Annotated in this window: 58 protein-coding genes, 1 tRNA gene and 2 pseudogenes (1 of these 61 running past the window's edge); 26 read left to right on the top strand and 35 right to left on the bottom strand. The window is 40.1% G+C overall.

Going from position 1 to position 57,671, the window contains the following annotated elements; all coding sequences use genetic code 11:
• The 4 genes from NW213_RS14740 to NW213_RS14725 all read left to right on the top strand — a co-directional run.
• Positions 1 to 914, top strand: the 3' portion of a protein-coding gene (locus tag NW213_RS14740; RefSeq protein WP_258323249.1) for an ABC transporter permease. Its footprint begins 388 nt before the window's first position; 914 of the gene's 1,302 nt are visible here — the last part of the coding sequence; the start codon falls outside the window, past its left edge; its stop codon occupies positions 912 to 914.
• Positions 915 to 990: 76 nt separating this feature from the next.
• Positions 991 to 2,439, top strand: coding sequence for a TolC family protein (locus tag NW213_RS14735; RefSeq protein WP_375338160.1), 1,449 nt, complete (start codon positions 991 to 993; stop codon positions 2,437 to 2,439).
• A gap of 40 nt (positions 2,440 to 2,479) precedes the next feature.
• The gene (locus NW213_RS14730; RefSeq protein ID WP_258323247.1) at positions 2,480 to 3,835 is read left to right on the top strand and encodes a sigma-54 dependent transcriptional regulator; all 1,356 of its coding nucleotides are present in this window, start codon (positions 2,480 to 2,482) and stop codon (positions 3,833 to 3,835) included.
• 11 nt (positions 3,836 to 3,846) lie between these two features.
• On the top strand, positions 3,847 to 5,154 hold the full coding sequence (locus tag NW213_RS14725) for a PAS domain-containing sensor histidine kinase (protein WP_258323246.1): 1,308 nt from the start codon (positions 3,847 to 3,849) through the stop codon (positions 5,152 to 5,154).
• Positions 5,155 to 5,210: 56 nt separating this feature from the next.
• On the opposite strand, the gene NW213_RS14720 is transcribed toward NW213_RS14725, so the two are convergent.
• The gene (locus tag NW213_RS14720) at positions 5,211 to 6,215 is read right to left on the bottom strand and encodes an aldo/keto reductase (protein WP_258323245.1); all 1,005 of its coding nucleotides are present in this window, start codon (positions 6,213 to 6,215) and stop codon (positions 5,211 to 5,213) included.
• Between the two features lie 131 nt (positions 6,216 to 6,346).
• Between NW213_RS14720 and NW213_RS14715 the strand changes: the two genes are divergently transcribed.
• The 5 genes from NW213_RS14715 to NW213_RS14695 all read left to right on the top strand — a co-directional run bounded on the left by NW213_RS14715 (position 6,347) and on the right by NW213_RS14695 (position 9,550).
• Positions 6,347 to 7,576: a 3-phosphoshikimate 1-carboxyvinyltransferase gene (locus NW213_RS14715; RefSeq protein WP_258323244.1), complete on the top strand. Its 1,230-nt coding sequence runs from the start codon at positions 6,347 to 6,349 to the stop codon at positions 7,574 to 7,576.
• 4 nt (positions 7,577 to 7,580) lie between these two features.
• Positions 7,581 to 8,000 (top strand): phospholipase, encoded by a 420-nt coding sequence (locus tag NW213_RS14710; protein ID WP_258323243.1) that lies wholly within the window; start codon positions 7,581 to 7,583, stop codon positions 7,998 to 8,000.
• An 83-nt stretch (positions 8,001 to 8,083) separates the two neighbouring features.
• Positions 8,084 to 8,917 (top strand): metal ABC transporter permease, encoded by an 834-nt coding sequence (locus NW213_RS14705; RefSeq protein ID WP_258323242.1) that lies wholly within the window; start codon positions 8,084 to 8,086, stop codon positions 8,915 to 8,917.
• Positions 8,901 to 9,323 (top strand): tRNA (adenosine(37)-N6)-threonylcarbamoyltransferase complex ATPase subunit type 1 TsaE, encoded by a 423-nt coding sequence (tsaE, locus tag NW213_RS14700; RefSeq protein WP_235325696.1) that lies wholly within the window; start codon positions 8,901 to 8,903, stop codon positions 9,321 to 9,323. The genes NW213_RS14705 and tsaE overlap by 17 nt, the downstream gene beginning before the upstream one ends.
• Positions 9,324 to 9,325: 2 nt before the next feature.
• Positions 9,326 to 9,550: an immunity 17 family protein gene (locus tag NW213_RS14695; RefSeq protein ID WP_204401853.1), complete on the top strand. Its 225-nt coding sequence runs from the start codon at positions 9,326 to 9,328 to the stop codon at positions 9,548 to 9,550.
• Between the two features lie 127 nt (positions 9,551 to 9,677).
• On the opposite strand, the gene NW213_RS14690 is transcribed toward NW213_RS14695, so the two are convergent.
• From NW213_RS14690 to proB, 3 genes are read right to left on the bottom strand one after another with little or no spacing between them, the layout of a single operon-like run.
• Positions 9,678 to 11,333, bottom strand: coding sequence for an AMP-binding protein (locus NW213_RS14690; protein WP_204507794.1), 1,656 nt, complete (start codon positions 11,331 to 11,333; stop codon positions 9,678 to 9,680).
• Between the two features lie 13 nt (positions 11,334 to 11,346).
• A complete protein-coding gene (locus tag NW213_RS14685) occupies positions 11,347 to 11,904 on the bottom strand; it encodes a helix-turn-helix domain-containing protein (RefSeq protein WP_204507793.1) in 558 nt (185 codons plus the stop codon).
• A 52-nt stretch (positions 11,905 to 11,956) separates the two neighbouring features.
• On the bottom strand, positions 11,957 to 13,039 hold the full coding sequence (gene proB, locus NW213_RS14680; RefSeq protein ID WP_204507792.1) for a glutamate 5-kinase: 1,083 nt from the start codon (positions 13,037 to 13,039) through the stop codon (positions 11,957 to 11,959).
• 166 nt (positions 13,040 to 13,205) lie between these two features.
• Here proB and NW213_RS14675 point away from each other — a divergent pair, with 166 nt between their 5' ends.
• Positions 13,206 to 13,982 carry a Cof-type HAD-IIB family hydrolase gene (locus tag NW213_RS14675; RefSeq protein ID WP_258323241.1) on the top strand — a complete coding sequence of 259 codons (777 nt, stop codon included), beginning with the start codon at positions 13,206 to 13,208 and terminating at the stop codon, positions 13,980 to 13,982.
• 3 nt (positions 13,983 to 13,985) lie between these two features.
• Here NW213_RS14675 and NW213_RS14670 read toward each other — a convergent pair whose 3' ends face one another.
• From NW213_RS14670 to NW213_RS14655, 4 genes are all read right to left on the bottom strand, one after another.
• Entirely contained in the window at positions 13,986 to 14,924 is a 939-nt protein-coding gene (locus NW213_RS14670; protein WP_204391356.1) for a HipA domain-containing protein, read from the bottom strand.
• Positions 14,921 to 15,259 (bottom strand): HipA N-terminal domain-containing protein, encoded by a 339-nt coding sequence (locus NW213_RS14665; protein WP_258323240.1) that lies wholly within the window; start codon positions 15,257 to 15,259, stop codon positions 14,921 to 14,923. Before NW213_RS14665 ends, NW213_RS14670 begins: the two co-directional genes overlap by 4 nt.
• Complete coding sequence (locus NW213_RS14660; protein ID WP_154044923.1) at positions 15,259 to 15,483, bottom strand: helix-turn-helix transcriptional regulator; 225 nt, start codon at positions 15,481 to 15,483, stop codon at positions 15,259 to 15,261. Before NW213_RS14660 ends, NW213_RS14665 begins: the two co-directional genes overlap by 1 nt.
• Before the next feature lie 129 nt (positions 15,484 to 15,612).
• Positions 15,613 to 16,344 carry a bifunctional 2-polyprenyl-6-hydroxyphenol methylase/3-demethylubiquinol 3-O-methyltransferase UbiG gene (locus NW213_RS14655; RefSeq protein ID WP_154044924.1) on the bottom strand — a complete coding sequence of 244 codons (732 nt, stop codon included), beginning with the start codon at positions 16,342 to 16,344 and terminating at the stop codon, positions 15,613 to 15,615.
• A gap of 178 nt (positions 16,345 to 16,522) precedes the next feature.
• Between NW213_RS14655 and NW213_RS14650 the strand changes: the two genes are divergently transcribed.
• The 7 genes from NW213_RS14650 to NW213_RS14620 all read left to right on the top strand — a co-directional run bounded on the left by NW213_RS14650 (position 16,523) and on the right by NW213_RS14620 (position 23,321).
• The gene (locus NW213_RS14650) at positions 16,523 to 16,999 is read left to right on the top strand and encodes an arginine repressor (RefSeq protein ID WP_154044925.1); all 477 of its coding nucleotides are present in this window, start codon (positions 16,523 to 16,525) and stop codon (positions 16,997 to 16,999) included.
• A gap of 46 nt (positions 17,000 to 17,045) precedes the next feature.
• Positions 17,046 to 17,615, top strand: a complete 570-nt coding sequence (locus NW213_RS14645) for a GNAT family N-acetyltransferase (RefSeq protein WP_154044926.1) — start codon at positions 17,046 to 17,048, stop codon at positions 17,613 to 17,615.
• 29 nt (positions 17,616 to 17,644) lie between these two features.
• Entirely contained in the window at positions 17,645 to 18,850 is a 1,206-nt protein-coding gene (locus NW213_RS14640) for an argininosuccinate synthase (RefSeq protein ID WP_154044927.1), read from the top strand.
• Positions 18,847 to 19,815: an N-acetyl-gamma-glutamyl-phosphate reductase gene (argC, locus tag NW213_RS14635; protein ID WP_154044928.1), complete on the top strand. Its 969-nt coding sequence runs from the start codon at positions 18,847 to 18,849 to the stop codon at positions 19,813 to 19,815. The genes NW213_RS14640 and argC overlap by 4 nt, the downstream gene beginning before the upstream one ends.
• 158 nt (positions 19,816 to 19,973) lie before the next feature.
• Entirely contained in the window at positions 19,974 to 21,098 is a 1,125-nt protein-coding gene (locus NW213_RS14630; protein ID WP_258323239.1) for an aspartate aminotransferase family protein, read from the top strand.
• Between the two features lie 12 nt (positions 21,099 to 21,110).
• Entirely contained in the window at positions 21,111 to 21,887 is a 777-nt protein-coding gene (gene proC / locus NW213_RS14625; protein WP_258323238.1) for a pyrroline-5-carboxylate reductase, read from the top strand.
• A gap of 75 nt (positions 21,888 to 21,962) precedes the next feature.
• Complete coding sequence (locus NW213_RS14620; RefSeq protein ID WP_258323237.1) at positions 21,963 to 23,321, top strand: MATE family efflux transporter; 1,359 nt, start codon at positions 21,963 to 21,965, stop codon at positions 23,319 to 23,321.
• On the opposite strand, the gene NW213_RS14615 is transcribed toward NW213_RS14620, so the two are convergent.
• The 5 genes from NW213_RS14615 to topA all read right to left on the bottom strand — a co-directional run bounded on the left by NW213_RS14615 (position 23,302) and on the right by topA (position 29,940).
• Positions 23,302 to 24,012 (bottom strand): M48 family metallopeptidase, encoded by a 711-nt coding sequence (locus tag NW213_RS14615; protein ID WP_258323236.1) that lies wholly within the window; start codon positions 24,010 to 24,012, stop codon positions 23,302 to 23,304. The genes NW213_RS14620 and NW213_RS14615 overlap by 20 nt on opposite strands.
• Positions 24,013 to 24,154: 142 nt before the next feature.
• Positions 24,155 to 24,931, bottom strand: coding sequence for an acetylglutamate kinase (argB, locus tag NW213_RS14610; protein ID WP_258323235.1), 777 nt, complete (start codon positions 24,929 to 24,931; stop codon positions 24,155 to 24,157).
• Between the two features lie 109 nt (positions 24,932 to 25,040).
• Positions 25,041 to 26,933 (bottom strand): biosynthetic arginine decarboxylase, encoded by a 1,893-nt coding sequence (speA, locus tag NW213_RS14605; RefSeq protein ID WP_154044934.1) that lies wholly within the window; start codon positions 26,931 to 26,933, stop codon positions 25,041 to 25,043.
• A gap of 60 nt (positions 26,934 to 26,993) precedes the next feature.
• On the bottom strand, positions 26,994 to 27,527 hold the full coding sequence (locus tag NW213_RS14600) for a shikimate kinase (RefSeq protein WP_204391387.1): 534 nt from the start codon (positions 27,525 to 27,527) through the stop codon (positions 26,994 to 26,996).
• A gap of 94 nt (positions 27,528 to 27,621) precedes the next feature.
• Positions 27,622 to 29,940 (bottom strand): type I DNA topoisomerase, encoded by a 2,319-nt coding sequence (gene topA, locus NW213_RS14595; protein WP_258323234.1) that lies wholly within the window; start codon positions 29,938 to 29,940, stop codon positions 27,622 to 27,624.
• A gap of 302 nt (positions 29,941 to 30,242) precedes the next feature.
• Between topA and NW213_RS14590 the strand changes: the two genes are divergently transcribed.
• The 8 genes and pseudogenes from NW213_RS14590 to NW213_RS14555 all read left to right on the top strand — a co-directional run bounded on the left by NW213_RS14590 (position 30,243) and on the right by NW213_RS14555 (position 38,217).
• The gene (locus tag NW213_RS14590; protein WP_258323233.1) at positions 30,243 to 30,656 is read left to right on the top strand and encodes a hypothetical protein; all 414 of its coding nucleotides are present in this window, start codon (positions 30,243 to 30,245) and stop codon (positions 30,654 to 30,656) included.
• Between the two features lie 9 nt (positions 30,657 to 30,665).
• Positions 30,666 to 32,429 (top strand): signal peptide peptidase SppA, encoded by a 1,764-nt coding sequence (gene sppA / locus NW213_RS14585; RefSeq protein WP_258323232.1) that lies wholly within the window; start codon positions 30,666 to 30,668, stop codon positions 32,427 to 32,429.
• Between the two features lie 28 nt (positions 32,430 to 32,457).
• Complete coding sequence (gene lpxK / locus NW213_RS14580; RefSeq protein WP_258323231.1) at positions 32,458 to 33,594, top strand: tetraacyldisaccharide 4'-kinase; 1,137 nt, start codon at positions 32,458 to 32,460, stop codon at positions 33,592 to 33,594.
• Entirely contained in the window at positions 33,533 to 34,342 is an 810-nt protein-coding gene (locus NW213_RS14575; protein ID WP_154044940.1) for a purine-nucleoside phosphorylase, read from the top strand. The genes lpxK and NW213_RS14575 overlap by 62 nt, the downstream gene beginning before the upstream one ends.
• A 14-nt stretch (positions 34,343 to 34,356) precedes the next feature.
• On the top strand, positions 34,357 to 35,391 hold the full coding sequence (thiL, locus tag NW213_RS14570; RefSeq protein WP_204391405.1) for a thiamine-phosphate kinase: 1,035 nt from the start codon (positions 34,357 to 34,359) through the stop codon (positions 35,389 to 35,391).
• Positions 35,392 to 35,574: 183 nt separating this feature from the next.
• Positions 35,575 to 36,198, top strand: a complete 624-nt coding sequence (locus NW213_RS14565) for a hypothetical protein (RefSeq protein ID WP_154044942.1) — start codon at positions 35,575 to 35,577, stop codon at positions 36,196 to 36,198.
• Positions 36,199 to 36,463: 265 nt separating this feature from the next.
• Positions 36,464 to 36,536 (top strand) — tRNA-Phe (locus tag NW213_RS14560).
• Positions 36,537 to 36,981: 445 nt separating this feature from the next.
• Positions 36,982 to 38,217: pseudogene (locus tag NW213_RS14555) on the top strand (site-specific integrase).
• A 1,343-nt stretch (positions 38,218 to 39,560) separates the two neighbouring features.
• Here NW213_RS14555 and NW213_RS14550 read toward each other — a convergent pair.
• The 21 genes from NW213_RS14550 to NW213_RS14450 all read right to left on the bottom strand — a co-directional run bounded on the left by NW213_RS14550 (position 39,561) and on the right by NW213_RS14450 (position 56,130).
• Positions 39,561 to 40,733: a WG repeat-containing protein gene (locus NW213_RS14550; protein WP_258323230.1), complete on the bottom strand. Its 1,173-nt coding sequence runs from the start codon at positions 40,731 to 40,733 to the stop codon at positions 39,561 to 39,563.
• Between the two features lie 28 nt (positions 40,734 to 40,761).
• Positions 40,762 to 41,571 (bottom strand): hypothetical protein, encoded by an 810-nt coding sequence (locus tag NW213_RS14545; protein ID WP_258323229.1) that lies wholly within the window; start codon positions 41,569 to 41,571, stop codon positions 40,762 to 40,764.
• A 22-nt stretch (positions 41,572 to 41,593) separates the two neighbouring features.
• Complete coding sequence (locus tag NW213_RS14540) at positions 41,594 to 42,232, bottom strand: VWA domain-containing protein (protein WP_258323228.1); 639 nt, start codon at positions 42,230 to 42,232, stop codon at positions 41,594 to 41,596.
• 39 nt (positions 42,233 to 42,271) lie between these two features.
• A complete protein-coding gene (locus NW213_RS14535; RefSeq protein WP_258323227.1) occupies positions 42,272 to 42,676 on the bottom strand; it encodes a zinc ribbon domain-containing protein in 405 nt (134 codons plus the stop codon).
• A 250-nt stretch (positions 42,677 to 42,926) separates the two neighbouring features.
• Complete coding sequence (locus tag NW213_RS14530; RefSeq protein ID WP_258323226.1) at positions 42,927 to 43,844, bottom strand: hypothetical protein; 918 nt, start codon at positions 43,842 to 43,844, stop codon at positions 42,927 to 42,929.
• Positions 43,845 to 43,855: 11 nt separating this feature from the next.
• Entirely contained in the window at positions 43,856 to 44,404 is a 549-nt protein-coding gene (locus NW213_RS14525) for a hypothetical protein (protein WP_258323225.1), read from the bottom strand.
• Positions 44,405 to 44,501: 97 nt separating this feature from the next.
• Positions 44,502 to 44,870, bottom strand: coding sequence for a hypothetical protein (locus NW213_RS14520; protein ID WP_258323224.1), 369 nt, complete (start codon positions 44,868 to 44,870; stop codon positions 44,502 to 44,504).
• 31 nt (positions 44,871 to 44,901) lie between these two features.
• On the bottom strand, positions 44,902 to 45,585 hold the full coding sequence (locus tag NW213_RS14515; protein ID WP_258323223.1) for a PP2C family serine/threonine-protein phosphatase: 684 nt from the start codon (positions 45,583 to 45,585) through the stop codon (positions 44,902 to 44,904).
• Positions 45,586 to 45,618: 33 nt separating this feature from the next.
• Positions 45,619 to 46,614 (bottom strand): hypothetical protein, encoded by a 996-nt coding sequence (locus NW213_RS14510; protein WP_258323222.1) that lies wholly within the window; start codon positions 46,612 to 46,614, stop codon positions 45,619 to 45,621.
• A gap of 18 nt (positions 46,615 to 46,632) precedes the next feature.
• Positions 46,633 to 47,292, bottom strand: a complete 660-nt coding sequence (locus NW213_RS14505) for a leucine-rich repeat domain-containing protein (RefSeq protein ID WP_258323221.1) — start codon at positions 47,290 to 47,292, stop codon at positions 46,633 to 46,635.
• Between the two features lie 102 nt (positions 47,293 to 47,394).
• Positions 47,395 to 49,266, bottom strand: a complete 1,872-nt coding sequence (locus tag NW213_RS14500; RefSeq protein ID WP_258323220.1) for a bifunctional (p)ppGpp synthetase/guanosine-3',5'-bis(diphosphate) 3'-pyrophosphohydrolase — start codon at positions 49,264 to 49,266, stop codon at positions 47,395 to 47,397.
• A 98-nt stretch (positions 49,267 to 49,364) separates the two neighbouring features.
• Complete coding sequence (locus tag NW213_RS14495; protein WP_258323219.1) at positions 49,365 to 49,742, bottom strand: hypothetical protein; 378 nt, start codon at positions 49,740 to 49,742, stop codon at positions 49,365 to 49,367.
• Between the two features lie 4 nt (positions 49,743 to 49,746).
• Positions 49,747 to 50,199, bottom strand: coding sequence for a hypothetical protein (locus tag NW213_RS14490; RefSeq protein WP_258323218.1), 453 nt, complete (start codon positions 50,197 to 50,199; stop codon positions 49,747 to 49,749).
• A 32-nt stretch (positions 50,200 to 50,231) separates the two neighbouring features.
• Complete coding sequence (locus NW213_RS14485) at positions 50,232 to 50,666, bottom strand: DUF1232 domain-containing protein (protein WP_258323217.1); 435 nt, start codon at positions 50,664 to 50,666, stop codon at positions 50,232 to 50,234.
• On the bottom strand, positions 50,663 to 50,926 hold the full coding sequence (locus NW213_RS14480) for a hypothetical protein (protein ID WP_258323216.1): 264 nt from the start codon (positions 50,924 to 50,926) through the stop codon (positions 50,663 to 50,665). Before NW213_RS14480 ends, NW213_RS14485 begins: the two co-directional genes overlap by 4 nt.
• Positions 50,927 to 51,105: 179 nt before the next feature.
• Positions 51,106 to 52,611: a TIGR02452 family protein gene (locus tag NW213_RS14475; protein WP_258323215.1), complete on the bottom strand. Its 1,506-nt coding sequence runs from the start codon at positions 52,609 to 52,611 to the stop codon at positions 51,106 to 51,108.
• Between the two features lie 49 nt (positions 52,612 to 52,660).
• Positions 52,661 to 52,876 (bottom strand): transposase, encoded by a 216-nt coding sequence (locus NW213_RS14470; protein WP_258323214.1) that lies wholly within the window; start codon positions 52,874 to 52,876, stop codon positions 52,661 to 52,663.
• 59 nt (positions 52,877 to 52,935) lie between these two features.
• A complete protein-coding gene (locus NW213_RS14465) occupies positions 52,936 to 53,703 on the bottom strand; it encodes a hypothetical protein (protein ID WP_258323213.1) in 768 nt (255 codons plus the stop codon).
• 123 nt (positions 53,704 to 53,826) lie between these two features.
• Positions 53,827 to 54,894, bottom strand: coding sequence for an ADP-ribosylglycohydrolase family protein (locus NW213_RS14460; RefSeq protein WP_258323212.1), 1,068 nt, complete (start codon positions 54,892 to 54,894; stop codon positions 53,827 to 53,829).
• Between the two features lie 234 nt (positions 54,895 to 55,128).
• On the bottom strand, positions 55,129 to 55,662 hold the full coding sequence (locus tag NW213_RS14455; protein ID WP_258323211.1) for a hypothetical protein: 534 nt from the start codon (positions 55,660 to 55,662) through the stop codon (positions 55,129 to 55,131).
• Between the two features lie 60 nt (positions 55,663 to 55,722).
• Positions 55,723 to 56,130: a hypothetical protein gene (locus tag NW213_RS14450; protein WP_258323210.1), complete on the bottom strand. Its 408-nt coding sequence runs from the start codon at positions 56,128 to 56,130 to the stop codon at positions 55,723 to 55,725.
• Positions 56,131 to 56,233: 103 nt separating this feature from the next.
• On the opposite strand from NW213_RS14450, the pseudogene NW213_RS14445 reads away from it, so the two are divergent.
• Positions 56,234 to 56,563: pseudogene (locus tag NW213_RS14445) on the top strand (transposase); the annotation flags it as partial.
• 37 nt (positions 56,564 to 56,600) lie between these two features.
• On the opposite strand, the gene NW213_RS14440 reads toward NW213_RS14445, so the two are convergent.
• Positions 56,601 to 57,671 (bottom strand): hypothetical protein (locus NW213_RS14440; RefSeq protein WP_258323209.1); only part of this gene is annotated, 1,071 nt, incomplete at its 5' end.

Raw genomic sequence — 57,671 nt, 5'->3', positions numbered from 1 at the left:
TCATGAATATTTACTTCTGGCCACATACCGATTTCTTTGAGACATACGGTTTCAAGCGTGGAGAAGGCAGCATGACAGTGAACCAACTTTCCGACTATACTTATAATGAGTCCGATATAATACTGACAGAGGATGCTTTGGAAGGCATGTTTCACACCAATACCTATAACAGGCAGCGCTGTTGGGAGGCAGAGGGAAAAGATACCATCTATATGTCTGTTGTGGGTACTGTAAAACCTTTCAAATATGCCAATGACCTTCGTCCTTTACCGACAGTCTTCATTCCTGAAAGTCATCCCGATATTCTTGATAATCTGGAAGACATGCATATTGTGGCCCGTATAAAAGACGGAGTCAGCATGGAACGCTTCCTTCATGATTTCAAGCCATGGATGCTTCGTGAGATGCGGGCGGGCAATCTTTATGCACGTGACCTTCAATCGTATGATGATCTTATTGCGGATAGCGAATTTTACAGCAGCACTTCACTATATCGCCGAAATCTGAGTGTAGCGATGTTCTTCCTTATCAATCTTTGCCTCGGTGTAATAGGTACTTTCTGGCTACAGACACGTACACGACGTGAAGAAATCGGGGTGATGCTGTCATATGGAGCTACACCACACAACATCCGACGGCTACTGCTTGGCGAAGGTGTGGTACTGACAACTATAGCTACATTTATAGGATGCATAATATATATGCAATATGGTCTCAGTGAAGGGCTACATGAGGTAAGCAGCTATATTAAGGTCATTACACAACCTTGTTGGATTGACAATTTCGGGCAACACTTCCTTATAGTGTCATTCATCATCTATCTCATCCTGCTTCTGGTAGTACTGACAGGTATCTATATTCCGGCACATAGGATAAGTAATATTGCCCCGACTGAAGCATTGCACGATGAATAAACATTATTAAGAATTCTATTATACAGGATTTATGAAACGAACTGTTATACTTATTTGCTCTCTAATCTCTCTTAATATGGCGCTTGCAGCCGGAGAAACAGATTCTCCGGTGCAGCGACGCGCCATCTCACTGGACGAGGCTATCACATTGGCACGTGTACAGAGTGTGGATGCTGCAGTGGCTTTGAACGAACTGAAGACAGCCTATTGGGAATATCGTACGTTCCGTGCCGACCTGCTGCCTGAGATAAACTTTTCTGCAAATCTGCCTTCGTACAACAAGAACTACAACTCCTACCAGCAGGAAGACGGTTCATATACATTTGTCAGAAACAACTATATGCAGATGAACGGACAGCTTTCCATCGACCAGAACATCTGGTTTACGGGAGGTAAACTGTCATTGAACACTTCACTCGATTTTCTGCGTCAGATGGACGGAACAGTAGGAAACCGATTTATGTCCGTCCCTCTCGCACTTACTTTGAGCCAGCCTATTTTCGGAGTGAATAACATAAAGTGGAACCGCCGTATAGAACCGGTACGCTATGCCGAAGCCAAAGCTGCTTTCCTAAGTGCAACCGAGGAAGTAACAATGACAACCATAAATCATTTCTTTAACCTGCTGCTGGCAAAGGAAAATGTAATGATAGCGCGTCAGAACCTTGCCAATGCCGAAAAGCTTCACGAAGTGGCAAAGGCAAAACGCCGTATGGGACAGATTAGCGAGAATGATTTGCTGCAACTGGAACTGAATGTACTCGATGCCCGCTCTACCCTGACTTCAAACGAAAGTTCGTTGAAAAGCTGCATGTTTACCTTACGTTCTTTCCTTGCCCTAAGTGAAGATGAGGAACTCGAACCGATAGTCCCCGATTCAGTACCGGACGTGCGTTTAGACTATGATGACGTACTACAGAAAGCTCTTGCCAATAACTCTTTCGCCCATAACATACGCCGCAGACAACTGGAGGCCGATTATGAAGTGGCAAAGGCAAAAGGGAATATGCGTGAAATTACCCTCTTCGCTCAGGTAGGTTTCACCGGTACGGACAACCGTTTCGACAGCGCCTACCGCCGTTTGAAAGACAATCAGGTAGTAGAAGTAGGATTCAAGATTCCAATACTGGACTGGGGAAAGCGTCGCGGACAGGTAAAAGTGGCACAGAGCAACCGCGAAGTGACAGAAAGTAAACTGCGTCAGGAATCCATGAACTTCAACCAAAATATCTTTATACTGGTTGAGCAGTTCAACAACCAGCAGACACAGCTTCATCTGGCAGATGAGGCTGATCAGATAGCAAGAAAACGCTATCACACCAATGTAGAGACTTTCATGATAGGAAAGATTTCCACACTCGACCTGAACGACTCGCAAAGCCAGAAGGATGAGGCACGCCGCAAGCATATCAACGAACTGTTTTATTACTGGTATTATTATTATCAATTGCGCAGTCTGACACTTTGGGATTTCGCGACGAACACCGGAATTGATGCCGACTTCGAAAAGATTGTCAGAAGATAAAACCACAGATTAAAGGAATTATATTTACTTTTGCAGAGTTATGATACTGATAATTGATGATGATAGTGCAATACGTTCCTCGCTCAGTTTCATGCTGAAGCGGGCAAAGTACGATGTCCTGGCTGTTTCCGGTCCTAAAGAGGCTATAGAAACAGTCCGTTCCGTTACACCACAACTTATTCTGATGGATATGAATTTCAGTCTTTCCACCAATGGCGAGGAAGGACTGATACTGCTCAGGCAGGTCAAGCTGTTCTGCCCTGATGTTCCTGTAATATTGATGACAGCGTGGGGAAGTATCCCGCTGGCAGTACAGGGTATGCAGGCAGGAGCTTTCGACTTTATCACAAAGCCATGGAATAACGCCGCCCTTATGCAACGCATAGAAACAGCTTTGGAACTGACATCAAAAGACAAGTCTGCAGATACTGTTTTAACTGACGATGACGGATTCGACCGCAGTCATATCATAGGCAAGAGCAAGGCATTGCTTGATGTTCTTACTACAGTAAAAAGAGTGGCTCGTACCGGTGCATCGGTACTGGTAACGGGCGAAAGCGGAACAGGCAAGGAACTTATTGCCGAGGCCGTACATCTGAACAGTCCGCGCAGGAACAAGCCGTTTGTAAAAGTCAATCTTGGAGGTATCTCACAGACTCTTTTCGAAAGCGAGATGTTCGGACATAAGAAAGGAGCGTTCACCGATGCCGTAACGGACCGTAAAGGACGTTTCGAACTGGCGGACAAGGGAACAATCTTCCTCGATGAAATAGGCGAGCTGGATCTGTCATGTCAGGTCAAGTTGCTCCGTGTCCTACAGGAGCAGACATTCGAACCTCTTGGCGAAAGCCGCCCGCGGAAGGTAGATGTGAGAGTGGTTTGCGCCACGAATGCCAACCTCGAACAGATGGTGCGTGAACACACATTCCGTGAAGACCTTTTCTATCGTATAAATCTGATAACTGTACATCTTCCGGCATTGCGCGAACGCAGGGAAGATATCCCATTGCTTGCACGTCATTTTGCCGACAGCCGCTGCAAAGCCGACGGACTTTCTCATGTTGAATTGACTGACGATGCTTTGGATTATCTGAGCCATCTGCCCTACCCCGGAAACATACGTGAGCTGAAAAATCTGGTAGAACGTACATTACTGGTATGCGGCAAGCAGCTGCTTACAGCAGATGACTTCAAGGCACAGTATCATCCGGCTTCTACTACATCCGTAACTGAAAACCTGCAAGGTCTGACATTGGAGGAACTGGAGAAACGTACTATCATGCAGGCACTTGAAGCACACGGCAATAATCTTTCGCAAGTTGCCCTTTCATTAGGTATCAGCCGCGCGGCTCTATACCGCCGTCTGGAAAAATACGGCATTTCGTTCAATGACTAAATCAAATAAGGATGAAACTGAAAAACCTGTTCTTTCTGCTGGCTATATTACTGATGTTTGCATGGGGTATCCTGTTCTTCTTCACTTTAAAAGAAAAGGTAACACTCCACTATGTAGGCGAGGCTATTATAACGCTCAGCCTTATTGTCCTAATTTATTTCTACCGCAAAGTGGTAAAACCTCTGGACAGTATAGCCAACGGAATGGATTTGCTTCGCGAACAGGATTTCAGCAGCCGTCTCGCTCCTGTAAGACAGGCTGAAGCAGACCGTATAGTAGATATGTTCAACAGGATGATGGACCAGTTGAAAAACGAACGTTTAAGACTCCGCGAACAGAATTACTTCCTTGATTTGCTTATCAATGTTTCCCCGATGGGAGTTATCATACTCGATTTCGACGGAAAGATTTCCATGATTAATGCTGCCGCACTACGCTTTCTGGGATACACATCGGCAAACGAACTGACAGGAAAAGAGTTCAAGAACCTGGAATGTCCGCTGGCTGAAGAGATAGACCGGTTGCCCAAAGATACAACAGACACTATCCGCCTGAGCGACTCGATGATTTACCGCTGCTCACGGCTTTCGTTTGTTGACAGAGGATTCGCACACCCCTTTGTTCTGATAGAAAGTCTGACTGCCGAAGTGGTTAAAGCCGAAAAGAAGGCATACGAGAAGGTTATCCGCATGATAGCCCACGAAGTAAACAATACCACGGCCGGTATTACTTCCACGCTGGAAACTGCAAGCGAGGCACTGAAAGAGATGGAAGATACGGAAGACATACAGGAAGTTATGAAGGTATGTGTGGAACGCTGTTATGGCATGAGCAGCTTCATAACCAATTTTGCAAACGTGGTAAAGATACCTGAGCCAAACCTTGAACAGGTACGGCTGAACGACAGAGTTTCAGCCTGCCGCATGTTTATGGAGACTGTCTGCCGCGACCGTAAAATAACTCTCCACAACGAGCTTTGTCCGGAAAATCCTGTTGTAAAAATAGATACAGTACTGTTCGAACAGGTACTGGTCAATATAATAAAGAATGCCGCTGAAAGTATCGGCGAATGTGGCGACATATACATCCGTACTACGGATTCACCCGTAACGCTCGAAATAGCAGATACAGGTAAGGGTATCAGCCGGGAAGTGGAAGCCAAACTTTTCAGCCCTTTCTTCTCCACAAAACCGAACGGCCAGGGTATCGGTCTGATATTCATCCGCGAGGTATTGACCAAACACGGATGCACCTTCTCCCTGCGAACCTATTCCGACGGACTGACACGTTTCCGCATCTCTTTCCCCAATATACAATAAAAAAGTAGTATAGCACACATTGGTACTATACTACCTCCATATATAGTCTGTTAAAATCAACCTTTTATAATCTCATCAATACGTTTGAGTTCAACCTCATCGAACGATGTGTTGTTCAAAGCCTTGATATTATCGGACAGCTGCTCCACTAAACTTGCGCCTACAATCACGGATGTCACCTTATTATCCTTCAGCAACCATGCCAATGACATTTCGGCAAGAGTCTGTCCACGCTCCAACGCAATACGGTTCAATTCAGATATCTTCGCCAACATCTCAGGAGTGAGCGCTTCTTTTTTCAGGAATCCACCTCTTGCTATTCTCGAATCATCAGGTATGCCATTGAGATATCTGTCTGTCAGCAAGCCTTGGGCAAGTGGAGAGAAAGCTATAAAGCCAACACCTGTATTATAAGCTTCATCCAGAATACCTTCTTCCTCGGGCTCACGGTTTATAATATTATATCTGCCCTGATACAACAGACACGGAACTTTTTCGGACTTCAGATATTCGTATGCGAACCTGGCCTTGTCGGCAGGATATTTTGATATTCCGACATATAATGCCTTTCCCATTCTCACAATATCAACAAGCGCCTGCAATGTTTCCTCCAACGGAGTCTCAGGGTCATACCTGTGGGAATAGAAAATATCGACATATTCGAGGTTCATCCGTTTAAGGCTCTGGTTAAGGCTGGCAAAAAGATATTTCCTCGAGCCCCACTCTCCGTACGGTCCGGGCCACATATCATGTCCGGCTTTGGTAGAAATAAAGAGTTCGTCACGATACGGAGCGAATGATGTCTTCATTATATGTCCGAAGGTCTCTTCCGCCGAACCGTACGAAGGTCCGTAGTTATTGGCCAAATCTATATGGGTTATACCATTATCGAAAGCAAAATGCAACTTTTTACGACTGTTTGACAATGTATCCACATCGCCGAAGTTATGCCACAATCCTAATGAAATCTCAGGGAGAAGAATTCCACTCTTACCGCATCGGCGATACTTCATCTTCCCTTCATATCTGTCGGGAGCTGCAGAATATACCGGTTCTATCATAATTATACTAGATTTATGTATTTGAGTTAATATGCTACAAAGATAAAAATATTATATGAAACTCCTTTCCATCAAAAAAACAAATAAATACATTATCTTTGCAATCTAAACGAACACTGAAAGATTACAATATGGGTAGAATAAAAGTTTCAGCACCTGAAAATATAAATACAAACATACTTTTACCGTCGTCAAAGAGTATATGCAACAGGGCTCTTATCATTAAAGCACTGTCAAAACATGACGGGAAAATAGAGAACTTGTCCGAATGCGACGACACTTTCGTAATGGTGCGCGCGCTTAGTGAAATGACCGACACCATAGACATCATGGCGGCAGGTACAGCCATGAGATTTCTTACCGCATATCTTTCTGTTACAGAAGGCGAACATATCATTACGGGAACTGAAAGAATGAGACAGCGCCCGATTAAAATACTGGTGGATGCCTTGAGAAGCCTCGGAGCGGACATTGAATATACAGAGAAAGAAGGTTTTCCTCCACTGAAAATCAGAGGAAAAGAACTTAGCGGAAATGTTATCTCACTGCCGGGTGACATCAGCTCGCAATACATATCCGCTCTTATGATGATAGGTCCGACTCTTAAAAACGGACTTACTCTCAACCTGACCGGCAACATCGTTTCAAAACCATATATCAATCTTACAATCCGGATAATGAAAGAGTTCGGAGCTGATGCCGTATGGGCAGACGAACACACTATATGCATAAGCAACTATACTTACAAACCTACTCCATACTATGTGGAAAGCGACTGGAGCGCAGCTTCTTACTGGTATGAGATGACAGCCTTGTCGGACAACGCCCGCGTGGAACTTCCGGGACTTTTCGAAAAAAGTTTCCAGGGTGACTCCAAAGTGGCAGAACTGTTTGAGCAACTGGGTGTAACAACAGAATATGGAGACAAGAATGTAGTTCTGACCAAAAGCGGAAAGGTTACCGACAGAATGGAATACGATTTCGTAAACCAGCCGGACCTGGCACAGACATTCGTAGTGACCTGTTGCATGATGGGAATACCGTTCCGCTTCAGTGGTCTGCAAAGTCTCAAGATAAAAGAGACAGACCGAATGGCTGCACTTATAAACGAGATGAAGAAACTGGGATACGTAATATCGGAAAGCGACGGTTCGGTACTGTCATGGGATGGAGAAAGATGCGAAGCTGACATAAACCCTGCCATAGACACATACGAAGACCACAGAATGGCAATGGCATTCGCACCGGCAGCACTGAAGCTGAAGGACATCAGAATAAACAATCCGCAAGTGGTATCAAAATCTTATCCCGGATTCTGGAAAGATTTGACCAAGGCAGGTTTCAACATAATGGAGGAATAAAGACATGTGGATACTCGTTTTAGCACTCATCGGTGTTGCGCTGTTCGGACTTATCGCCGGATACTTCTATAACCGCAACATCCAGAAAAAAATAGAAAAAGGAGAAATAACCGAAGAGCCGCAAGTGGTTGAGGTGGACAGCGAATGCTGCGGTCAGCATGAGACATGCGAGAAAGACAGTCTTCTGGCAGCAGTAAGCAAGTCGATAGAATACTACGATGACGAAGAGCTGGACCGTTTCAAAGGACGCACATCGGACAGCTACACAGAGGAAGAGATAGAAGAATTCAGAGATATTCTTTACTCCACCCAGGAAGTAGAGGTGGCAGGATGGTGCCGAAGCCTGCAACTGCGAGGCATTGAACTGCCAAACGAGCTAAAGGACGAGCTGTTCCTGATTGTGGGAGAAAGAAGAATACATTGATTGTTAGTTTGTCAGTTTATTAGTTTGTTTATGCAATCTAATAAGCCCAAAAACTCAAGAACTTAAAAACTCAAAAACTCAAAATGACCGATTTCATAGAACTGTTCCAATATACATTTTTCCAGAATGCACTGCTGGGAAGCCTTTTTGCAAGTATTGCCTGTGGAATAATAGGCACATACATCGTGACAAGACGCCTGGTCTTCATCAGCGGAGGAATAACCCATGCTTCATTCGGAGGAATAGGAATAGGACTATACACAGGTATTTCGCCGCTGCTTACAGCTGCCATATTCTCTGTGTTGTCGGCATTCGGAGTGGAATGGCTAAGCAAAAGAAGCGACATGCGGGAAGACTCCGCTATCGCCGTGTTCTGGACTTTCGGTATGGCAGTGGGAATTATCTTCAGTTTTCTCGCTCCGGGATTTACGCCTGAACTTTCTTCATTCCTCTTTGGAAACATTCTGACCATTACTCCGGGGGATATCATACTGCTTGGCATAATAAGTCTAGCACTTGCCGTATTCTTTGCAATATTCCTTAGACCTATAGTATCAATAGCATTCGACAGAGAATTTGCACGTTCGCAACGCTTGCCTGTAACCCTGTTCGAATATACGCTGATGATGTTCATTGCACTGACCATAGTGGCTTGCCTTAGAATGATAGGCATAGTTCTTGTCATCTCATTGCTTACACTGCCACAGATGACAGCAAATCTTTTCACTAACAGTTTCAAGAAGATTATCTGGCTCTCAATTCTCATAGGCTATATCAGCTGTCTTGGCGGTCTGATACTGTCATATCAGCTTCAGGTGCCCTCAGGAGCATCAATTATATTTACTTCTATAGTGATCTATGCTATAGCTAAGCTTAAAAACTCAATAAACTCATATAATTATGGAAATAAAGATTAATTCACTGGAACAGATCCATGAAGCAGCGAAACAATTCATTGCTGAAATGGGCGACAATACAGTCTTTGCTTTCTACGGCAAGATGGGTGCAGGTAAGACTACATTCATAAAGGCTGTGTGTGAAGAACTTGGAGTGACTGACGTTATAAACTCACCTACTTTTGCTATCGTAAACGAATACCGTTCTGAAACTGCAGGCGAACTGATTTATCACTTCGACTTCTACAGAATAAAGAAACTGGAAGAAGTTTACGACATGGGATATGAGGATTATTTCTATAGCGGCGCACTCTGCTTCATAGAATGGCCTGAACTGATAGAGGACGTGCTTCCGGGTAATACCGTAAACGTATATATAGAAGAGACAGAGGACGGAACACGTACCGTACGTTTCGAAGCTGAATAACGATGATTGCACACTACATAATACAGTCGGTATTTGTACTGGTAGGGATTTTGTCTCTCATGGCATCAGTCTTTAACTGGGAATGGTTCTTCACAGCACAGAACTCCCAGTTCATAGTGAGAGCCCTCGGGAGAAACAAATCCAGAATATTCTATGCAATACTTGGTTTGGCTATGATTGCGGCAGGGATATATTTCTTTCTGTCCGTACGCGAAGCCTACAAATAGACAATCATTCTTTTACATAATCAAAAAAACAGCCGGTCAGGAAAAATCCCAACCGGCTGTTTTTTCATAAAATAATATTGTATTCCGAGAAAAGTTTCAGATTTATATTCAGGACTTTAATCTACAGTTACTGATTATCTTTCTGACGGATTTCCACACGACGGATCTTTCCGCTGATAGTCTTTGGAAGTTCATCCACAAACTCTATCACACGAGGATATTTGTATGGAGCGGTAACACGCTTCACGTGATCCTGAAGTTCCTTAATCAAAGCATCGCCTGCCTTATCCTTATAATCCTTGGCAAGGATAATTGTAGCCTTGACCACCTGTCCGCGGATTTCGTCAGGTACACCTGTTATGGCACATTCAACTACGGCCGGGTGTGTCATCAACGCACTTTCCACTTCGAACGGGCCTATACGGTAACCGGAACTCTTGATTACATCGTCCGCACGACCAACAAACCAGTAATATCCGTCTTCATCACGCCATGCCACGTCGCCAGTGTAATAAACGCCGTCGTGCCAAGCCTCGTGTGTAAGTTCAGGAGCACGATAATATTCCTTGAACAATCCCAGTGGCTTGCCATGGTTTGTACGTACCACAATCTGTCCCTGCTCGCCATCTTCGGCACTGCGTCCGTCAGGCTTGATAAGGTCTATCTCATACTGAGGATTAGGCACACCCATACTTCCCGGTTTCGGTTCCATCCATGGGAATGTGGCAAGTGTAAGTGTTGTTTCTGTCTGTCCGAAACCTTCCATCAGACGTATTCCTGTTATCTTGAGGAATGTTTCATATACAGAGTAGTTCAAAGCCTCACCGGCTGTAGTACAGTATTCCAATGATGAAAGATCGTACTTGGACAGGTCTTCACGGATGAGGAAACGGTATATTGTAGGAGGCGCACAAAGAGATGTGATATGATAGTCGTGTATCTTCTGAAGAATATCTGCAGGAGTGAACTTCTCATGATCATATACGAAGACTGTTGCACCTGCTATCATCTGTCCGTACAATTTTCCCCAAACAGCCTTACCCCAGCCTGTATCGGCAATAGTAAGATGAAGACTGTCCTTATGAAGATTATGCCAGAAACTTCCTGTAACGATATGTCCCAACGGATAAGTGAAGTCATGTGCCACCATCTTAGGTTCGCCTGTGGTACCGGATGTGAAATACATCAATGATATATCGTCGTTGGTATTTACATGCTCAGGACGGACAAAAGGAGCCGCATTATCTATTCCCTTATGGAAATCAAGGAAGCCTTCAGGTATGTCAGGACCTATGCTAACGAGTTTCTCTACTGTAGGAGACTCAGGCATTGCATCTATCACATGTTTTGTAATCACTTCTTCGCCCGCCATTACAATCATCTTGATAGATGCAGCATTGCAGCGATAAACAATATCTTTTTTGGTAAGAAGGTGTGTAGCAGGAATTACAACAGCACCTAATTTGTGAAGAGCAATAATGGAATACCAGAACTCATAACGGCGTTTCAGGATAAGCATAACCTTGTCGCCATGACCGATACCGAGACTCTGAAAGTAAGATGCAGTCTGGTCAGTATATTTCTTGAGGTCGGCATACGAAAAATGAATGCACGCACCTTTATCGTTTGTCCATAATATCGCTTCTTTTTCCGGGTCTTCGGCAGCCCACGCATCTACTACATCGTAGCCGAAATTGAAATTTTCAGGAACTTCTATCTTGAAGTTCTTTATAAAATCCTCCTGTGAGGTAAAATGTGTCTGTTTTACAAATCTCTCTAACATATATCGTATCTGATTATTGCATTACTATAGCTAAGAATCTAACGTTGTTTCCGTCTAGTGCCTTCATTCCGTGAGGAAGAGAGGAATCGAAATACAGGCTGTCGCCCGGATTGAGGATAAGCTCCTTGCCATTGATATCAAGCAACAGACGTCCTTCAATCACCATATTGAATTCCTGTCCGGCATGAGTGTTATAATATATAGGTGTGGTTTCAGGCTTAGGTTCTACCGTTACAATAAACGGATCTGCAATTCTGTTCTTGAAACCTGAGGCCAATGATTCGTACTTGTAAGCCTTTGTTCTTTCCACTGAAATACCTGTTCCACGGCGTGTAAGGAAATATGAGCGCATATGAGGTTCTTCGCCGAACATAAGTTCATCAAGAGATACACCGAACTCTGTTGAAATCTTCTGAAGTGTACTTACCGAAAGGTCTTTCTCGCCACTTTCCATAGCGGCATACTGTTCAGGAGTTACTCCAATCTTTTCCGCTACCTGCTCCACTGTCAGGTCAAGAGCATCGCGCAATCCATGTAAGCGCATTGCTATTTGTTTTATCTGTTCATCCATAGTCTTTAAGTTATTTTCCACAAAAATAATAAAAAGTATGTCATTATGAAAGTTATTCTAAATATAAATAGTCATAATGTACGAGATAAGGCTTACCATGAATACCCATAACGGCTTTTGCGTCTGCTGATGACATACTTACACGGCCAACACCTATCTTCTCATCGTCAGGATTTACGATAGTTACAATATCATCCTTTTCAAAATCGCCAACTATATCTGTCACTCCTACAGGAAGAAGGCTTACCGCCTTGTCACCACGCAGCTTGTCAGCAGCCTTATGATTGACTATAATCTTACCTTTTGAGAATCCATCGCTGTGGGCAATCCATTTCTTGATACTTGACACACCGTTCTCCGAAGGAACAAACTTCGTGCATACGGTTTCTTCAGGATTGGAAATCAGATCAACGAGTATATTGTCCTTCTTTCCATTGGCAATAAATACTGTAATCCCCTCGTCTGCCACCTTGCGGGCAATGCTGCTTTTAGTCAGCATACCTCCCCTGCCGAATCCTGACTTCTCAGTACTGATATAGTCCGACAGGTCCTTGCCCTGTTCCACTTCTCTGATAACAGTCACTCCCGGCTGGGAAGGGGCACCATTATATATACCGTCGATATTGCTCAGAATAACCAATGCCTGAACATCCATCATGGCTGCAATCAGACCTGAGAGTTCGTCATTGTCGGTAAACATAAGTTCCGTAACAGAGATTGTGTCATTTTCATTCACAATGGGAATAACATCATTGTCCAGCATCACCTGCATACAGTTGCGCTGATTGAGATAATGTCGTCTTGTGGAGAAACTTTCCTTGGTTGTAAGCACCTGACCTACAGTAATTCCATGTTCGCGAAACAGTTCGTAATATCTGTTTATCAGCTTGGCCTGACCTACAGCCGAAAACAACTGGCGGCTGTCAACACTGTCGAGTTTGCGCAAAGGCTTTACCTCACTGCGTCCGGAAGCCACCGCTCCCGATGATACAAGCACTATTTCAACTCCTGCCCTGTGAAGTTCCGCCACCTGGTCAACCAGCGCAGACATTCGCGTAACATCGAGCGTACCATCCTTGCGTGTAAGCACATTGCTGCCAATCTTTACCGCTATTCTTTTATATTTACATTCCATAAAATACCATGTTTCATTTCAATTAATTACGCAAATATAGGATTTTACTAATTTCTTATTACAAAAACATGTAGATATTTTATTTCACATTACTTATTGATACAAATCAAACGGCTGTAACAATATTTTTCGTACTTTTGCATGACATTATAACATTCGTATTTTTATGATTAAAGCTATATTTTTCGACATCGACGGAACATTGGTTTCGTTCAACACACACAGAGTACCGGAATCTACCAAACAGGCACTTAAAGAGTTAAGAGAAAAAGGTATAAAGGTATTTATCGCCACGGGACGCCCTAAATTGCTTATAAACAATCTTGAGGATCTTGAATTCGACGGATATATAACCCTAAACGGTGCTCACTGCTTTACAGCCGACCACAAGGATATTTACAAAGGACTGATACCTGCCGAAGATATAGAAAGAGTTGTGGAATACACTAAAAAACACGACTATCCGTTCGTCTTTGTGCACGACAACCAGTGGTTTATCACAAAAGTGGATAAAGCAGTGGAAGACATAGCCAAACTTATAGAGATTTCCATTCCTCCTGTAAAACCTGGAGAAGAAGCACTTGGAAAAGATATTCTACAGATTATGGGCTACTTCCCTACCGAAGCCGATGAAGAAATTTTCGGCAAGATACTTACCCATTGCGAAACAATGAGATGGCACCCGCTATTTGCCGACATCATAAATAAAGGTACAAGCAAGAGCCGTGGCATAGACGAAGTGATAAAGCATTACGGCATAAAGCTTGAAGAGACAATGGCTTTCGGCGACGGCGGAAACGATATCAACATGCTTGAACATGCCGGAATAGGTGTTGCCATGGATAATGCATCGGACAAAGTCAAGGCTGCAGCCGACTATATCACGTCATCTGTAGATGATAATGGTATCATCAATGCTTTGAGACATTTCAATATACTATAGAACTCAACGCAGCATTACCACACGGCGCAAGATAAGCTGTTTGTACTGCTTTTTCATATCATCGGGCAAAAAGGAATTGTCTATCAGTTCGAACCACTTGGGCAATGCACGGCTGAAACGGCGGGAAAGATTCTCGATAACTTTCTCGTCAACTCCCGATGCCGTTATCGCCTTGTAAAAGTCAGCCTTACGCAAACGGCTTTTCTTTCCATTGAGGGTAAGAGCAAGCTCCTCAGTATCTTCAGGCATAACAAGATTTGTGGAAAGCATATCGTATGCCGGTGTAAGTGTGTAACCGCCCATCTGATTATAAAGAGAAAAGTTCTTGAGATGCATGTCAGCATTGCCGGTTATCCAACAGAAGACCACGACTTCCCAAAAATTTATAACATCAAGTTGCGGCGCAGAAGAGTAACGGCGGATAAGTTTGGCAATCTGTTCGTATGAACCCTTATACTTATATTCGGTAAGTCTTTCGGATAATTGACACATATCTTCCATAGCTATCTTACGACCATCCGGCTGGCGGTCTATACGGCGGGTAATATAACACAGTTCACCATCACTAAAACGTATCAGACTATGGGGAACCACATTGATTTTCACAGCCTCGGCAAGATGCATGGTAACATCCTCCAGTTCGGGCAAGGCACGGTATGAATGAGTCTGAGGTTTTAGGATGAAACGTCCCCAAAGACCAACTATTGTAAAACGGTCCGGCTCATTGCGTCCGCCCCGGTTAATATCGAGAGATAACTTAGCCTGTACACCTGTCAGTGTAGTCTGGCTACGCACAACCTGACGAGCCAGGTCTCCCAATTGGGCACGTACGTATGGTAACTCAGGTGCGGTACGAGTTCCGAAGAATTTCTTGGCACATGCAGGATGGAAATCCTTCATGCCTTCTCCTAATTCCTTATAGCAATACAGGCATCTGCTCATAATTTATCCTCCTCTATTTCGTCGTCGGGTATAACACTTACGGCTCCTATACAATCCTTGCAGCAAGCCAAAAGAAGCGACATACGGTCACGCTGGTTTATTTTCCAACTTCTCTCGGCAATATCCAGCAACCATCCTTCCGGTATCAGACCGTCAAAGAACGGGAACAACACCATATCGTGAAACTGTTTCTCTCCAAGAGGAAGTGTCAGACTGACTGCAGCTGCATCCGGCAGCTTCAAATAATCTGTGTCGTATGTAAAGGTGAATCCGTTTTCGTCTTCCACCAGTCTGCCTGCCAAGCGGTCATGCAGAAATACTTTTGCACGTTTCATTACTTATCCTCCCTTGATTTTGGACTCAGCTCAACAGGACCTACCTGGCGACCGAAAAGACTGAGAACCTGATTTACCTTATCCATACGCAAGGTCTGTTTGCCCTGCTCCAAATCACGAACAAAGCGCAACCCTACTCCGGACTTATCAGCCAGATCGACCTGTGTCAATCCGAACTGGCGACGCATCTCCTTTACAAAATCTGCTATTACTGTGTATTCCATAATTATACCCTTTCGGGTACAAATATAATAATATATTCGACTTATTATACCTTTTAGGGTATAATTCAGTATTCAAAATTATTTTTTATACCCAAACGGGTATAGCTTAAATTAAAGGGCCAATTAAAATTATACCGCAATAGTCAGTTTTGCTAGATAGTCGTAATGCTCTCCGCTATATACAAGTTCGGTCTTAAAACCATACTGAGATGCATAAAAATTCAGAGTTTCGTAATCAATATACAGCCACTTGAACTGTTCGCCTTTTATCTGCTTATACTGCATACTGAACTCTATCTCGCCATAATAATCGGCAGCCAAATCAATAAGCATACTTCCGTCCTCATCCTCGAACAGATATTTCAGGTCGCTCGAATCCATAAGGATACATCCACCCGGATTCAACAGCTCCTTCATACGCGTAAAAAATGTCTCCATATTCTGCAAAGAACCGATAATTCCGGAACCGTTCATCAACATCAATATAGTGTCATAACCGCCGACAAACGACGGATCAAAAAGATTAACCAGACGGGCATTAACCCCACTCTCTTCCATCACTTTTACAGATAAAGGAGATATATCTATAGCCTCAACATCCTTGCCCATATCTAGCAAAGCGACAGAATGACAACCACTTCCGGCACCTACATCAAGAATTTTGCCTGTAGCCATATCCAACGCCTTTCGCTCCAGCTCGGGCATTTCATCATATTCGCGGAAAAGAGTCTCTACAGGAATTTCATCCTCATCAAACTGTGGCGAGAAAACTCTGAGTCTTCCGGCCTGACCTTTACAGAAGTAATCATAAATGGCATTTCCCATTGGGTCTTTGCCTGTTTCAAGCAATCCGTAGTTCATATACATTATTTATATTACAATGCACAAAGTTACAAAAAAGTTATACATATACCGTACTGATGATTATTTATGCACTAATTTCACATTTTTTACGAATAAACATATAAAAAACTTCGTATTTATGCATGAAATCAAATAAATAGGTGTATATTTGCGCTCAATATAGAATAATTATACAATGAAAAGTAAGAGTACAAGGCTTGATGCCATTAAAATGATTATCTCCGTAAAAGAAATCGGAAGCCAGGATGAACTTCTTCAGGAACTGACTAAAGAAGGGTTCAGTCTGACACAAGCCACACTGTCAAGAGACTTAAAGCAATTGAAAGTGGCAAAAGCTGCAAGCATGAACGGGAACTACGTATATGTACTCCCGAACAACACCATGTACAAGCGCATGGCAAATCCGCCTGGTGCTACTGAAATGATGCGCCATAACGGATTCATAGGAATAGAATTCTCAGGAAATATAGCGGTGATCAAAACAAGACCGGGATATGCCAGCAGCCTGGCATACGATATTGATGACCATAATTTCGCAGAGATTATAGGAACTATTGCTGGCGATGATACAATAATGCTGGTAATCAGAGAAGGTTATTCACGCCAGAATGTAACAGACACACTTAGACTGATAATTCCAAATATAAACTGAAACAATAGAACATAAAAAAAGCTGAAGGAAACAACATACAAAAACGATGGAAAAAGAAAAACAAATAGACGTAATGGTGGCTGACGCTTCACATGAAAAATATGTGGATTATATACTGGACACCATAAGAGAGGCTGCTAAAGTAAGAGGAACAGGTATAGCCGAACGTACTCATGAATACGTAGCTACAAAAATGAAAGAAGGTAAAGCTATTATAGCACTGTGTGGAGATGATTTGGCAGGATTTACCTATATCGAATCGTGGGGAAACAAGCAATATGTTGCTACATCCGGACTTATAGTTCACCCAAAGTATCGTGGACTGGGACTAGCAAAAAGAATAAAACATGCTTCATTTACTTTGGCAAGACTCAGATGGCCTAAAGCTAAAATCTTCAGTCTTACATCAGGTGCAGCCGTAATGAAGATGAATACAGAACTGGGATACGTACCTGTAACATTCAACGAACTTACAGACGATGAATCCTTCTGGAAAGGATGCGAAGGTTGCATCAACCACGATATTCTGATGGCAAAAAACAGAAAATTCTGTATCTGTACAGCCATGTTATACGACCCTGCATTACATCAGGACGATAAAGTAAATAATTTCTAAAATAAAAGAACCCAAAAACTCATACATATATGGAAAAGAAAAAAGTAGTTGTGGCATTCAGCGGTGGTCTTGATACATCATTCACTGTAATGTATCTGGCAAAAGAAAAAGGATACGAAGTATATGCAGCTTGTGCCAACACCGGAGGTTTCAGTCCGGAACAATTGAAACAGAACGAAGAAAATGCTTATAAACTAGGAGCTGTAAAATATGTTACTCTTGACGTTACACAGGAATACTACGAAAAGAGTTTGAAATATATGGTTTTCGGTAACGTACTCCGTAACGGTACATATCCTATTTCAGTAAGCTCTGAACGTATTTTCCAGGCACTGGCTATTGCACGTTATGCCAACGAAATAGGTGCACACGCCATAGCACACGGTTCGACAGGTGCCGGTAACGATCAGGTTCGTTTCGATATGACTTTCCTTGTTATGGCTCCAGGTGTTGAAATCATCACACTTACACGTGATATGGCTTTGAGCCGTGAATACGAAATCAACTACTTGAAAGAACATGGTTTCGAAGCTGATTTCACTAAACTGAAATACTCTTACAATGTAGGTATATGGGGTACTTCAATCTGCGGTGGAGAAATTCTGGACTCTACTCAGGGATTACCAGAAAGTGCATATCTGAAGCAGGTTAAGAAAACAGGTTCGGAAGAACTTAGACTTGAATTCAAGAAAGGTGAAATCTGCGCTGTAAACGGCGAGAAATTTGACGACAAGATTAAGGCTATCCAGAAGATAGAAGAAATTGGTGCTGCTTACGGTATAGGTCGCGATATGCACGTGGGAGATACTATCATCGGTATCAAGGGACGTGTAGGATTCGAAGCTGCAGCTCCTATGCTTATCATCGGCGCACACAAGTTCCTTGAAAAATACACTTTGAGCAAATGGCAGCAGTACTGGAAGGATCAGGTAGCCAACTGGTATGGTATGTTCCTTCACGAAAGCCAGTATCTGGAACCTGTTATGCGCGACATCGAAGCTATGCTTACAGAAAGCCAGCGTAACGTTAACGGTACTGTAATTTTGGAATTGCGTCCTTACTGCTTCTCTACAGTAGGTGTTGACTCTAAGGATGATCTTGTTAAAAACAAATTTGGAGAATACGGTGAAATGCAGAAAGGCTGGACTGCCGACGATGCAAAAGGATTCATCAAAGTTCTTTCTACTCCGCTCAGAGCTTATTACGCTAACCATAAAGACGAAGCGGACGTATGATAAAAGTAGGAATTATAGGAGGTGCAGGATATACGGCAGGCGAGCTTATTCGCCTGCTTATCAATCATCCTGACGTTGAGATAGTATTTATAAACAGTTCAAGTAATGCAGGAAACCAGATAACTGACGTGCATGAAGGGCTGTATGGCGAAACCGATCTGACATTTACAGACGAACTTCCTCTTGATAAGATTGATGTTCTTTTCTTCTGTACAGCTCATGGTGATACCAAGAAATTCATGGAAAGCCACAACGTTCCAGAAGAGTTGAAGATTATTGACTTATCAATGGATTATCGTATAAAGAGTGATGACCACGATTTCATCTACGGATTACCGGAACTGAACAGACGCGCCATCTGCCATAGCAAACACGTGGCAAATCCGGGATGTTTCGCCACTTGCATACAGCTTGGACTTCTTCCGCTGGCAAAAAATTTAATGCTAAACGATGACATCATGGTAAATGCCATAACAGGCAGCACAGGTGCAGGAGTTAAGCCGGGAGCTACAAGCCACTTCAGCTGGAGAAACAACAACATGAGCATCTACAAGCCATTCCAGCATCAGCATGTGCCTGAAATAAAACAGTCACTCTGCCAGCTGCAGAACAGCTTCGATTCTGATATTGATTTCATTCCATACAGAGGCGACTTTGCACGCGGTATTTTCGCTACGATAGTAGTAAAAACCAAAGTTGAGCTGGAAGAAATAAAGAAAATGTACGAAGACTACTATGCAGAAGATTCATTCGTATATATAATAGACAAAAATATAGACTTGAAGCAGGTGGTAAATACCAACAAATGTCTTATCCACCTTGAAAAGCATGGTGACAAACTGTTAATAGTATCCTGCATAGATAATCTTCTGAAAGGTGCGAGCGGTCAGGCAGTACATAACATGAACCTGATGTTCAACCTTGAGGAAACAGTAGGATTGAAACTGAAACCAAGCGCATTTTAATTAATAATTAAAAGTTAAGAATTAATATTTGGTTATGATGGAAAATACTTTAAATCCACAAAATCTAATTATTAATTCTTAATCATATAAAGGATAGTTATTTATTGACATCGCCTACTTCAGTTCTTAATTATTAATTTTTAAATCTTAATCATATTATGACCCTCTTCGATGTATATCCGCTTTTCGATGTAAACATAGTAAAAGGCAAAGGATGCCATGTATGGGACGAGAAAGGCAACGAATATCTTGACCTTTACGGAGGACATGCCGTAATCTCAATAGGACATGCTCATCCGCACTATGTAGAAGCCGTAAGCAATCAGGTAGCAAAATTAGGTTTCTATTCAAACTCAGTAATCAACACGCTCCAGAGAGATCTAGCAGAAAAACTTGGAGCAATGTGCGGCTACGACGATTATCAACTGTTTCTAATTAACTCCGGTGCAGAAGCAAACGAGAACGCTCTGAAGCTGGCTTCATTCTATAACGGACGTACTAAGGTAATATCGTTTGCAAAGGCATTCCACGGACGTACATCGCTTGCAGTTGAGGTTACTAACAATCCTAAAATCATCGCTCCGATAAACGACAACGGACACGTCACTTATCTTCCTCTGAACGATACTGAAGCTGCAAAGGCAGAGCTTTCAAAAGGTGATGTATGCGCAGTTATTATAGAAGGAATACAGGGTGTTGGTGGTATTCAGGTTCCTAACGCAGAGTTTATGAAAGAACTGCGCCGTATGTGCGACGAGACAAACACTGTACTTATTTTAGACGAGATACAGTCCGGCTACGGAAGAAGCGGAAAATTCTTTGCACACCAATATATGGGCATCAAACCGGATATGATTACCGTAGCAAAAGGTATAGCCAATGGTTTCCCAATGGCAGCGGTACTTATCAGTCCTAAATTCACTCCTGTTTACGGACAGCTTGGTACAACATTCGGCGGAAACCATCTGGGATGTGCAGCCGCTATAGCTGTACTTGACGTGATGAAGGAAGAAAACCTGATAGAAAATACAGCCAAAGTAGGTGCTCACCTTATGGAAGAGCTAAAATCATTCAAGGGCATAAAAGAATTGCGCGGACTCGGACTTATGATAGGTATGGAATTTGAGGAACCTATCAAGGAAATCCGCAGCAAGCTGCTTTTCGAACAGAAAGTATTTACAGGTGTCAGCGGAACAAATGTTATCAGACTACTGCCTCCTCTATGTCTGAGCATGGCTGAAGCTGATGAATTCCTTGAAAGACTGCATAAAGTTATTAAATAATAAACAACTACCATGAAAATAGCAATTATCGGTGCCGGCAACATGGGCGGTGCAATAGCACGCGGTCTGGCACACGGACAGTATATCAATGCAAGTGACATCACAGTGTCCAACCCTAGCAATGCCAAGTTAGAGAAACTGAAAGAAGAATATCCTGAAATAAACGTTACTAACTGCAACAAGGAAGCTGCCGATGGGGCAGACATAGTAATAATGGCTGTAAAACCATGGAAAATGGAAGAGGTTTTGAAACCTTTGCGTCTTCGCCAGCCACAAGTACTTGTCTCAGTTGCAGCAGGACTGACTTTCGAGGATCTGGCACATTTTGTCGATCCTGAAATGCCAATCTTCCGTGTAATTCCAAATACGGCTATTGCAATAAACGAAAGCCTGACACTCATGGCTGCCCGCAATGCCTCAGAAGAACAGACAGAAACAATGCTTAAGCTGTTCAATGAGATGGGAGTTGCCGTATTGATAGAAGAAAAGCTGTTTCCAGCCGGAACATCACTTACTTCATGCGGTATAGCATATGTCCTGAAATATGTACAGGCTGCAATGCAGGCTGGTATTGAGCTAGGCTTCAAACCACAGGAAGCAAAGAAGATGGTTGCACAAACAATGCTCGGCGCTGCCCAGCTTCTGCTTAAGGACGAGCAATCTCATCCGGCCACTGAAATAGAAAAGGTTACTACTCCTGGAGGTATAACCATCAAAGGATTAAACCGCCTGGAACACGATGGTTTCACTTCAACTGTGATAAATGCTATTAAAGAGAGTTGTATCTGATAATATATTGACATACATCAATACGCCATATTAAAGTAATAACGTAACTTTGCATCCGAAAAATTAGAGAACAAAGTGGACAAGGTTATTCAACAGACTAATATTAAAAGGGGACTTACCAAACTGGTAGTCCCTATTTTTATAGAAACGCTCCTGATAATGATGCTGGGAGCTATCGACACTGTGATGCTTAGCCAATATTCCGACGAAAGTGTAGCTGCAGTTGGAGTGGTAAACCAAATAGTAATGTTTGCATTCCTCATATTCGAGGTTATAAACATCGGCACATCAGTACTCTGTTCTCAATATCTGGGAGCCAAACTACAACAGAAAATGGTACAGGTGGTAGGAGTATCACTATTGTTAAACCTTGTTGTAGGACTAATAGTCAGTGCTATATTGCATTTCGGTGCTGTAACCCTGTTAAACTGGATGGGACTTCGCCCCGAACTTCTCCAATATGGTATAGGATATATGGAAATAGTAGGAGCGTTCGCTTTCTTCCAGGCAATATCACTCACCATTTCAGCATCACTCCGTAGTGCCAACAAGGCCATTTACCCTATGCTTGTCACTGTCCTGGTGAATATAATGAATATAATAGGAAACTATATCCTCATATTCGGAAAATTCGGTTTCCCCGCCATGGGCGCCGAAGGTGCCGCTATATCAACATCCATAGCAAGAGGTGTAAGTATGGTAGTACTGTTCGTGATTCTTTTCAGAAAACATATTTCACGATTTCCTCTTGCCCTGTTCAGACCATTCCCATGGATTGAGCTTAAAAACCTGCTTAAAATAGGAATACCTTCTGCCGGAGAAAACATGTCATACAGTTTCTCACAGGTTGTCATCACTTATCTGATAAATATATTGGGCAACAATGCACTTGCCACACGTACATACACCGTAAACATTGTGATGTTTGTCTATCTGTTTGCCATAGCAATGGCTCAGGGTGGCGCAATCAGTATCGGACACCTTGTGGGACAAAACAAGATACGTGCCGCATATCTGTTAGGCAAGTTTGTAATGCGTATTTCCATTCTGGTATCTCTCATCCTTTCATGTATCTGGGCTGTATGCGGTCATGCCATATTCAGCATGCTCACAAACAACGAAGAAATAATCAAACTTGGGGTTACTATTCTTATGATAGACGTACTTGTGGAAATAGGTAGAACCGTAAACATATATGCTACAAATGCACTTCGTTCTGCAGGAGATGTTAACTTCCCGTTCTACCTTGGTGTCATCGTACAGTGGAGTGTCTCTGTAGGATTGAGCTACATGCTAGGTATTTACTGGGGATGGGGACTCGTAGGAATGTGGGTAGCTTTCCTATTCGACGAGAACATTCGTGCCATAGTTTTTGTAAAACGATGGAACAGCATGAAATGGGCCAAGAAAAGCTTTACAAGAAATCGGTCTTGAATTTACGGAGTTGTGCCCTGAGCTGATGTGAATTACCTTCAGTCATACTGTCAAGCAGTTTCCAGAATTCAGGCCCGTGATTCATTTCTTTTGTATGTGCCAATTCGTGCAAGATGACATAATCCATCAGATGAACAGGTAACAGCATCAGATAACATGAAAGACTGATAGTTCCACGCGAGGTACAGCTTCCCCAACGCGATTTAGCTCCGGTTATTCTCACTTTACGATATGACATACCGTACTTTTCAGCCCAAAATCCGAGCAAAGGTGGCAAAAATTCTTCGGCACTTTTCTTCATGGCGCGCACAATGGCTGCATTAAGTAATTTCTGTGTCTGCAAAGAACTGAAATCCACATTTTGTGGACATAGAATCTTCATAACTCCCTCTTCCTCACGACGGACAGAGAAACACTTCATCCCTCCCACTCCAACGGTAAGCTTGAAACATGGAGCATCAATCGAGAATCCGTCTGTTATCATCTTCGGAGATACCTTGGTGAAAGAGGCAAGTAGTTTCTGCCTGTAATCGGCTATAACCTGCATAATGCGTTCTGTCTTAGTGAACGGAGGAACAGTGACATAAAGACCATCTTTCTTTATGCGCATGGAAATGTTTCTGGCATTTATGCGTGTACCTATCACTATCTTGCCAAAATCATCATCAGGGATTATTCGTTTTGTTGCCACGTTTTGAATTAAGAATTAAAAATTAAAGAATTAAGAGTTAAAGGGTGAAGGTTGATGAAGTCAATTTTATCACATTTAGTTTTGGTAAAAATCATTAAAGAAAAGGGGCGGAATCAAAAGTCCACCCCTATATCCAGTATAATTAATCATTTCTGATAACAGTTCCTGCAGAAACATCTCCTATATCCGATGCCTGTTTTATTATCACCTGCTTCACACCATTGTCAATGGCCGAAAAAGAATTCTCCAGTTTTGGAATCATACCACCCTGAATTACACCTTCATCAGTATATTTGCGGAAAAGCTCAGGAGTAATAACCGATATCACGCTGTCATCATCGTTTTCATCGCTGAGCACACCTTTCTTTTCGAAACAGAACACTAGAGTTACATCAAAGAAAGGAGCCAGTCCTTTTGCTGTTTCACCAGCTATAGTATCGGCATTTGTATTAAGAATATTACCCTTACCATCGTGAGTTAGCGGAGCCATCACCGGAACAATACCCTGAGAGATAAGAGAAGAAAGCATCTTTCCGTTCACTTCCTTAACATCACCTACAAAGCCGTAGTCAACATCCTTAACCGGACGTTTCACAGAAAGAATTGCATTCATATCTGCACCTGTCAGACCGATAGCATTCACGCCGCGAGCCTGTAATCCGGCTACAATATTCTTGTTCACCAAACCGCCATAAACCATAGTAACGACTTTCAAAGTCTCAGCATCGGTTACACGGCGACCGTTCACCATAGTGCTTTCTATTCCCAACTGTGCAGCAACCTTAGTGGCAGAACGTCCACCGCCATGCACCAGCAGTTTATATCCTGGTATTGAAGCGAAATCGTCAAGCAGGCGTGCAAGCGTATCAGATTCCTCTACAATCTTTCCGCCCACCTTTATAATAGTAAGTTTTTCCATAAATGTTTTTTTAGGTTACAAGTTAACAAGTTGACAAGTTAACAAGGTTACCATCCGGATGGAGAACCTTGTCAACTTGTAACTGAAGCCTTGTTAACTTCTAACAAAATTACTCAAGATAAGTATATCCATAAAGTCCAGAACGATAGTTAGAAAGGAATTCCTTTCCTTCTTCGAGCGAGATACGTCCTTCTTTCACAGACTTGGTAACCCAAGTTTCCAGCGTACGCACAAGTTTCTTAGGGTTATACTGAACATAGTCCAACACTTCGGCAACAGTTTCACCGTCTATCACCTGATCGATACTGTATCCATTGTCATTTACCGTCACGTGTACAGCATTGGTATCACCGAAAAGGTTATGCATATCACCAAGTATCTCCTGATAAGCCCCCACGAGGAATACACCTATATAATATGACTCCTTAGATTTGAGAGTATGAACAGGTAAATCATGCGACACACTTCTTGAAGAAACGAAGTTGGCAATCTTACCATCAGAGTCACAAGTGATATCCTGCAGAGTAGCTGTACGGTCAGGTTTCTCATCAAGACGCTGTATAGGCATGATAGGGAAAATCTGGTCGATAGCCCAAGAGTCAGGCAAAGACTGGAAAAGAGAGAAATTACAGAAATACTTGTCGGCAAGCAACTTGTCTATATTTCTGAATTCTTCAGGTACATGTTTCAATCCTGAAGCTATCTGGGTTATTTCACGTGTAACAGACCAGTAAAGTTTCTCAATCTGCGCTCTTGTCTTCAAATCTACGATACCATGGCTGAACAGGTCAAGAGTTTCCTCGCGAATCTGCTGAGCATCATGCCAAGCCTCCAGCATACGGCTTTGGTTCAGATTATCCCAGATTTCGTAAAGTTCCTGCACTAGTTCATGATCATCCGGTGACACCTCAAAATCATCATCCATAGCAGGTAATGAAGCTGTTTCGAGCACTTCGAAAATCAATACAGAATGATGGGCAGTAAGCGAGCGTCCACTCTCAGTGATAATATTAGGATGAGGAATACCATTCTTGTTGCTGGCATCCACCATTATAGAAATAGAGTCGTTCACATACTCCTGAATAGAATAATTCACACTACTTTCGCTGTTAGGAGAACGGGTACCGTCGTAATCTACTCCCAGACCACCGCCTATATCGACAAACTCTACAGGGAATCCCAACTGATGTAGCTGCACATAGAATTGTGAAGCCTCTCTGAGGGCTGTCTTGATACGGCGAATTTTTGTCACCTGGCTACCGATATGGAAATGGATCAACTTCAGACAGTCCTTCATATCCTTCTTTTCTATGAAGTCGAGCGCTTCAAGAAGTTCGCTTGAAGTCAGTCCGAACTTACTAGCATCGCCACCGCTTTCTTCCCATTTACCACTACCAGACGAAGCCAACTTGATACGGATACCAATGTTAGGACGGACATTAAGCTGTTTTGCCATCTTGGCAATCAGTCTCAGTTCGTTCATTTTCTCCACTACAAGGAAAATACGTTTACCCATCTTCTGAGCCAGAAGAGCCAGTTCGATGTAGCTTTCATCCTTATATCCATTACAGATTATAAGGGAATCAGAATCGGTATTGATGGCTATCACGGCATGCAGTTCAGGTTTTGAACCAGCTTCCAGTCCTAGATTGAATTTCTTTCCGTGGCTGATTATTTCCTCCACCACAGGACGCATCTGATTCACCTTGATGGGATAGATGATGAAGTTTTGGGCATTGTAGCCATACTCCTTCGATGCCTCTCCAAAACAATTCGAAATTTTCTCAATTCGGTTGTCCAGGATATCCGGGAAGCGCACCAGCATAGGAGCTGTGACATCCCTAAGCTGAAGTTCGTCCACCAATTCCTTCAGATCCACAGCCACTCCGTCCTTTCGCGGAGTAACCACCACATGTCCCTTCTCGTTTATTCCAAAATAAGAAACACCCCATCCGGTGATGTTATAAAGCTCTTCCGAGTCTTCAATACGCCATTTTCGCATTTTGTAAGTTGTGAATTTATGAGTTAATAAGTATCTGAGTTTGTAAACCGCCCCCAATTATTAGTTATCAATATTTATTATCAATTTTCTAAGTTCTTCCACTGTTTCGTCTATCTGACTTCTGCTTTCAAGTCTGCTTCCATCCAGCCTTATCGCAGCCTGCGAGTAGAAAGGCATTCTGTGTTCCAGTCCATCGGCAATTGTCTGTTTAAGCTCATCATCCGATTTTCCTGCCACCAAAGGCCTGTTGGCCGCTGCCTGTTTCAACCTTCTGAACAGTACATCGGATGCCGTATCCAAAAAGACAGTTACCCCACAGCTGTTCATAAACTCCATATTGTCAAAAAAACACGGAGTACCTCCACCGCATGCAACTATCACATTCTCGAATTCTGCGACTTCCAGAAGCATCTTTCTCTCGAGTTGACGAAAACCATCTTCCCCACGGGTTGCAAATATATCGCGTATGGTAGAATGCATACGCTCCTCGATATACCAATCCAGGTCAATAAAACTAAGACCACATGCCCTAGCATAAGCTTTACCAAGAGTAGTCTTACCCGATGCCATATATCCGGTCAGGAAAATTCTCATTGATTTCTTTAATTTTTAGTTATCGGTTGTTAGTTTTTAATTCTTTTTTGTCAGGAAAAACGCCCAAACTAAAAACTAACAACTCTTACTATACTTATTTCTTTCTTTTTCGTGTCTCAGCCTTTGTTTTCTGCAGTTCAATCACCTTGAAACAAGCCTCTGCAGTAAGATCGGCAGGCTCTACACCAGAAGGTATCTTGTAATTCTTTCCTTCACTTGCAATGTAAGGTCCGTATCTTCCGTTCAAGACCTGCAGGTCAGGATAATCAGCAAATACTTTTATTACCTTCTTTGCTTCTGCATCCTGTTTGTCCTTTATCATCTGTACAGCTTCTTCCAAAGTAATTGACAAAGGATCCTTATCCTTAGGTACAGACACATATATATTGTCATACTTGACATACGGACCGAACTTTCCGGCTCCCACACTCACCTGTTTTCCTTCGTGTTCGCCAAGCATACGTGGCAGACGGAACAGTTCCAAAGCTTCTTCCAGAGTGATAGTCTCCATAGACTGCTCACGGCGCAACTGTGCAAAACGTGGTTTTTCCTCATCATCTGCACTACCAATCTGTACCACAGGACCGAAACGGCCTATTTTAACAGATACCGGTCTTCCCGTTGAAGGTTCCTCGCCCAACAGTCTTTCGCCCACCTTGTGTTCAGCCTTCGAAGCAGATGTCTTTTCTACCAGCGGATGGAATGCTGTATAGAAACGGCTTATCATGTCTGTCCATGATTTTTCGCCTGCAGCCACTTCATCGAATTCCTTTTCCACTCCGGAAGTGAAGTTATAATCCATAATCTCAGGGAAATATTCCATCAGGAAGTCAGTCACTACCACACCAACATCCGTAGGCATAAGTTTCTGCTTTTCACTACCTGCTGTTTCTGTCTTGGTCTCACATGAGATATTACCTTTCTTGTCAAGTGTCAGCAATCTGTATTCACGTTCCACACCTTCACGGCTACCTTTTTCCACATATCCGCGCTGCTGTACTGTAGATATTGTAGGAGCATATGTAGAAGGACGTCCTATACCAAGTTCCTCCAGTTTTCTGACCAGACTGGCCTCGGTATATCTTGCCGGTGGCTGACTGAAACGCTCCGTAGCACGTATATCCTTACGCTCTAGTTTCTGTCCAGCCTTCATAGGTGGCAACAGACGGCTTTCGTCTTCGCGTTCTGAATCATCGTCAAGACTTTCGCTATATACACGCATGAAACCATCAAATGTAACAGCCAGTCCGGCAGCATTGAACTTATAGTCTGTACCTTCTGCAGAAATAACGGCAGTAGTCTTCATCAGTTCGGCATCAGCCATCTGCGAAGCCAAAGTACGCTTGCGTATAAGATCGTAAAGTCTCTGTTCCTGAGCTGTAGCATCGATCTTCTCCTTATCCATATATGTAGGGCGGATGGCCTCGTGTGCTTCCTGTGCTCCTTTGGTGTGAGTGTGATATTGTCGCGTACGCAGATATTTTTCTCCTGCCTTTTCGGTAATTACTTTAGCACATGCTCCAAGAGCCAATTCCGAAAGGTTAACGGAGTCGGTACGCATATATGTGATATATCCGTTTTCGTAAAGTTTCTGAGCCAGCATCATAGTCTGTCCAACGCTGTAGCCCAACTTTCTGGCAGCTTCCTGCTGAAGTGTAGAAGTAGTAAAAGGAGGTGCTGGACTGCGTTTCACCGGACGGGTATTGATATCTTCCACCACAAAATCCGCACTTGCACATTGTTCAAGTATGCGACGTGCCTCTTCCTCTGTTTCCGGGCGTACGGACAGTTCTGCCCTTATTTCAGCTCCATCAGCATCAGTCAGCACAGCAATCACCCTAAATGCCGGTTTTGGACTGAATGCATTGATTTCGCGTTCGCGTTCCACTATAAGTCTTACCGCAACACTCTGCACTCTTCCGGCCGAGAGCGACGGTTTAATCTTTTTCCACAATACCGGAGAAAGTTCAAAACCTACTATTCTGTCAAGTACACGACGTGCCTGCTGTGCATCCACCAGACTGAGGTCAATACCTCGTGGCGTCTCTATTGCATGCTTTATTGCATTTGGAGTTATTTCGTGAAATACTATTCTACGTGTGTTTTCATGCTTTAGTTTCAAGACTTCCTGCAGATGCCATGCTATGGCTTCTCCTTCACGGTCCTCATCACTTGCCAGCCATACAATGTCAGCACTGTCGGCTTCTGCCTTTAATTGTGCCACGAGCTTTTTCTTATCGGCAGGCACTTCGTATATAGGTGCGAACCCATGTTCGACGTCCACACTGAACGATTTCTTCTTCAAGTCGCGTATATGTCCGTAACTGGACATCACCTTATATCCGCTGCCCAGAAATTTTTCTATGGTACGGGCCTTAGCGGGAGACTCAACTATTACCAGATTATTCTGCATATTTTCAGGATGAAATTAATTATGGGAACAAATGTAGAAAAAAAATTGAGGGAATATTATATAATAAGGTATTAAAAGATGATTTTTCTTATTTTTTTACCGAATTAAATGCGATATCGTATATTTTCTTTAATAGTTTCCACGCAAAAACATATATCAATGTTATATCTTTTCTCCTGCTGTTTTATTACACCTTTACTATTACACAAAGATGATAAATTTAAATAACAATGAAACAAAACGTAATTGTGTAACAAAGTTTTTTTACTACTTTTGTATAATAGAAAATACATAACATTTATATGAGTAAAAGTATAGAAAGTAACAAACAGTTTATGGTAGGCAACGGACTCCTGGCTTTCGGAGTATTCTTCATCGTATGCCTGTTCCTTTATCTCGGTTTTCGTTCTCAAAAGAAAGTTGCCATTGAGCAAACATACAAAGACATCTACGAAGTATGCCTGACAAAATCATTTGCCGGTGATTCACTGAACATATTCATCAATGACAGCCTGATAATGGCACGCACAATGAGTAATGCCGACATCACATTCCAGGTAAACAGATTTGCAGATGAAAACGTACTTATGGTGGTAGATGCCAAAACAGACATCATGACTCCTTTCAACCTCAGCAAAGAGGGAGGTAAGGTCACTGTAGAGAAAAAGAATGGACAGATATTCTTTCTGTACGAGGGTAACGAACAATCCAAATAATTTATTGATATGAAAGACTTTTTGAAAATGACATTTGCCTCAATCATCGGAATGGTGATTGCCGGTTTCGTATTGCTCATAATTGGTATATCAGTTATAGGCGGAATGGTGGCTACTACTGAGGTGGCAACTGTAGTGAAGGAAAATTCAGTTTTCGTGCTTGACCTTAAGGGTAGCGTAGTGGAGAGATATGAAGATAACCCATTCGAACAGCTTTTGGGTGAAGAAATAACCACAAGAGGACTTGAAGACATCCTTGCATCAATAGAGAAAGCTAAAAACGATCCCAAAATTAAAGGTATGCTTATCAATGCCGAAGCTTTCGCCTGTTCCACAGCATCACTCCAGGACATCAGAACTGCAATAGCCAACTTTAAAGAATCAGGCAAATTTGTAGTTGCTTACTCGGGCGCCTATACTCAGGGAGCATACTATGTTTCTACTGTAGCCGACAAGGTTTTCCTTAATCCTTCAGGTAGTATTTCATGGCACGGTCTTTCTGCACAGACTATGTTCCTGAAAGACCTGCTTGCCAAGGTGGGAGTAAAAATGCAGATATTCAGAGTAGGTACATACAAATCGGCTGTAGAACCGTTCATCGCTACAGAAATGAGCCCTGCAAACAGAGAACAGACTCTTGCTTTCACTCAATCAATATGGAATGAGATTGTGAGCGAAGTATCAGAATCTAGAAACATCTCAGTAGAAAAGCTGAATGAAATGGCCGACAAATGTATGGATTTCCAGCCTGCTGAAGCATACGTTGAAAACGGACTGGCAGACCAGCTGATGTATAAGGATGAGGTATTGTCGTATCTGAAGAAACTGACAAATATCAGCGAAAAATCTACTCTGAACACTCTGACTCTGGACGACATGAAAAATCTTGCAGTACCTTCAACAGCAAAGAGCCGCGACGTGATAGCTGTATATTATGCTTTCGGAGAAATAGACAATGCTGCCGATCCATATAACGAAGGTATCGTATCTGAAAAAGTGACAAAACATCTGCGTGACTTGAGAAATGACGACAATGTCAAGGCCGTAGTTCTCAGAGTGAACTCACCGGGTGGTAGCGCATACGGTTCTGAACAGATCTGGCGAGAAGTATCACTGCTGAAAGAAAAGAAACCGGTAGTAGTTTCAATGGGTGACTATGCTGCTTCAGGCGGTTACTATATCTCTTGTGCTGCCGACTGGATTGTGGCTCAGCCAACTACCCTTACAGGTTCTATCGGTATCTTCGGAATGATTCCTGATGCATCGGAACTTATCACAAAAAAACTCGGAGTACATTTCGATGGCGTAAAAACCAACAAGCTTGCTGATATGGGCGACATGAGCCGTCCGTTCAATGCAGAAGAAGGTGCACTGATACAGGGTATGGTAAACAGCGGTTACGAACTATTCACCAAGAGATGTGCCGAAGGCAGAAATATGCCTATCGACAGTCTGAAAATGATTGCAGAAGGACGTGTATGGTCTGGTGAAATGGCTAAAGAACTGAAACTTGTTGATGAACTGGGAAATCTTGAATGTGCTATCAAGAAGGCTTCGGAACTTTGCGGTATAAGAGACTATAAGGTCGCCTCATATCCTAAAAAGGTGGATTTCATCACAAGCCTCATCAGCAACGCAAAACCTGAAAGATATATCAGCAGCAAGCTGGAAGATTCGTTCGGAGAATTCTACAACGGATTCATGATGATAAAGAACCTCGACAAAGCAGACCGCATACAGGCAAGAATGCCTTTCGATATATCTATAAACTAAAATGTATAATAGTTCCAACCACACGAAGATGAAACAAGACAAACCTCGCATATACATTCCGCTGCTTCCTTTCTCGGCATTATACGGCATGGCTGTATGGCTGAGAAACAAGCTGTTCGACTGGGATATCCTGAAATCAAGGAGTTTCCCGATACCGGTGATATGCGTGGGTAACATCACCGTGGGTGGAACCGGGAAAACGCCTCACACTGAATATCTGATAAAACTGCTGAAAGATGAATTCAGTGTGTGTGTGTTGAGTCGAGGATACAAACGTAAATCTAAAGGTTTCGTTCTGGCAGAGAAAAGTAAGAGCACTATAGAGGATATAGGCGACGAACCTTTCCAGATGTGGCAGAAATTTCCGGATATCAATGTAGCCGCCGACAGCGACAGATGTAACGGAATTGACAATCTTATCGCCAAGGCCGGCAACCGTGATAAGAAGCAGGTAATAGTGCTGGACGACGCATATCAGCACAGATATGTCAAGGCAGGAATGTACATACTGCTGATAGACTATAACAGACCTATCATCCACGACACTCTCCTACCCGCCGGACGACTAAGGGAACCGGCAAGCGGGAAAAGCAGGGCTGATATCATCATAGTAAGTAAATGTCCGGAGAACCTGAATTCAGAGGAGATGGACAGGCTGCGTTCTGAAATATCACCTACAGCAGAACAGGAAGTGTTCTTCACATATATGAAATACGGAAATCTGTACCGCATATTCCGTCAGGGAAATAACGACGAAATGAAGCCTGAGGATATATCACCGGACAGACATATACTGCTGCTCACCGGAATAGCATCACCAAAGGCTATAACAGAGAAGCTGAAGCAATATACCGGAAACATAGAATCAATGGTGTTTGCCGACCATCATAATTTCAGCCGGGAAGATATGGAAACCCTCAGAAGCAGATTCATGTCAATGCCCGAAGGCAGAAGAATGATAATAACAACCGAGAAAGATGCAGCAAGGCTTATCACCCATCCGCACCTGAGCGAAGAACTGAAACCATATATCTACGCTCTGCCTGTGGAAGTAAGCTTTCTAAACAACGAAACAATAAAGTTCAACCAAAAAATAACCGAGTATGTTAGAAAAAATTCAAGAAACAGCAGCATTCCTGAAAGCAAGGATGCAGACAAATCCTGAGACTGCCATCATATTGGGCACAGGACTGGGCAGCTTGGTACACGACATTACCGACAAGTATGAAATTCCTTATTCCGAGATACCGAATTTCCCTATATCGACAGTAGAAGGACACAGCGGCAAGCTCATCTTCGGGAAACTTGGAGGTAAGGACATCCTAGCAATGCAAGGACGTTTCCACTACTACGAAGGTTACTCGATGAAAGAAGTGACATTCCCTGTCAGAGTAATGAGAGAGCTCGGCATAAAGACACTTTTCGTATCGAACGCGGCAGGTGGAACTAATCCTGATTTCGAAATCGGTGACCTGATGGTTATTACAGACCATATAAACTTCTTCCCGGACAATCCGCTGAGAGGCAAAAACATAGACTACGGTCCTAGATTCCCGGACATGAGCGAAGCTTATTCACACGAACTTATTGAAAAGGCATTCGAAATTGCAGCCGAAAAAGGTATAAAACTTCAGAAAGGAGTTTACATCGGCACTCAGGGACCGACCTTCGAAACTCCTGCAGAATACAAGATGTTCAGAATATTGGGAGCTGATGCTGTAGGCATGTCAACAGTGCCGGAAGTGATTGTGGCAAACCATTGCGGAATCAGAGTATTCGGTGTTTCGGTAATCACTGACCTGGGTGTGGAAGGCAAGATAGTGGAAGTATCACATGAAGAAGTACAGAAAGCAGCCGATGCCGCACAGCCACGAATGACCAGCATAATGAAAGAACTTATAAACAGAGTATAAACAATTATATAATCATGCACGAAGGAAACAGAACAGAAATTTCCACTTTGGGAGAATTCGGACTGATAAAACATCTGACCGACAATATAAAGTTAGTAAACAACGAAACAAAATACGGTATCGGCGATGATGCTGCCGTATTGGAATATAACGACCGTCAGGTGCTCGTTACTACAGACCTGCTGATGGAAGGTGTACATTTCGATTTGGTATATACACCGTTGAAACATCTGGGATATAAGTCGGCAATGGTAAACTTCTCCGACATATACGCAATGAACGGAACACCGAAGCAAATAACAGTCTCACTTGCCGTATCAAAAAGATTCTGTATTGAAGATCTGGAAGATTTCTACGAAGGATTGAAACTGGCATGTCAGCTGCATAATGTTGACATAGTGGGTGGCGACACCACTTCATCTGTAACAGGACTTGCCATCTCTATCACATGTATAGGTGAAGCAAGAAAAGAAGACGTGGTCTATCGCAACGGCGCAAAGGAAACAGACCTTATCTGCGTAACAGGCGACCTTGGAGCTTCATATATGGGACTCCAGCTTATGGAACGCGAAAAGGCTGTATTCAACGGTAGCAAGGATGTACAACCAGACTTTGCAGGAAAAGAATATCTACTGGAAAGATTCCTTAAACCGGAAGCAAGAAAAGACATCATTGAGGAACTGGCAAAAGCCGGTATCAAACCTACTGCAATGATGGATATTTCAGACGGACTTTCATCTGAACTGATGCATATATGCAGCCAGAGCAAATGCGGATGTCGCGTTTATGAAGAACGTATTCCTATAGACTATCAGACAGCCGTTATGGCAGAAGAGTTCAACATGAACCTCAGCACTTGTGCCTTGAACGGAGGAGAAGACTATGAACTTCTTTTCACTGTTCCACTGACTATGCACGAAGCTGTTTCACAGATTAAGGATGTGAAAGTGATTGGTCACATCACAAAAGAAGAACTAGGCTGTGCGCTCGTGACAAGAGACGGCAACGAGCTTGAACTTAAAGCTCAGGGATGGAACCCTTTGAAATAAAAATACCATTATAATTTAGACTGATTTAAATGTCAGCGATACTTATAAAAGAGTGTTGCTGACATTTTTTTTTATTTTTTTTCGTAGGGGCATAGGGGTTTTCCAATAAACCTGCGTTATGTCAGTGAAAGAAACAAAGAAATAAACAAAAATTGAATACTAACTTACTAAACTATTTAAATTATGAAACTGAAATTTTTAGCATTGTCTTTATTAATGGTAGCTGGTGTAAACATGGTTAACGCACAGAACTCAACCAAAGATTACGTATCGGAAGACAGAAAACATGATATCCGCCTGTCTGTAAGCGACGGACTGACACAAGGAACTTCGGACATTTTAGGAATGGGTATCGCTGATGCTGTATTAGGCTCAAAACGTTCCGACAGTAAAACAAGCCTCACTTACGGATTTGGATACCGTTACAGCATCAACCGCTTCAGATTAGGTGCAGACCTCGGATTCGGAATGACAACAAGCAAGCTTGCATTGGCAGGAGAAAACTCTCCATCAATAAAGGAAAAGGATTTGAGATTCCTGGTTCTTCCTACTGCTGAATTCGTTTACTTCAAGCGCAGACTGGTAGAGCTTTACGGTTCGGCTGCAGCAGGTGTAAACTTGTCAAGACATTCAGAAACAGCATTGGCTAAAAACGCGACAGCAGGCAAATCAACATTAAATACAGACTTTGCATACCAGGTAAACCCTATAGCTCTGAGAGTAGGTAACGACCGTGTAGGAGGATTCGTTGAAGCAGGTCTTGGAACTAAAGGATTCGTAACTGCCGGTGTAAGCTTCAAATTCTAAACAACACAATATCTAAACAGCTTGACTAAGCTTTTCACAAAAACTTTACTACTCTTTCTAACTAGAATAAGGGTGTGCCATTCGGTACATCCTTATTTGATTTATAGCCTTCCTTAAATACACTGCCGGCACTATAATCCACAACTTCATAATATTTGAAATACTGTTTTACCGTCAAAAAATCACTTTTTATTAAATTTTTCTTCAAAAAGATTTGGTAGTATAAAAAAAATGCCTACCTTTGCAACCGCAAACGAGAAACAACGGTGCCATAGCTCAGTTGGTAGAGCAAAGGACTGAAAATCCTTGTGTCCCCGGTTCGATTCCTGGTGGCACCACTTTTACAAAACGAAAAATCATGAAAACCGCTGAAATACAGTTATTTCAGCGGTTTTTTCTTTATGTACTGCCCGTAAAAATATGCAATTTGGTGCAATAAAAAATTGCTGTTTCGGTGGCTTTTTTTGAGTCCCATGAAAAAACCACCGATATGTACCATACTTCACTTATTCTCAACGATTTGCGTGAATCATTTTCAGGGATGAAATTCTACATTTGCATACCCTACTGAATGACGGATGAAATACAACGTCTGCTAAAGGCTTTCTTATCCGATGATAATGATTGTACCTACAGGCGGATAATAGTAAGAGAAACAAAAATCGGTGGTTTTTTAGAGCCGGCAATAATAAAAGCCACCGAATTTAACATTTCTCTCCAACCATCCGCTCCATTCAGGATTGACGAAATAACCGAATGTGCAACTTCAAAAAGAAAATGATCATGAAACAAGGAACAATGAACATTCTATTTTTCGTTCTGAAAACAAAACTGCTGAAAAATGGCGAGGCTCCAATCCTAATGAGGATTACCATCAACGGGCAATATGAAGAAATAAGAATACAGAGAAGCGTTCCATTAAAGAACTGGAATCCGGCCAAGGGATGCAGCAAAGGAAAAGACAGGGCTTCCATCGAACTGAACAACTATATTTCCGCCCTCACTACACGCGCATACGAAAAGCACAAGGAACTGACCTTTGAATCGGCACTGATAACTCCAAAGACGATATTAAAGCGTGTGTTCGGAAAGGATGAGACTGTCCGGACGTTGCTTGGAACAGTCAAAGAAGAAATTTCTTCTATGGAGAAGGTTGTTGACATAGACTATTCTCCCGTCACCATCAACCGTTATAAGAATGTGCTCAGAAAACTTGAAACGTTTGTGCCACGTTTTTATGAGAAGGATGATATTACATTCCATGAACTTTCCCCTGATTTCATCAAGGCTTTTGATGTTTTCCTGAAGACAGAAGCCGGACTGTGCCGCAACACAATAGTCCGCTACATGAAATGCCTGAAGAAAATCACCAATATGGCAATAGCCAAAGAATGGATGCGGAAAGACCCGTTTTACGGATATAAGATGGAACAGGACGAGACTGATCCGGTATTCCTGACAAACAACGAGCTTCAGGCTATAATGAACAGGGAATTTGATATTCCGAGGCTGGAGCTTGTCAAGGACATCTTTTTGTTTGCGTGCTTCACCGGTCTGGCGTTCGCTGATGTATCCACATTAAGACCGGAACATCTGGAGCAGGACAATAACGGTGACTGGTGGATAAGAAAAGGACGTGTAAAGCTGGAGAGAAGAAGAAAGTCAAGTTCCATAGCAAATGTTCCGCTTCTTCCTGTTCCATTGGCAATACTGAAGAAATACGAATCACATCCGATATGTCTTAAACAAGGGACTTGCCTTCCTGTTGTCTGCAATCAGAAGGCAAACAGCTACCTGAAGGAGATTGCGGACTTCTGCGGCATCTAAAAGAATCTGACCACACATGCAGCCCGACATACGTTTGCTACGACCGTCACGCTGGCCAACAACGTTCCATTACAGGAGGTGTCTGCCATGCTCGGACATGCATCCACAAGAATGACACAACATTATGCAAGAGTCATGGACAGAAACCTGAAGGACAACATGAATATAGTAAGGAGCAAGATGGGGTTATAGAGATAAACTTACCCGGGTAAAATTAATTAGTGCATATTTAATTCTGTTCTACGGTTTAGTGTTTTTACATCATACTATTAAAGTTGTCAGGACATTATATTGGCATAATACTATGTCCTGACAATATTATAATATGGAGGTACTATGTTATTGCAATATTATGTTGTTAGGATATTATGTTGTTGTGTTATCATGTTATTGCAATATTATGTTGTTAGGGTATTATGTTGTTGTGTTATCATGTTATTGCAATATTATGTTGTCAGGGTATTATGTTGTTGTGTTATTATGTTATTGCAATGTTATGTTATTAGGGTATTATGTTGCTATGTTACTATGTTATTGCAATATTATGTTATTAGGGCATTATGTTGTTGTGTTATTATGTTATCAGAGTATTACACTATTGCAATATCACAACAGAGTTCATTCCATATACACGCTGATTATCAATATATTACAACTTTTATTAAGCAACGCATACAACTTTACTATAACAATCTACATACTATTATATGATACAGAATCTGTAAATCAGGATACTATAGTACAATACAGCATAAAACTTTCAATATTGAATATTTAAATTTCGGCAAATAACTAAATATCAGGCACTCCATTCACACGATATTCAACTCTGCATACAGGTTTGTCACAAACAAACTGATATTTACATTTTTCATCAGGTAAATATGACTCTATTTTATAGCTATAAATGGGCATGGAGCCACAATCCACTTTAAGTGGATTCTCTGTTCAAACGAACAGAGCAAGTTGTGTTTTCGTCCGACAGAAAGTATTCTGTCAGACAAAAACTAACTAACCCTACCTAACGGTCGGATAGTATTCCTCCATAGTCGGAGATATGAAAAATAGGAGATTAATATAAGCAAACTTCCAAGAAGATTATTTTATATCTTATAAATATTCATGTACTATATATGTCAAAACTTATACATAACAGACACCACATCCTCTATTTTACTCATCATTAAGAATCTTTTTAAACATTTTTTGACCACATGAAGGACATCCCATATCCCAAGGTCGCATTTTTACATGACAACATTTTGATAATTGGATATTCCTATCCTGTTTCTGTATCGGGTTATGAGTAACATTTGTAATTTCTACACGTCCACACCTTGAGCACTGTAATTTGATGTAATCTTCACATTCATATATTAAGTTACCATCAGAAGATTCCTCTATAAAATATCCACAGCGAGGACATATATAAACACTATAAAATAAAGTCATATATTTTTTCAACTAATTCATGCTTAATACCATTTTTAATTTTCATTATTATTACAAGAAGTTATAATGAAAATATAACAAAGTCATTTCACGATTTTTCCATTATCATTAATAATCACACCGTCTGGTTGACATAGATACAAATTCCTATCTATGGCTTCAATTGATGTATATATTGGTGGAGTAACAATTTTACCATTCCTATTCAACAAGCCATAATAATCAGGATTATTATAGTTGCCGTTTCTAACCATATATTGTTGACAGTTGGCTATTCCATAAACTTTATTGTCAAAAGATTCGTCACCAGATACTTCAGTATTATTACGAAGTTCGGTTGTTTCATATCGCATATTACTTACTTCGTCAATTACGAAATCCACAATGACTTTACCATTATAGTCATATCGTTTTGCAGTGTGATCTGCATGACGCACTTCTATGATATCGTCATATATGCAGATCCCGGAATTTTCAACTGGAAATATCTCTTTCAGTTCTGCATCATATAATCCAACACAGCCGTCTTTTTCTACTTGCCAGAAACCTTCATTATTGAACAGGTTATCATACTCTGTATTTAACACTATATTACCGGAACGGTCAATCAAACCCATTTTACCGTTAACCGGATTTTTAATCATGCAGTAACCATTCTTGAAAGCATATTTAGGATTATCAAAATAAACCTGGAAATCCTTATCAATAACAATTTCGCCAGAATGATCAATGAACAACAATTCGCCGTCTTTCTCCACAGCGGCCAATCCTTCAGAAAACACCCATGCACGTGTATAAATCTCAGGAATAGCAATCTCTCCGGTAAAGCGGTTAATATATCCGCGTTTACCATTTCTTGCAAATACAGCCAGTGAGTCCTTGTCACCCGAAACAACAACCCAATCTATATCCTCATGTAATACTTCTCCTTTATTCTTGTCATACACTCTGCATTTATCTGAATAATACATCTGCTGCGACACGATGTAATTGCTTATGTATTTTTCCTCCCAAACATAATCATCCGTATGAGGTCTTATCCATTTTCTATAAACAATATCCGTTGCAAAAGCATACAACATACAAACGGTAAACAGTGCTAACAGAATTGCCGCACACAAAGCAAAAACACGTTTTACCACTATCCCGAATTTACTTTCATCCTTATATCCGAATAATCCTAATATCCACAAAACGGCCTGCCATAAGCCGCCGAACAATGTAACAAAATACTCCTTAAATGTTATTTTTCTCATAATTTTCATCTATTAATTGACATGAATATCATTTCTCTAAAACAGTAAGACGTTCCATTTCTTTACTGTTGCATTTCATCCTTCCTTCGCTTTCAAGCATACGGTAGGCTGCGGATAGGTTTCGCGCTCCTCTTGGAGTCAGCATTCCATGCTTATCGGCTATCTTATAATACTTGACAGCTTGTTGAAAATGTCCCTCACATGAATCCTTCATACATAAGTCTCCCAATACAATATTTATTACCGGTAATCTGTCTGCATATTCATATAAGCAATATTCATATTTATCATTATATCCAAGATGCTTATACAAGGCCAGTTGTATGAGGCAGACCATATCACTTCCTTTGTTCACAGCTTCCTTTAGCAGTTCCTCAGAGGCAGTAGGGTCATTCTTACATTCAAGTGCGTAGATAGCATCGTAAATCAAGGCATCAGCAGGCGATACACTTCTCAATTTTTTTACTGATTCCTGCAGCGCATTTTCAATTCTAGGATTATCCAAGACATCTATCAGTAAACGTATAGGATGATTTTCATCCAAGACTTCAATAAATTCTGCTATATCTTTACCTTTTTTCCTGCAAGACAGCATATACATAGTCATCATATTCAGATTGCTCTGCCTTACGCCGTCACCTTCACGATAGCACATAGCCAGAGCCTCATAAGCTTCAGCTTTTCCTTGCCTTGCCTGTTGAATAATCTCTGCTATTCTACTGGCTGAAGCGTTTGTGTCTTGAGATTTCACATGATTATCAATATCCAGATGTTCCTGACACGATGTAGCACCAAGCAAAGCAAATGCGCAAAATAACAAAACAAATATCTTATACATAAATATCCGATTTTAAAACCTATTACTTATTGTTTTCATCATCGAAGAAGTGTTCATTTTCTGCTACAGAATCAAAACACTGTTCAGACAAACGGGTAAAAAAATTCATTCTGCTTTTATTTAAGCGTTTGGTCATATCTTGAGTTCCAGCTGATGTAGTATGGAAAGTCATAGTATTTGTGATTGAAATAGTAGAAGCAACTTTCTCAACATCATGATTTGCTCCGATATAGGCAAATACCCATCCTTTATCTTTCAGTTCATCAACCAATGCCTTTATTGCACTTCCGTTATATTCTTTCGATGCGTTCTCATACCCGTCAGTAACAATGGTCACCAACACACGGTCTTCATCGGTAACTTTACGGCGGAGCTCATTCAGAGATATACCCATTGCATCATAAAGAGCAGTTGAGCAATTCGGACAATAAATATCCGATGTCAGTTCCTTAACTTTAAGGGAAGGAACGCAATCATAAACCTTCTTTACATCATCATTGAATGTAACGAGTGATATGAAATGTTCCTGATCTTCATTCTTCTTCTCTGCAGCACAAATGGTCTGTACGGTTTCATTCACACTGTCGATGGCTTCTTTCTTAATACTATGCATTGAACCACTCTCATCGAGAATAATTAGATTGAATACTTTTGTTTTCATGTTTTATACATTTATTGGTTATAAAAATATTATTAGTTATCAATCTCCGTTTCTGCTATAAACGTAATTTTCTGCTATACCTAAAGCCTTCTCATCCAGTTTTGACTGCTTGATCATTCCCCATATTTGTGCGATAACTACAGGCGAAAACACGCATATCGTGATGAGTGTTGGTATGAGTTGTTGTTTTACAATACTGACTCCTGCTTTAAAATCAATATAGCCTTCTCTTGTAGCTTTCATAGTAACTTTCAAAGCAGAACGCAATCCAAATGCGGCTTTAAACATACCTCCTTTGGTAATGTATATTTCATTACCTGAAGAAGGCTCTACTATACGAACTTCAAATCCTTCAATTGTAAATGATTTACGTATTTCTTCTGCGATATATGGAATCTTATCAGGATTACCATATATGATTTTCTTACTTGTAAATGCTCCCATAACTGAGTGTCTTATAATTTATATAAATCATAGAGTGACAAGGTATAGTTAAACTATCACGAATACATGTATTTTTTCTGAGTATCCTTATCATTTTTGTAATTCATTTATATAGAGTACGGGAAGCCATCCTTTTCTATCATGTAATTCTTTATATAATAAAAAATCTCCATGACTGGATAGCCAAGGAGATTTGATTCCATAGTTCATAGTTTCGTTTGCCATTATTTGAACTTCTATTTTCAATCTTTCAACATTTAAAGTTCCGGTTTACATCAAACAAATGTTTCTTTCGTCTGTTAAACTCCGACTCATAGTCAGTAGGCAAGCCTAACAGTTCCAGTTCATCAGAAGAGATCGCTCTCATGACACTGTTTAGTCTTGTAGCTATGTCTTCACATCTGAAAAATTTTTTCTCTATATTTCTATGTCCCTTCATTTCCGGTACGTCCTCAAAAGGAACCAAGGGATGCAGTACATAATAAAGCGCGATGGCAATGTCAGTACGATGCCTTCCCATGGCGCAGGATATATAGAAATTACCTCTGTCCATCAGGCCAAACAATGTGGACAGTGAGGCTATTATCTGATGTACATCCGTATTTTTGCTGTCAATAGGTATACTGTAATATTCCAATCCTGCATCAGCTACACTACTGTCGTAACGGTCAGTATGATCAGCAGTACGAAGATCTATTATTACCTTAACGCCGGATTCACGCAACTTTGCCAACAGCCAGTTGCTTTCTCGCGCAGATAAAGTACGTCCCCTGACTCCCCGGTCATAAACAGGAGCTAGATCAACAATAGGATATTGCCTTAATGTCTCATACAGAACATTCGATTGCATAATAAACGGAATCTTCTGTCTTATGATTACAGTCTCCGGTTTAACCTTATTTCTGCTGTTTTTCCCGATATGCCATCCGTCACACCAGATACATTTATATACAGAGAAGTGAACACCATATTTTTTACTCATTACATCAGCAGCTTTCTTTGCATCTGATTTTGAAAGATACATTATTTTCGGTCGGCCTGTACTTCTTGAAATATGACTATATCTGCTGAAAATGCCAAATGCATCGTACGTAATAAAGATATTACGCCATGATTTGGGACGTAACAGTTGATTGCAGACAGCGTATATCAGATTCCTTATTTTCATTTAAATAGATTTTATAGATAGTAGAAGTTACGATAATTAAAATCAGTAAGCTGTGAGTGAACATCATCCAAAGCCAATATTCTTGAAGAAATATCTTGCAACGGAACATTCTCATCTAGTAATGAACGCAGGCGCTTAGCCAACTTCACGTTTTCCTTGTCCAACTCTTCTTGTGAGGTATTAATGCCATACAACGAAGCTTCACTCATTTCTGTAACAATCATACCGGTAAACAGGCCATGCAGTCTTTCCTTCTCTGCAAACAAGTTGGCATTGCACCATATCCCCACAATGTTACAACCATGTTTACGCAGATAATAAGCATGAGGATGGTATACGATAAGCCGATCGAAAACATCAAATCTGTCGTCATTACGTGAGAAAAGTCCCAAATCTGATCCATGTCCCAACAACAGTATATGCTCATGACATGGAACATGATTTAAAATATGACTAATTTCATTTTTACTGTAACTTTGGTCGATAAGAGTATGTTCAATCCCTTCATAAAGAATAGAAAGCATGCTTGTGGTTTTATCTTTCGGATGGATGACTACCATAATTATTTCTTCGGTTACAAAGATATTTATACTTGTTATTCAGTTCATTGGTGTCCCGTTGAATCAGGACACTTCTATTATGAATAGGGGGCACCTTTCAGTTCATAATTGTCAAGTTGAAATCTATTTGTTCTATGCAGTCAGGACATATAATCATATATCCACCGCGTCCACACAACTCACTCCACGTCCAACCGGGTGACATAAAATATAATTTTATCAACTGTCCACCGCAGTGAGGACAGTTTTGGTCATTCACCGTGGCAACTTTTTCAGGATACTTATACATACTGGCTAATACGTCCTCCCATGGATACAATATCATTTTGTTGAGTCTTGCGTACTGATAACCTTCCTGATTTGTCTTCTTAACAATATTCTCTATTGAATCTGACAGGTTGAGTTTCTTTTTTATCTCCTCAATCAGATTCATTACCGTTTGTACGTGATTGTCTGATTTATTCATAGAAATTATTTTTATAAGTCAAACTATGATATTATTCTATGAAAGCCAAAATGGCAGTATAGTTATCGTCGCCATTCTTTTCGCAAAGTAAATCAAAAGTACCCAGTATATCTTCAGGTGATTTATTGTCCATCATCCGCTCCTGAAGAATATATGAAACAATACTTTTATATACTCCGTCTGAACAAAGCAATATGCGGTCTCCAGTTTCCAAATGCAACTGTATTATATCAGGAACAAGATTCCTAGAATTGTAAGAGAAAAAACATCGGGAAAGAGTTTCCCAACCGAGAATACGGTTCACGTGGTCTTCGGTCTGATACAACAGGCCGCCATCTTTACGTAAAATATAACATCTGCTATCTCCTATATGTGCTATTGTTACAACATTGCCTTCTATGCTTGCCATCACCATTGTTGTGCCCATATCTGCATGTTTCAAACTATCGGCACACCTGTTCAATTCGTTGTAGGCAAAGTGGCAGGCATTATTCACTTTTTCTTCCGTATCTTTTTCTTTATCATTCTCCATCCAATAGTCAGTAATAGCTTTTATTACCGTTTCGCTGGCCACTTCTCCAAAATCATGACCGCCTAATCCATCACATACAATGCCCAACCAACGTGAATTATTATCTGCCTGAATGACACTGAAAGCATCCTCGTTATTAGAACGTTTTCCTGTCTTGCTTAATGTTGCATAATATATATTCATATTTCTGTTGTTTTTTGTTTAACATATCCATTATCAATTCTCACAGGTAGTAGAAAATTCTCTTTTATCCAAATCCTCTTTTTTATATAAATACAAGATAACGGAACGCCAGTCTGGATAATTTTCACTACCAAACATGACCCATTCACCTTCAAACTCTGATGCTCCATTATTTCCTGAACTATCTATCAGATAATCACCTATACACATATCTTTTCTACTTGTTATTATGATATGTTCTTTAAACGTATTGCCAAGAGTGTGTATAACCCACTTTACTTTATTTACCAAAACAGAAGGATTATTCCATGAAGTAGTAATCAGAATATACAAATCAAAATACTCTTGAAGTTCAGATATGGCATCAATTGCTCCTGGTATATTATCAGTTCTTCCTCCATACATACTAAGTGTATCATTGCCTTGATTTTCTTTTATCGAATGAAAATCTATCAGTACATTGTCCATATTGATGAAAACACGTTTTCTACGTTTCGGCAAATTCTTGTCACGTTTATCATAGGCCTCTCTGATATCTGTCAATATGCTACAGAACTCTTGTGAGGTCAGAATTGTCTTGTAAGAATTCACTTCTCCTATAGAATGAATCAGGGTCATTCCACGTGTCTGCATAAGTGCGTCACGAAATCTCTGACTTTGATCAAACATAGCCTGATAAGCACGTCTTACCAATTGTTGGAATTCTTCACCTTGCCTGTCAATAGCGTATCCTTTCCACCATACTATTTGATCTGTTTGCCATGACGTGACACTGCGTTTTCTAGCATTGCCTCCTTTCATGCTACAAATCTGCCTCTGTTTATCTTTATCTTTATATTTCAACGATTGCAGGAAGCCCTCCATACTGCCGCATACCATTCCTTCAAAGCGGAATCCATTGCTACACAGATTACTTAAAACATTGGACGGATATAAGCCGTCAGACCGAATATCTATAGTATTAGTAACAGGATCAAAATAATCCTTCGACCTGTTACATTCATTGTCGGGTATATTATTATCTTTCATAGCTAATTTGAAAATTATTTATCTTAAAAACACAGATTCTCCCATATTGATATTTTTTTCATTAAGGTCAAATAACTCCAATTTATCACATGCTACAAAAGCATAATCTCCTATACTATTTAAAGACTGTGTCATAAACACATTTTCCAATGCAATACAACCGCTAAAAGCCTTTGTCCCTATTTCTCTGGTATTTCTTGATAAACTGATTCTTTCAAGATCAATGCAACCAGCAAACGCATAATCTTCAATTCTGATTACACTTTCTGGCAGTTTTACTTCTTTCAATTTCCTGTCTATACACTTGATTACAACTGTCCCATCGAAATTATACATAATCCCGTTGTCGGCAGATGTATATTTTCTTCCAATAAGTTCAGCGGTTTTATCCGATATAAAATTACTGGAATCAATATATCTGAGATTAATACCAGACATTTTTATCTTTTTCAGTTTCTTACATCCATAGAAAGCATATCTGCCTATATATTCTATAGTATCAGGTAAAACAATCTCTTCAATATTTCTACACCAGTAAAAAGCAAAATCAGATATATATTTCACACGGTCCGGAATTCTTACAACTCCGTCAACTCCTTTTGAACACATAATTATTTTTTGCCTGTCACCGGAATATAATATAGAATCTTCAAATGTATAATCCACTTCATCCATCATACTGACTTTCATCTACAATATATGAATACAAATCACAAACATATATCTATAATCTTTGTGATTCAAAAAAACATTCACACTGGATTATTTTCTTGATATTATTTACTCAATATTCACACCATGAGCTTCATCTACTCCATCAATACTGTCTATAAGGGCAACAATATTATCCAATTCCTCTCTTGAATGCACTTTAAAATCAACGTAACACTCTACTATCCTATCTACAGTTTCAGTGTGCAGACAGTCTATAGACAGCTTAAGTTTATCCGTAATACATTCCACCACATCACTCAGTATATGATATCTGTCAACACCTCTAATCTGGACTCTGACAGGATATAAGAACCTGTTATCCGGTTCAAAATTTACAGCAACAATAGAATCTCCCTGTCTTGACGCCATTCTTATAGCAGTGAAACAATTTCTGGTGTGGAGCGTAATTCTACCATTTTCATCTCTAAATCCTATAACTTCATCACCTGGTAATGGATGACAACAATTGCATCTGATATATTCCAATATTGGCTGATTACGGAAGAACTGACGTAGATATCTTTTTGCCTTATATGTCTTGACACAGTCAAGCCAACTCTTATCAGGAACAGAATAATCGCTTGTCCCAATCTCCACACAATCACCCCTATGTAACTCAACTTTTACTGACGATAATTTCCCGTTAATCCTGGCATATACAGCATGTTCACCGATTTTGCTATGAATTTCGTAGGCAAAATCTATAGCAGTTGCACCTTTAGGAAGAATTATTCCTTTACCTTCCGGAGTAAAAACCATTATATCATCATTATAAAATGAAGATGTTACACCATCCATATAGTCCATCTCGCTGCTGTATGCCACATCTTCAAGGACTGATTTAAACTTATCCAGCCATGCCTTCAAGTTCGATTCTGTACGTTCTGCAGCACATCCTAACCTTGAATTGCGAACCATTCTCTCAGACGATATGTGAATCTCCTCCCAATTACCGTTATCACACAAAAGTTTCAGATGAAAGCTCTGATATCCGTTTTCTTTAGGTGCGTTAATATAATTTGAAACACTTCCGGGCTTTTCCTTAATATAATCTGTCAGAACCGAATATATTTTCAGACTTATATATTTCTCTTCTTTAATATCCGATGCTTCATATACAATACGCACATAATGTTTACCGTCAATATGCTGGAAATCGCATTCCATGCTGTTCATCTTTCGCCATATACTATAAGGCATACGATATCTTATCTCAGTTCTGGCCTTAATATTGTTTTCCTTCAATAGACTCTCTATTTTACTTATGAAAGAATCAATACGACTCTGGTATTGTATCTTTTCCTTTTCCATAAGATTTTCAAGAAAATTATATTCTCTCGGACATCTGAATCTGAAGGAAAGATTCTCAAGTTCAGTTTTCACATGATACATTCCAAGTCGGTTTGCCAAAGGCGCATAGAAGTAATCCGTTTCACCTGCTATCTTCATCTGTTTATCAGGTCTCATACTGTCCAATGTACGCATATTGTGAAGGCGGTCGGCAAGTTTTATCAGGATAGCCCTGACATCAAACTGCACAGAAGCTAAAATCTGCCTATAATTATCTATCTGCTTAGACTGATTATATTCGGCTTTCTTCTGCTTCGTTACAACGCCTACAAGAAATGCGACGTCTTCACCAAAACGTTCCTTAATATCATCCAGCGTGTAAGGTGTATCTTCAACCACGTCATGCAGAAAAGCTGCCATTATAGGATTGGCGCCCAACTCAAATTCCTCAGCAACAATACGAGCTACTGCAATAGGATGAATTATGTAAGGTTCGCCAGTCTTACGTTTCTGATTTTTATGAGCTTCTTTTGCAAGCTCGTAAGCCGAGCGGATGCGAATCATATCTTCATCTGTCATCCGGTGTTCAATAGAATGAAACAGCCTGTTTACACTTTCATTTATTTTGGTCAAGTATTCATTTTCCATAATGCATCGTAATAAAAATCCTCCTTTATAAGATATGGAGTAACTATTACGGTTCCATCTATCATAAAGGAGGATAAAAAATATAATATCTCCAGAAATTAATCATCCATAGCGTTAAGATTTACTCTCATTGTCTGTTTTACATTTTCTACATAAAAAGGATTACGTAACATTTCTATGCATTCAGATGTCGTTCCGGCAAAATTAAAGCATGACATCTTATATCCGCCTTTTAGTGTTCCGGAGACTTCAAGATATCTCTTGTCACCATTTCCTCCCTCTATGAAGCTACAGATATTCAATTGCCAATATGTTATATCAAGTATTCCGGATTTGTCCTTAAATTCTACTGTGATTTTAGGAAATAATCCAGTCTCGGGAACGTTTCTTTCCGCGTCCAAAGCTAAAAGCCTTGCTGCATCACTTATATCTTCGGTCATCTCTTCGATGTATGGCTCGTATCTTTCACTATACATAATACTATATATTTTGTAACTTAAACGATACTAATATTCCCTCTTCCTCTGCCTTAAATGTAATATCGCTACAATGGTTTATCATCTGAGTAAAGTTGTGAATATCCATTCTTTCAGCTACCCTGTCAAGATGCAATATAATGATATTACTATCATCGCCCCAAGAGAGTAATTGAGAGTTATCAATAATGTCTCCTAATATTCTCCTAACTCCTGCGAATATCATATTCATACCTAAAGACATATCATATCTCAACTTAATATCCATTCCTGCAATTTCTTCTACTGTAATATCGGCTTTAACATTTTTCTTTATTTTTCCTAATAGAGGAGCTTTGATAGTCAAGGTGTGGTTGATGATCACGGTTCGATCATCTTTAAATGATAAAACTATATTTTTACCGGTCTTCGAAAAGACAATATCCTGAATTTCAAGATAAGAAATAAATACCTTCATAATATTCTACTATTAACTTTTTAATATACCAATCATTGGTTTATTATCTCATATTCACACCCGAACCATTCATCCAAAGTCTGATTGACCTTCATTTCAATATCAGGTGTGATATTGCTTTTTATTTTATTATATACAAATAGCATTGCGGCTCCTTCATCAAGTATACCCAATAACTTATATACAGCACTTGGTAACAAACTTACTGGAGAAATTGTATATATAATAGCAGCATAAATCAAGACTCTATCCAATGTTGTAGTCTTATTATCCGACAATACAAAATAAAACTGTAATAAAGGCTTAGCCGCAGTTCGTCCTACCCTTTTCGCATAAGGTTTCAATTTCTCGTACAAATCATTTCCTTTCTTTTTCCAATCTACATCCTTTACTTTTTCCAATAAAGAATAAATATTTTTACCCATGATTAAATAGGCCAAAATCGTAATGCAAATTATTGTTGTCATAAAAAACTAAAAACTAATTGTAATATAAATGAGTATAAATTATAAAGGAATATATCACCAATTGATAATATTTTCATACGAATACTTTTGATTATAATCTCGGGTCGCGGCAGATTGAAGAATGTGGTTATATCAGTCACAAAAGATGCTATGTCTTCGTCTGTAACCTTCTCCTTGTCGAGGAAGATTGCATTGAAGATATTCGCCTCATGCCTGCACGTGAATTTCATCCACTTGTTCATTGCTTCGTAATCTACCATGACTTTCTTCTTTCATTATAATTAATGTAATTTACTATGTTGCATCAATAAATAATATGGTTCTACAGGTGAAAAACATACTTCATTTCTCTTTCATATCCTTCATCTATTATTGAAAATGAGTTATTTAGCTATATTAATGATTGATTTATGGGGATGAAATGACTAAGCTAGGAAGTTTATGAGAATTCTCTCTTAAACGGTATGTAGTTTCCTTCAGGATTATGCCTCCTGTTCGCATTATGATCATCTAAAATGGCAAAACATATAAGGCGGTATTTGTTTTTGAATTCCGGTTCTTCAAACACCTCGTGAAACAGTTGGGCTATATGCGATGGAGGATTACAGAAAGCTCCACATCCTAAAGCACCTAACACTAACGCATCATGACCATGAATAAGTCCTATGCGGAGTATTGTTCTCATCTTATTCTTGGTACCTTCTATCATGTCATCAGCCAGATGTGTAGCGTCTTTCATGTTCGGGCGGTTGATTGCTGGAACAGAGATGAAGGACATGCGGAAAGAATCTTGTCCCAATAAAGGATAGCCCAAGCTTTCTTCACCACGGAAGACAATGGCATCTGGAGTGTATATGCCTCCGAAATTCCTTTCTAACGGATATTGTTCCTTACGTGCATTTAGTCCATATTGATTTGCATATCCTGCAAACTGATACATTGACAGAAATAGATTAGTGCGTCTAAATAAGTTTTCCTCTTGTGCACCTGCTCCTCCTAAGACGCCGCCACCTGGGATTTGTCTGCTTGCCATATTTAATACAGCAACATTATAACCTTTATCCCGCAGTTTTTTTGCCGTGGTAAGACAGTCGGAATTCTCTACAGAATAATTAGTACTGATATCCAAGGATGGATAATCGGATACATCGAATGCGCTATCATAGAAACATGTGTCATTAATTATATGTATGGTGTCAGCATTAGAAAATGTATGGTTTATCCCATTCAGTACATACTGTCCTTTCCTTACTATAGCTACAGTATTCTTGAAGACATCCGCACGCATATTTCTTATCTCCTGCATGGCCAGTCCGTCACCGTTTCTTGCATATTCAGAAAGATAATTGAAGCTGTCTTTCCATTGATTTGCATCCCATTCTTTATCTTCCGACGGGGATAATGTGTATTCCTTCATATTAACACCTTCAAAAATAGATAAGTCATAAAGAGATTTAATGTAATATGGAGTTCTTGACTGGCATCCCATACGAATCATATCATATACAATACCTCCCTTTATATCATGTATAGAACATACTCTTTCCAAATTTTCAACATACATATCATCACAGATAAACAGTCCTTTCCAGGTAGCATAATTCTGACCTTGTGCATGGAACCAGTTTCCTATACGCATGTCTCTTTCTATTTGTCGAAATCTGATATTTGTAGGTCGCAATTTGTTATCAGGAATATGTTCGTAAAAGATATCTCCTTTATTAAATATTGCGGAACATTGTTTTATTCTTTGTAATACTAAGTCCGGCATCTTGTCTGATGCTATCTTACCCATAAACATACGTGGATTATAATAAAACTCGTAAAAATCATCTGTCTTCAATGTCCAAAAGCAATCACTAACAAACAAGGTGTAATTGCTTAATTTACTAAGACGTTCAACCCAATTAAAAGATACATTGCTTGATGTTATAAAATCTTTCATCTTGTTTTTGTTAATTTATTTATATTTAAGTAACTATTCAAAATTAATTTTATGCATATGAGTAATTCACAAATAAGTTGGTTCCTACAGATGCAAGAGCTCTGTTTGTACAATAGAAAAGAGAGTCCTTAGTATTGTAATCAGCAGGTCTTATCCATTTGCCTTTCAATATGCGCCACAGAGTTTCGGCTGGATTAAGTTCCGGAGAGTATTGTGGAAGATAGAAAAGGAAATATGCTTCATGATTTACATTCTGCAATAACATGATACAATATTAACATTTTATACTGAATATAAAAATATTTTAGATCACTTACCTAATATTTATTTGATATCACGATCAACCAATAATCTTTTCCAGTTCTTATCATCAAGATAAACTCTTTTAGCTTCTACTGCCCCCAATAAAAATTCTCTTTCTTTTTGTGCTTCAGAAAGTTCTTCACCTAATTGTTTCTTTTCATCTTCTAATTCAATAAGCTTACTTACATATTTGATGTCATTTGGAAATTCATCGCTTATTTCCAACATGGTAATAATACTGGAAGCTTTATCTTTCAATTTCTCTTTCATATTGCGACCACTTTGTTCTCCAAGGCAGAACATCAAGCCATACCATCTACCATGATATCTATATGATGATATTTCTGAATTATTTTCTAATATTTTTTTTAAAGCCTCGATAAATATAAATGGTAAATAAATATTATCCAATTCTATAGCGCTCTCGAACATTTCCGCAACTGTTGATGCATTCATACCCGCTTTACCACAACCAATTGGCAAAACATAAAATATCTGTTCAGGATGAGTACTTGCATATTCAATAAAACGAGATATTGCATCTGCCATTTTTTCAATTCTATAACGATGTACCGGTATCGCATAACTCTGTCCACTAAGGCCTTCTCCCATTCCTTGTTTTGCACCGAATTTCTCAACTGCAATCTTGGCTGCACCACCATCATGATTGCCATCTGGCTTTGAACCGAATACAAAGACTTCATTTTCGTTTAACTCTGTAATAGCTTCAGCTGTGCATCTGTTATTGAGCATCTGCTCTAATTTTGTGATTTTATCTAATGTTTTCATATAATTATGATTTTAGTAAATTATTTACAATAAAAAGTGCATAAAAAATTATATAATTATTATCTGCTGAAACTAAAAATACACCAATTGCAACTTGTGATATGGCTTAGCAACAGCCCATTTTTATTTGTACACAGACTCCTTTCCATCAAAAATATCATCAGCAATATGTAAAATTACGTCATGCATTTCCAAACTCTCTTTGTAAAAATCAGGTAAAGCTTCATATCCTATCGCTGCACCAAGGATGTTTCCAGTAACAGCACCTGTAGAATCACTGTCACCACTATGGTTTACAGCTGCTATCATAGCCTTTTCAAAATTATCAAAATGTGCAAGCGAACAATAGACGGCAATGGCTACCGTTTCTTCGGCCACCCATCCGTGCCCTAAATAGTTTTCAATGTTTTTTACATCATTATCATCTGTTTCATTTGCGAGATACATGGCTCTGTCCACCAGCAAAATGAATTCTCCAAGTACATCATTATACATAGGAAAGTTATCCGAAATATATGATAATCCTTCTTTGAGATATGACTTATAACTCTCTCTTGTAGGATGTTCATCCTGAGCCAGACGATAAATTAGGTATGCCACAAATGCAGATGGAATATACCCTAAGGGATGTTGATGAGTCAATTCGGATGCTCCCGCTGCCAACTTACACACTTTGCTTATATTCATACGATTATCAACAGCTCCATAAAGAGGAATAGAAGCAATTCGCATTACTCCACCACATCCTTTACTATCATTACAAGGTTTATATCCATTCATGAGATCCATAAGAGAGTTGATACATGTATTGCCAGGTGCTCTGCAAGAATTCATTTCCGGAAGTTTACTAATCCAGCATTGCTCTAAACCTTTTTTCTTTTTCCTAATCTGCGTCAACAGCCATTCGGTATAAGCCTCACAAATTGCAGAAATGAAAGCTGTGCCATCCTTTTCTGCATTAAGAATACCACATGCTGTATATAAGGTCATTTGCGTATCGTCAGAAACAAGTGCCAAACCATTGTCGATAGAGTTTTCAAACTGCATATCATAGCGTGTGATACCAGTTGCTCCATATTTATTCTTTATATTACTCCAAGACAAAAATTCCACGGGATACCCTAATGCATCTCCTATGGCACCTCCTATCATTGAGCCTCGTATCCGGTCATTTAAATTGTATTTCATCATATCTTTCAAATTTTATTTATATAGAGATGCAAGTTTAATATATTCCATCAGTATTGATGATAGTTTTTTCTTGACTAGATTATTTTATGTTGGATTATAAGATAAATACACTGCCATAGGTAATCATTCTATTTTTTCACCACGACGATTTTATCGGCTGTTTTTCTGCCGTAAAATAAAAATGTCCGCAAGAAAATATTTTAGTTTTAACATTCCGGTTTATAAAAACATTATTTATTTTCTCCCTGAACCTTTACACCATGGACAACGCCTAGTATTACCACAAGCCTTACAATATTTTATACCACCATAATCTACACCTCCTGAGATCCTGCATACAGGACATGTTTGCCTTCCATCACATGCAGGGCAAAGACCTTGTTTACTATTAGATTTGTTACTATTTGACCTTGAGCCACCAGACATTCTGTCTTGATCTTTAGGTTTAGCATAACTTACACCATACCCACAACAAAAAGAACAAAAAGATCCCGTGAATTGATTTATTCCACTACCATTACAATATACACACTCATACAAAGGTGCGTTAGTATTATTTTGTGGATTAGAAGAGACACCTGTTCCTTGACATACAGAACACTGAGATACAAATGGAAAAGTGTTAATTCTAAATTTTCCTGTACCAAAACAGATTACACAATAATAATCTTTTTCATTACTTTCGCAATTACATCCATTGGCATTTGTAGAAATCAATAAAAAAACTAAAATTGTTATCATTGATAACATTCTTGATAATTTTCTCATAAGCATTTTAAAAAAAACAATATAAAAGTGCAAGAACTTAATAAATATCATGCTATAAAGTTATTTCAAAGTTTCCCATATATTCCCTTTATCCTTAATCTTCACAAATAACAAAATAAAGAATACTACATACATAACCATCAGAATATAAAATCCTTCATAAGTAGGATTCCACCGAATATACTGATCATTCTCCGCATCATAATACCGGCCTCCCATATCCGAATAAATATATGACAATACCCCTTCCAGTAAAATTGGTATAATCTGATAAAAATAATATTTCTTTTTCTTTGAGAAAAAAGCCAGAGCCAGCAAGACAACGTTTACCCCAATCAGTATTGCAGATAAAAGGTCATTGGTCTTAGCCGCTTTCAAATAATATTCACCATCATTTAAAGCGCTCAAGAAGAACACATAAATTGACACATAAATCAAATGAATAACAATCTTATAGAATTGCAACATAAATAAATATATTAATTGTTTAACTTAAGTAAGTGATCTAAAATATTTTATATTCAGCACAAAATATTGATGGAATCAATATAAAGGTTTTACAACACAAGAATCCATCAATGCAGACAAACTTGTGGATTTTCTTGACATTTTCTCTTTTGAGGTAAAGAAGAAAACGGTGGTTGTCCTTGACAATGCTTCTGTACACAGGAACAGAAAGATAAAAGAACTCAGAAAAATATGGGAGGATAGAGGATTATTTCTTTTTTATCTTCCACCATACTCTCCAGAACTTAATCTTGCTGAAATCCTGTGGCGCATATTGAAAGGCAAATGGATAAGACCTGCTGATTACAATACTAAGGACTCGCTTTTCTATTGTACAAACAGGGCACTGGCATCTGTAGGTACGAACTTATTTGTGAATTACTCATATGCATAAAATTAATTTTGAACAGTTTCTTAATCATATTATTTTTTTATGATACATGATAAGTTGATTTTATATCTCTAATGTACCAATTGATTAACTTCTGTATGCTTTTCCCCATACCTTTGCTTCCTTCCACTAAAACACCTGGTAATGCTATAACGGAATTTTTGAAAGCTTCACGTTTAATCTCCTTTCGACGAGGTCTGTCAAAGAAAAGATTTTGTCCTTCTACAAGGTATGCTTTGGTGACAAATCCTATTCTAAGCGTTAGAAGTGCATTTGAAATTCCATTGAGGATTGGTCCTACAACTGGGCCTGGTATCTTTATATTACTTAAGATATTTGAAAAGGAAAAAGAATCAGAATCTCCTTCAACTTCAATATCTGTATCAAACTCATTATTATCACCGGATAAATCAATATCATTTAAGAACTCAAACGGTTTTACGCCGCCTACCTCTGTGAGAGCTTCAGAAACAGCATAAGAAAATAGAGACGTTATCAGAATCCGTAGATATAGACGCCACATCTGTATATCATTGGGACGAAACCCTGTTCCTAAAATCATATTCTTCATCATTGAGAAATTTAATACGAGAGTTGATATAGCATCAACTTTGCTATTATGAGACAGTGCTGTTACAATAAAGACTGTTTTTGCCCACTCTTTTATTTGGAAGTCTATGCCCTTAACTCCTAATTCACTGTTACCTTTCAGTCTGGTCTGTACTTCTTTGTCTATACAAATTCTTAGAGAATCTGCGTCATGGGTATGATTTAATTCATACTCAAATTCTTTCTGGCGACGTATGCGTGTCGATTTATCAGGAATGTAGTCAAATCCTGACTCAAGTTGTTGCCCGATTTGTCTTAGCGTATGCAAATCCATTGCGCTGTCAATCTGCATAGCTGGAATTTGTGGTGCACGATAAATCTTCCAGATAGGGAGAATAATAAATATGAAAAACAATCCGAACATCAGAAGATAGAATGTAACTTCACCATACATTCCACTATGGGTTAACTGGCCTATTTTTTCTGCCACAATTATGATATTGCTCATAACCATTAATAAAATAATGGTTATAAAAACAACAGAAATGATTATAAGATTCCT

The sequence above is a fragment of the Bacteroides sp. ET336 genome (assembly GCF_024733815.1).
Taxonomy (GTDB): Bacteria; Bacteroidota; Bacteroidia; order Bacteroidales; family Bacteroidaceae; genus Phocaeicola; species Phocaeicola cellulolyticus.
This window is presented reverse-complemented; position numbering and strand designations above follow the sequence as displayed.

What these genes read in the sequence shown, in the direction of transcription:
- tsaE (WP_235325696.1), top strand. Translation starts at nt 8,901, where the DNA reads ATGGAAATAAAGATTAATTCACTGGAACAGATCCATGAAGCAGCGAAA.
- NW213_RS14665 (WP_258323240.1), bottom strand. Translation starts at nt 15,259, where the DNA reads ATGAAACGTGCAAAAGTATTTCTGCATGACCGCTTGGCAGGCAGACTG.
- NW213_RS14520 (WP_258323224.1), bottom strand. Translation starts at nt 44,870, where the DNA reads ATGAATAAATCAGACAATCACGTACAAACGGTAATGAATCTGATTGAG.
- NW213_RS14500 (WP_258323220.1), bottom strand. Translation starts at nt 49,266, where the DNA reads ATGGAAAATGAATACTTGACCAAAATAAATGAAAGTGTAAACAGGCTG.
- proB (WP_204507792.1), bottom strand. Translation starts at nt 13,039, where the DNA reads ATGGAATGTAAATATAAAAGAATAGCGGTAAAGATTGGCAGCAATGTG.
- proC (WP_258323238.1), top strand. Translation starts at nt 21,111, where the DNA reads ATGAAAATAGCAATTATCGGTGCCGGCAACATGGGCGGTGCAATAGCA.
- NW213_RS14465 (WP_258323213.1), bottom strand. Translation starts at nt 53,703, where the DNA reads ATGAAAACATTAGATAAAATCACAAAATTAGAGCAGATGCTCAATAAC.
- NW213_RS14645 (WP_154044926.1), top strand. Translation starts at nt 17,046, where the DNA reads ATGGAAAAAGAAAAACAAATAGACGTAATGGTGGCTGACGCTTCACAT.
- NW213_RS14540 (WP_258323228.1), bottom strand. Translation starts at nt 42,232, where the DNA reads ATGAAAACAAAAGTATTCAATCTAATTATTCTCGATGAGAGTGGTTCA.
- NW213_RS14715 (WP_258323244.1), top strand. Translation starts at nt 6,347, where the DNA reads ATGGGTAGAATAAAAGTTTCAGCACCTGAAAATATAAATACAAACATA.
- NW213_RS14675 (WP_258323241.1), top strand. Translation starts at nt 13,206, where the DNA reads ATGATTAAAGCTATATTTTTCGACATCGACGGAACATTGGTTTCGTTC.
- NW213_RS14455 (WP_258323211.1), bottom strand. Translation starts at nt 55,662, where the DNA reads ATGAGAAAATTATCAAGAATGTTATCAATGATAACAATTTTAGTTTTT.
- NW213_RS14450 (WP_258323210.1), bottom strand. Translation starts at nt 56,130, where the DNA reads ATGTTGCAATTCTATAAGATTGTTATTCATTTGATTTATGTGTCAATT.
- thiL (WP_204391405.1), top strand. Translation starts at nt 34,357, where the DNA reads ATGCACGAAGGAAACAGAACAGAAATTTCCACTTTGGGAGAATTCGGA.
- NW213_RS14600 (WP_204391387.1), bottom strand. Translation starts at nt 27,527, where the DNA reads ATGAGAATTTTCCTGACCGGATATATGGCATCGGGTAAGACTACTCTT.
- NW213_RS14685 (WP_204507793.1), bottom strand. Translation starts at nt 11,904, where the DNA reads ATGGATGAACAGATAAAACAAATAGCAATGCGCTTACATGGATTGCGC.
- NW213_RS14505 (WP_258323221.1), bottom strand. Translation starts at nt 47,292, where the DNA reads ATGATGGATGAAGTGGATTATACATTTGAAGATTCTATATTATATTCC.
- NW213_RS14535 (WP_258323227.1), bottom strand. Translation starts at nt 42,676, where the DNA reads ATGGGAGCATTTACAAGTAAGAAAATCATATATGGTAATCCTGATAAG.
- NW213_RS14480 (WP_258323216.1), bottom strand. Translation starts at nt 50,926, where the DNA reads ATGGTAGATTACGAAGCAATGAACAAGTGGATGAAATTCACGTGCAGG.
- NW213_RS14670 (WP_204391356.1), bottom strand. Translation starts at nt 14,924, where the DNA reads ATGAGCAGATGCCTGTATTGCTATAAGGAATTAGGAGAAGGCATGAAG.
- lpxK (WP_258323231.1), top strand. Translation starts at nt 32,458, where the DNA reads ATGAAACAAGACAAACCTCGCATATACATTCCGCTGCTTCCTTTCTCG.
- NW213_RS14490 (WP_258323218.1), bottom strand. Translation starts at nt 50,199, where the DNA reads ATGAAGGTATTTATTTCTTATCTTGAAATTCAGGATATTGTCTTTTCG.
- NW213_RS14650 (WP_154044925.1), top strand. Translation starts at nt 16,523, where the DNA reads ATGAAAAGTAAGAGTACAAGGCTTGATGCCATTAAAATGATTATCTCC.
- NW213_RS14530 (WP_258323226.1), bottom strand. Translation starts at nt 43,844, where the DNA reads ATGAAAATAAGGAATCTGATATACGCTGTCTGCAATCAACTGTTACGT.
- NW213_RS14730 (WP_258323247.1), top strand. Translation starts at nt 2,480, where the DNA reads ATGATACTGATAATTGATGATGATAGTGCAATACGTTCCTCGCTCAGT.
- NW213_RS14655 (WP_154044924.1), bottom strand. Translation starts at nt 16,344, where the DNA reads ATGAACTACGGATTGCTTGAAACAGGCAAAGACCCAATGGGAAATGCC.
- speA (WP_154044934.1), bottom strand. Translation starts at nt 26,933, where the DNA reads ATGCGAAAATGGCGTATTGAAGACTCGGAAGAGCTTTATAACATCACC.
- NW213_RS14725 (WP_258323246.1), top strand. Translation starts at nt 3,847, where the DNA reads ATGAAACTGAAAAACCTGTTCTTTCTGCTGGCTATATTACTGATGTTT.
- NW213_RS14495 (WP_258323219.1), bottom strand. Translation starts at nt 49,742, where the DNA reads ATGTATAGTGAAAGATACGAGCCATACATCGAAGAGATGACCGAAGAT.
- NW213_RS14510 (WP_258323222.1), bottom strand. Translation starts at nt 46,614, where the DNA reads ATGAAAGATAATAATATACCCGACAATGAATGTAACAGGTCGAAGGAT.
- NW213_RS14695 (WP_204401853.1), top strand. Translation starts at nt 9,326, where the DNA reads ATGATTGCACACTACATAATACAGTCGGTATTTGTACTGGTAGGGATT.
- argB (WP_258323235.1), bottom strand. Translation starts at nt 24,931, where the DNA reads ATGGAAAAACTTACTATTATAAAGGTGGGCGGAAAGATTGTAGAGGAA.
- NW213_RS14475 (WP_258323215.1), bottom strand. Translation starts at nt 52,611, where the DNA reads ATGAAAGATTTTATAACATCAAGCAATGTATCTTTTAATTGGGTTGAA.
- NW213_RS14735 (WP_375338160.1), top strand. Translation starts at nt 991, where the DNA reads ATGGCGCTTGCAGCCGGAGAAACAGATTCTCCGGTGCAGCGACGCGCC.
- NW213_RS14660 (WP_154044923.1), bottom strand. Translation starts at nt 15,483, where the DNA reads ATGGAATACACAGTAATAGCAGATTTTGTAAAGGAGATGCGTCGCCAG.
- NW213_RS14590 (WP_258323233.1), top strand. Translation starts at nt 30,243, where the DNA reads ATGAGTAAAAGTATAGAAAGTAACAAACAGTTTATGGTAGGCAACGGA.
- NW213_RS14515 (WP_258323223.1), bottom strand. Translation starts at nt 45,585, where the DNA reads ATGAATATATATTATGCAACATTAAGCAAGACAGGAAAACGTTCTAAT.
- NW213_RS14525 (WP_258323225.1), bottom strand. Translation starts at nt 44,404, where the DNA reads ATGGTAGTCATCCATCCGAAAGATAAAACCACAAGCATGCTTTCTATT.
- NW213_RS14565 (WP_154044942.1), top strand. Translation starts at nt 35,575, where the DNA reads ATGAAACTGAAATTTTTAGCATTGTCTTTATTAATGGTAGCTGGTGTA.
- NW213_RS14545 (WP_258323229.1), bottom strand. Translation starts at nt 41,571, where the DNA reads ATGTATAAGATATTTGTTTTGTTATTTTGCGCATTTGCTTTGCTTGGT.
- NW213_RS14460 (WP_258323212.1), bottom strand. Translation starts at nt 54,894, where the DNA reads ATGATGAAATACAATTTAAATGACCGGATACGAGGCTCAATGATAGGA.
- NW213_RS14720 (WP_258323245.1), bottom strand. Translation starts at nt 6,215, where the DNA reads ATGATAGAACCGGTATATTCTGCAGCTCCCGACAGATATGAAGGGAAG.
- argC (WP_154044928.1), top strand. Translation starts at nt 18,847, where the DNA reads ATGATAAAAGTAGGAATTATAGGAGGTGCAGGATATACGGCAGGCGAG.
- NW213_RS14640 (WP_154044927.1), top strand. Translation starts at nt 17,645, where the DNA reads ATGGAAAAGAAAAAAGTAGTTGTGGCATTCAGCGGTGGTCTTGATACA.
- sppA (WP_258323232.1), top strand. Translation starts at nt 30,666, where the DNA reads ATGAAAGACTTTTTGAAAATGACATTTGCCTCAATCATCGGAATGGTG.
- NW213_RS14575 (WP_154044940.1), top strand. Translation starts at nt 33,533, where the DNA reads ATGTTAGAAAAAATTCAAGAAACAGCAGCATTCCTGAAAGCAAGGATG.
- topA (WP_258323234.1), bottom strand. Translation starts at nt 29,940, where the DNA reads ATGCAGAATAATCTGGTAATAGTTGAGTCTCCCGCTAAGGCCCGTACC.
- NW213_RS14550 (WP_258323230.1), bottom strand. Translation starts at nt 40,733, where the DNA reads ATGAGAAAAATAACATTTAAGGAGTATTTTGTTACATTGTTCGGCGGC.
- NW213_RS14485 (WP_258323217.1), bottom strand. Translation starts at nt 50,666, where the DNA reads ATGACAACAATAATTTGCATTACGATTTTGGCCTATTTAATCATGGGT.
- NW213_RS14710 (WP_258323243.1), top strand. Translation starts at nt 7,581, where the DNA reads ATGTGGATACTCGTTTTAGCACTCATCGGTGTTGCGCTGTTCGGACTT.
- NW213_RS14705 (WP_258323242.1), top strand. Translation starts at nt 8,084, where the DNA reads ATGACCGATTTCATAGAACTGTTCCAATATACATTTTTCCAGAATGCA.
- NW213_RS14690 (WP_204507794.1), bottom strand. Translation starts at nt 11,333, where the DNA reads ATGTTAGAGAGATTTGTAAAACAGACACATTTTACCTCACAGGAGGAT.
- NW213_RS14630 (WP_258323239.1), top strand. Translation starts at nt 19,974, where the DNA reads ATGACCCTCTTCGATGTATATCCGCTTTTCGATGTAAACATAGTAAAA.
- NW213_RS14470 (WP_258323214.1), bottom strand. Translation starts at nt 52,876, where the DNA reads ATGTTATTGCAGAATGTAAATCATGAAGCATATTTCCTTTTCTATCTT.